At 65.1% G+C, this 55,722-nt stretch carries 55 protein-coding genes (2 of these 55 cut by a window edge); 34 read left to right on the plus strand and 21 right to left on the minus strand.

Features of this window, described 5'->3' with window-relative positions; all coding sequences use genetic code 11:
* On the plus strand, window positions 1-50 hold the 3' end of the coding sequence (locus tag CIT37_RS07155) for a hypothetical protein (RefSeq protein WP_161966343.1). The gene continues 160 nt to the left of window position 1, outside the view; 50 of the gene's 210 nt are visible here — the last part of the coding sequence; the start codon falls outside the window, past its left edge; its stop codon occupies window positions 48-50.
* 337 nt (window positions 51-387) lie between these two features.
* On the opposite strand, the gene cycA is transcribed toward CIT37_RS07155, so the two are convergent.
* Complete coding sequence (gene cycA, locus CIT37_RS07160) at window positions 388-783, minus strand: cytochrome c-550 CycA (protein ID WP_095424783.1); 396 nt, start codon at window positions 781-783, stop codon at window positions 388-390.
* A 280-nt stretch (window positions 784-1,063) separates the two neighbouring features.
* On the opposite strand from cycA, the gene CIT37_RS07165 reads away from it, so the two are divergent.
* From CIT37_RS07165 to CIT37_RS07185, 5 genes are all read left to right on the plus strand, one after another.
* On the plus strand, window positions 1,064-2,557 hold the full coding sequence (locus CIT37_RS07165) for an FAD-linked oxidase C-terminal domain-containing protein (protein ID WP_028140084.1): 1,494 nt from the start codon (window positions 1,064-1,066) through the stop codon (window positions 2,555-2,557).
* Between the two features lie 71 nt (window positions 2,558-2,628).
* Window positions 2,629-3,867 (plus strand): FAD-binding protein, encoded by a 1,239-nt coding sequence (locus CIT37_RS07170; protein ID WP_095424784.1) that lies wholly within the window; start codon window positions 2,629-2,631, stop codon window positions 3,865-3,867.
* Window positions 3,864-5,186: a glycolate oxidase subunit GlcF gene (glcF, locus tag CIT37_RS07175; RefSeq protein WP_095424785.1), complete on the plus strand. Its 1,323-nt coding sequence runs from the start codon at window positions 3,864-3,866 to the stop codon at window positions 5,184-5,186. Before CIT37_RS07170 ends, glcF begins: the two co-directional genes overlap by 4 nt.
* Window positions 5,187-5,270: 84 nt before the next feature.
* Window positions 5,271-5,666 (plus strand): hypothetical protein, encoded by a 396-nt coding sequence (locus CIT37_RS07180; protein WP_038947511.1) that lies wholly within the window; start codon window positions 5,271-5,273, stop codon window positions 5,664-5,666.
* A 394-nt stretch (window positions 5,667-6,060) separates the two neighbouring features.
* Window positions 6,061-7,077, plus strand: a complete 1,017-nt coding sequence (locus tag CIT37_RS07185; RefSeq protein ID WP_038947510.1) for a TorF family putative porin — start codon at window positions 6,061-6,063, stop codon at window positions 7,075-7,077.
* Between the two features lie 106 nt (window positions 7,078-7,183).
* On the opposite strand, the gene CIT37_RS07190 is transcribed toward CIT37_RS07185, so the two are convergent.
* The gene (locus CIT37_RS07190) at window positions 7,184-8,944 is read right to left on the minus strand and encodes an ABC transporter ATP-binding protein/permease (protein WP_095424786.1); all 1,761 of its coding nucleotides are present in this window, start codon (window positions 8,942-8,944) and stop codon (window positions 7,184-7,186) included.
* Window positions 8,945-9,259: 315 nt separating this feature from the next.
* On the opposite strand from CIT37_RS07190, the gene CIT37_RS07195 reads away from it, so the two are divergent.
* Complete coding sequence (locus tag CIT37_RS07195) at window positions 9,260-10,924, plus strand: L-lactate permease (RefSeq protein ID WP_028140090.1); 1,665 nt, start codon at window positions 9,260-9,262, stop codon at window positions 10,922-10,924.
* A gap of 159 nt (window positions 10,925-11,083) precedes the next feature.
* Window positions 11,084-11,482 (plus strand): META domain-containing protein, encoded by a 399-nt coding sequence (locus CIT37_RS07200; RefSeq protein WP_038971171.1) that lies wholly within the window; start codon window positions 11,084-11,086, stop codon window positions 11,480-11,482.
* Window positions 11,483-11,636: 154 nt separating this feature from the next.
* On the opposite strand, the gene CIT37_RS07205 is transcribed toward CIT37_RS07200, so the two are convergent.
* From CIT37_RS07205 to CIT37_RS07215, 3 genes are all read right to left on the minus strand, one after another.
* Entirely contained in the window at window positions 11,637-12,845 is a 1,209-nt protein-coding gene (locus CIT37_RS07205; RefSeq protein ID WP_095424787.1) for a hypothetical protein, read from the minus strand.
* Window positions 12,846-13,044: 199 nt separating this feature from the next.
* Window positions 13,045-14,676: a chaperonin GroEL gene (gene groL, locus CIT37_RS07210; protein WP_038974643.1), complete on the minus strand. Its 1,632-nt coding sequence runs from the start codon at window positions 14,674-14,676 to the stop codon at window positions 13,045-13,047.
* A gap of 147 nt (window positions 14,677-14,823) precedes the next feature.
* Window positions 14,824-15,120 (minus strand): co-chaperone GroES, encoded by a 297-nt coding sequence (locus CIT37_RS07215; RefSeq protein WP_018321905.1) that lies wholly within the window; start codon window positions 15,118-15,120, stop codon window positions 14,824-14,826.
* A gap of 317 nt (window positions 15,121-15,437) precedes the next feature.
* Here CIT37_RS07215 and CIT37_RS07220 point away from each other — a divergent pair, with 317 nt between their 5' ends.
* Complete coding sequence (locus CIT37_RS07220) at window positions 15,438-15,959, plus strand: hypothetical protein (RefSeq protein ID WP_028140096.1); 522 nt, start codon at window positions 15,438-15,440, stop codon at window positions 15,957-15,959.
* 207 nt (window positions 15,960-16,166) lie between these two features.
* On the opposite strand, the gene CIT37_RS07225 is transcribed toward CIT37_RS07220, so the two are convergent.
* Entirely contained in the window at window positions 16,167-16,952 is a 786-nt protein-coding gene (locus CIT37_RS07225) for a protein phosphatase CheZ (RefSeq protein WP_028140097.1), read from the minus strand.
* Window positions 16,953-17,267: 315 nt separating this feature from the next.
* Between CIT37_RS07225 and CIT37_RS07230 the strand changes: the two genes are divergently transcribed.
* Window positions 17,268-18,080 (plus strand): L,D-transpeptidase, encoded by an 813-nt coding sequence (locus CIT37_RS07230; RefSeq protein ID WP_028140098.1) that lies wholly within the window; start codon window positions 17,268-17,270, stop codon window positions 18,078-18,080.
* Window positions 18,081-18,814: 734 nt separating this feature from the next.
* Here CIT37_RS07230 and CIT37_RS07235 read toward each other — a convergent pair.
* The 6 genes from CIT37_RS07235 to CIT37_RS07260 form a co-directional block, all read right to left on the minus strand.
* Entirely contained in the window at window positions 18,815-19,645 is an 831-nt protein-coding gene (locus tag CIT37_RS07235; protein ID WP_095424788.1) for a DUF2076 domain-containing protein, read from the minus strand.
* Window positions 19,646-19,770: 125 nt separating this feature from the next.
* The gene (locus CIT37_RS07240) at window positions 19,771-20,616 is read right to left on the minus strand and encodes a ChbG/HpnK family deacetylase (protein ID WP_028140100.1); all 846 of its coding nucleotides are present in this window, start codon (window positions 20,614-20,616) and stop codon (window positions 19,771-19,773) included.
* Window positions 20,613-21,665 (minus strand): glycosyltransferase family 2 protein, encoded by a 1,053-nt coding sequence (locus CIT37_RS07245; RefSeq protein ID WP_028140101.1) that lies wholly within the window; start codon window positions 21,663-21,665, stop codon window positions 20,613-20,615. Before CIT37_RS07245 ends, CIT37_RS07240 begins: the two co-directional genes overlap by 4 nt.
* 98 nt (window positions 21,666-21,763) lie before the next feature.
* On the minus strand, window positions 21,764-22,741 hold the full coding sequence (gene hisG / locus CIT37_RS07250) for an ATP phosphoribosyltransferase (protein WP_028140102.1): 978 nt from the start codon (window positions 22,739-22,741) through the stop codon (window positions 21,764-21,766).
* Between the two features lie 3 nt (window positions 22,742-22,744).
* On the minus strand, window positions 22,745-23,896 hold the full coding sequence (locus tag CIT37_RS07255; protein ID WP_038971163.1) for an ATP phosphoribosyltransferase regulatory subunit: 1,152 nt from the start codon (window positions 23,894-23,896) through the stop codon (window positions 22,745-22,747).
* 132 nt (window positions 23,897-24,028) lie between these two features.
* The gene (locus CIT37_RS07260; protein ID WP_038971162.1) at window positions 24,029-24,781 is read right to left on the minus strand and encodes a 16S rRNA (uracil(1498)-N(3))-methyltransferase; all 753 of its coding nucleotides are present in this window, start codon (window positions 24,779-24,781) and stop codon (window positions 24,029-24,031) included.
* Between the two features lie 210 nt (window positions 24,782-24,991).
* Between CIT37_RS07260 and CIT37_RS07265 the strand changes: the two genes are divergently transcribed.
* Both CIT37_RS07265 and ubiA read left to right on the plus strand, forming a co-directional pair.
* Complete coding sequence (locus CIT37_RS07265; RefSeq protein ID WP_028140105.1) at window positions 24,992-25,654, plus strand: hypothetical protein; 663 nt, start codon at window positions 24,992-24,994, stop codon at window positions 25,652-25,654.
* A 140-nt stretch (window positions 25,655-25,794) separates the two neighbouring features.
* A complete protein-coding gene (gene ubiA, locus CIT37_RS07270) occupies window positions 25,795-26,751 on the plus strand; it encodes a 4-hydroxybenzoate octaprenyltransferase (RefSeq protein WP_038971161.1) in 957 nt (318 codons plus the stop codon).
* 113 nt (window positions 26,752-26,864) lie between these two features.
* On the opposite strand, the gene CIT37_RS07275 is transcribed toward ubiA, so the two are convergent.
* Entirely contained in the window at window positions 26,865-27,383 is a 519-nt protein-coding gene (locus tag CIT37_RS07275; RefSeq protein ID WP_038947504.1) for a DUF6101 family protein, read from the minus strand.
* Window positions 27,384-27,648: 265 nt separating this feature from the next.
* Here CIT37_RS07275 and CIT37_RS07280 point away from each other — a divergent pair, with 265 nt between their 5' ends.
* The 7 genes from CIT37_RS07280 to CIT37_RS07310 all read left to right on the plus strand — a co-directional run bounded on the left by CIT37_RS07280 (window position 27,649) and on the right by CIT37_RS07310 (window position 33,861).
* On the plus strand, window positions 27,649-29,067 hold the full coding sequence (locus tag CIT37_RS07280) for a TldD/PmbA family protein (protein ID WP_161966344.1): 1,419 nt from the start codon (window positions 27,649-27,651) through the stop codon (window positions 29,065-29,067).
* Window positions 29,054-29,872, plus strand: a complete 819-nt coding sequence (locus CIT37_RS07285) for a 3'(2'),5'-bisphosphate nucleotidase CysQ (protein WP_095424790.1) — start codon at window positions 29,054-29,056, stop codon at window positions 29,870-29,872. The genes CIT37_RS07280 and CIT37_RS07285 overlap by 14 nt, the downstream gene beginning before the upstream one ends.
* A gap of 63 nt (window positions 29,873-29,935) precedes the next feature.
* Window positions 29,936-30,178, plus strand: coding sequence for a DUF4170 domain-containing protein (locus CIT37_RS07290; protein ID WP_028134338.1), 243 nt, complete (start codon window positions 29,936-29,938; stop codon window positions 30,176-30,178).
* Window positions 30,175-30,894 (plus strand): lysophospholipid acyltransferase family protein, encoded by a 720-nt coding sequence (locus CIT37_RS07295; protein WP_028140110.1) that lies wholly within the window; start codon window positions 30,175-30,177, stop codon window positions 30,892-30,894. The genes CIT37_RS07290 and CIT37_RS07295 overlap by 4 nt, the downstream gene beginning before the upstream one ends.
* Window positions 30,857-32,203, plus strand: coding sequence for a 3-deoxy-D-manno-octulosonic acid transferase (locus CIT37_RS07300; RefSeq protein WP_095424791.1), 1,347 nt, complete (start codon window positions 30,857-30,859; stop codon window positions 32,201-32,203). Before CIT37_RS07295 ends, CIT37_RS07300 begins: the two co-directional genes overlap by 38 nt.
* Window positions 32,196-33,212, plus strand: a complete 1,017-nt coding sequence (gene lpxK, locus CIT37_RS07305) for a tetraacyldisaccharide 4'-kinase (RefSeq protein WP_095424792.1) — start codon at window positions 32,196-32,198, stop codon at window positions 33,210-33,212. The genes CIT37_RS07300 and lpxK overlap by 8 nt, the downstream gene beginning before the upstream one ends.
* A 313-nt stretch (window positions 33,213-33,525) precedes the next feature.
* Window positions 33,526-33,861 carry a GYD domain-containing protein gene (locus CIT37_RS07310; RefSeq protein WP_018321923.1) on the plus strand — a complete coding sequence of 112 codons (336 nt, stop codon included), beginning with the start codon at window positions 33,526-33,528 and terminating at the stop codon, window positions 33,859-33,861.
* Between the two features lie 362 nt (window positions 33,862-34,223).
* Here the strand turns inward: CIT37_RS07310 and CIT37_RS07315 are convergent, their stop codons facing one another.
* The gene (locus CIT37_RS07315) at window positions 34,224-34,421 is read right to left on the minus strand and encodes a hypothetical protein (RefSeq protein WP_162832262.1); all 198 of its coding nucleotides are present in this window, start codon (window positions 34,419-34,421) and stop codon (window positions 34,224-34,226) included.
* 506 nt (window positions 34,422-34,927) lie between these two features.
* Between CIT37_RS07315 and CIT37_RS07320 the strand changes: the two genes are divergently transcribed.
* Window positions 34,928-35,242 carry a hypothetical protein gene (locus CIT37_RS07320; protein WP_095424793.1) on the plus strand — a complete coding sequence of 105 codons (315 nt, stop codon included), beginning with the start codon at window positions 34,928-34,930 and terminating at the stop codon, window positions 35,240-35,242.
* A gap of 130 nt (window positions 35,243-35,372) precedes the next feature.
* Here CIT37_RS07320 and CIT37_RS07325 read toward each other — a convergent pair whose 3' ends face one another.
* Window positions 35,373-35,600 carry a DUF2093 domain-containing protein gene (locus CIT37_RS07325; RefSeq protein WP_018321926.1) on the minus strand — a complete coding sequence of 76 codons (228 nt, stop codon included), beginning with the start codon at window positions 35,598-35,600 and terminating at the stop codon, window positions 35,373-35,375.
* Between the two features lie 190 nt (window positions 35,601-35,790).
* On the opposite strand from CIT37_RS07325, the gene CIT37_RS07330 reads away from it, so the two are divergent.
* Both CIT37_RS07330 and CIT37_RS07335 read left to right on the plus strand, forming a co-directional pair.
* The gene (locus CIT37_RS07330) at window positions 35,791-36,615 is read left to right on the plus strand and encodes a dienelactone hydrolase family protein (protein WP_038947497.1); all 825 of its coding nucleotides are present in this window, start codon (window positions 35,791-35,793) and stop codon (window positions 36,613-36,615) included.
* A 213-nt stretch (window positions 36,616-36,828) separates the two neighbouring features.
* Window positions 36,829-36,972 (plus strand): hypothetical protein, encoded by a 144-nt coding sequence (locus CIT37_RS07335; RefSeq protein ID WP_018321928.1) that lies wholly within the window; start codon window positions 36,829-36,831, stop codon window positions 36,970-36,972.
* A gap of 249 nt (window positions 36,973-37,221) precedes the next feature.
* On the opposite strand, the gene xseA is transcribed toward CIT37_RS07335, so the two are convergent.
* Window positions 37,222-38,844, minus strand: coding sequence for an exodeoxyribonuclease VII large subunit (gene xseA / locus CIT37_RS07340; RefSeq protein ID WP_038971165.1), 1,623 nt, complete (start codon window positions 38,842-38,844; stop codon window positions 37,222-37,224).
* Between the two features lie 137 nt (window positions 38,845-38,981).
* On the opposite strand from xseA, the gene CIT37_RS07345 reads away from it, so the two are divergent.
* From CIT37_RS07345 to CIT37_RS07375, 7 genes are all read left to right on the plus strand, one after another.
* Window positions 38,982-40,088 (plus strand): alpha/beta hydrolase, encoded by a 1,107-nt coding sequence (locus tag CIT37_RS07345; RefSeq protein ID WP_095424794.1) that lies wholly within the window; start codon window positions 38,982-38,984, stop codon window positions 40,086-40,088.
* A complete protein-coding gene (locus CIT37_RS07350) occupies window positions 40,085-40,639 on the plus strand; it encodes a hypothetical protein (protein WP_095424795.1) in 555 nt (184 codons plus the stop codon). The genes CIT37_RS07345 and CIT37_RS07350 overlap by 4 nt, the downstream gene beginning before the upstream one ends.
* A 65-nt stretch (window positions 40,640-40,704) precedes the next feature.
* Window positions 40,705-41,295, plus strand: a complete 591-nt coding sequence (locus tag CIT37_RS07355; protein WP_095424796.1) for a hypothetical protein — start codon at window positions 40,705-40,707, stop codon at window positions 41,293-41,295.
* A gap of 2 nt (window positions 41,296-41,297) precedes the next feature.
* Window positions 41,298-41,597: a winged helix-turn-helix domain-containing protein gene (locus tag CIT37_RS07360; RefSeq protein WP_095424797.1), complete on the plus strand. Its 300-nt coding sequence runs from the start codon at window positions 41,298-41,300 to the stop codon at window positions 41,595-41,597.
* 173 nt (window positions 41,598-41,770) lie between these two features.
* The gene (locus CIT37_RS07365) at window positions 41,771-42,577 is read left to right on the plus strand and encodes an acetoacetate decarboxylase family protein (RefSeq protein WP_202975903.1); all 807 of its coding nucleotides are present in this window, start codon (window positions 41,771-41,773) and stop codon (window positions 42,575-42,577) included.
* Window positions 42,578-42,727: 150 nt separating this feature from the next.
* The gene (locus CIT37_RS07370; RefSeq protein WP_085967869.1) at window positions 42,728-43,903 is read left to right on the plus strand and encodes an ABC transporter substrate-binding protein; all 1,176 of its coding nucleotides are present in this window, start codon (window positions 42,728-42,730) and stop codon (window positions 43,901-43,903) included.
* Entirely contained in the window at window positions 43,900-44,658 is a 759-nt protein-coding gene (locus CIT37_RS07375; protein WP_028140123.1) for an SDR family NAD(P)-dependent oxidoreductase, read from the plus strand. Before CIT37_RS07370 ends, CIT37_RS07375 begins: the two co-directional genes overlap by 4 nt.
* Here CIT37_RS07375 and CIT37_RS07380 read toward each other — a convergent pair.
* Window positions 44,655-45,422 carry an IclR family transcriptional regulator gene (locus CIT37_RS07380; protein ID WP_049801865.1) on the minus strand — a complete coding sequence of 256 codons (768 nt, stop codon included), beginning with the start codon at window positions 45,420-45,422 and terminating at the stop codon, window positions 44,655-44,657. The two genes, CIT37_RS07375 and CIT37_RS07380, sit on opposite strands and share 4 nt — an antisense overlap.
* Window positions 45,423-45,634: 212 nt before the next feature.
* Between CIT37_RS07380 and purD the strand changes: the two genes are divergently transcribed.
* Together purD and CIT37_RS07390 are read left to right on the plus strand one after the other, a co-directional pair.
* On the plus strand, window positions 45,635-46,918 hold the full coding sequence (purD, locus tag CIT37_RS07385; protein WP_095424798.1) for a phosphoribosylamine--glycine ligase: 1,284 nt from the start codon (window positions 45,635-45,637) through the stop codon (window positions 46,916-46,918).
* A gap of 188 nt (window positions 46,919-47,106) precedes the next feature.
* Complete coding sequence (locus tag CIT37_RS07390) at window positions 47,107-48,012, plus strand: alpha/beta fold hydrolase (protein WP_095424799.1); 906 nt, start codon at window positions 47,107-47,109, stop codon at window positions 48,010-48,012.
* Here CIT37_RS07390 and CIT37_RS07395 read toward each other — a convergent pair.
* Complete coding sequence (locus CIT37_RS07395; protein WP_038947486.1) at window positions 48,009-48,467, minus strand: nucleoside deaminase; 459 nt, start codon at window positions 48,465-48,467, stop codon at window positions 48,009-48,011. The genes CIT37_RS07390 and CIT37_RS07395 overlap by 4 nt on opposite strands.
* Window positions 48,468-48,587: 120 nt before the next feature.
* Between CIT37_RS07395 and CIT37_RS07400 the strand changes: the two genes are divergently transcribed.
* Complete coding sequence (locus CIT37_RS07400; RefSeq protein ID WP_161966346.1) at window positions 48,588-50,675, plus strand: pseudouridine synthase; 2,088 nt, start codon at window positions 48,588-48,590, stop codon at window positions 50,673-50,675.
* A gap of 140 nt (window positions 50,676-50,815) precedes the next feature.
* Complete coding sequence (gene rsmD, locus CIT37_RS07405; RefSeq protein ID WP_095424801.1) at window positions 50,816-51,370, plus strand: 16S rRNA (guanine(966)-N(2))-methyltransferase RsmD; 555 nt, start codon at window positions 50,816-50,818, stop codon at window positions 51,368-51,370.
* A 120-nt stretch (window positions 51,371-51,490) separates the two neighbouring features.
* Here rsmD and mutL read toward each other — a convergent pair whose 3' ends face one another.
* A complete protein-coding gene (gene mutL / locus CIT37_RS07410) occupies window positions 51,491-53,305 on the minus strand; it encodes a DNA mismatch repair endonuclease MutL (protein WP_095424802.1) in 1,815 nt (604 codons plus the stop codon).
* 255 nt (window positions 53,306-53,560) lie between these two features.
* Between mutL and CIT37_RS07415 the strand changes: the two genes are divergently transcribed.
* Entirely contained in the window at window positions 53,561-53,878 is a 318-nt protein-coding gene (locus tag CIT37_RS07415; RefSeq protein ID WP_095424803.1) for a ribbon-helix-helix domain-containing protein, read from the plus strand.
* 220 nt (window positions 53,879-54,098) lie between these two features.
* On the opposite strand, the gene CIT37_RS07420 is transcribed toward CIT37_RS07415, so the two are convergent.
* Complete coding sequence (locus tag CIT37_RS07420) at window positions 54,099-55,667, minus strand: GMC family oxidoreductase (protein WP_018321944.1); 1,569 nt, start codon at window positions 55,665-55,667, stop codon at window positions 54,099-54,101.
* Between the two features lie 30 nt (window positions 55,668-55,697).
* On the minus strand, window positions 55,698-55,722 hold the final stretch of the coding sequence (locus CIT37_RS07425) for a hypothetical protein (RefSeq protein ID WP_038947482.1). The gene runs 524 nt beyond the window's last position; 25 of the gene's 549 nt are visible here — the last part of the coding sequence; its start codon lies beyond the right edge, outside the window; its stop codon occupies window positions 55,698-55,700.

The raw sequence follows: 55,722 nt of genomic DNA on the forward strand, positions 1-55,722 counted from the left end.
AGAAGGCATGTCCGCGACTTGAGCTGTGTGCCGCAATCTCGATCTCGTAGGGTGAGCAAAGCGGAAGCGTGCCCACCATCCTCGCACCGCAATTGAATTGGTGGGCACGGCGCTGTGCGCCTTTGCCCACCCTACGGCACTGCAGCTGGGATGTGCATTGGAGCATCGCGATGCCGCCTCATACTCGTCATTGAGGGGCTCTTGCGACGAAGCAATCCAGAGTCTTTCCGAGGAGGGATTCTGGATTGCTTCCGCCTTCGCCGAGGCTTCGGCGGACAAGTCGCGGCGCTTGCAACGACGCCGTGAAGAAAACGCATCAAACAAAAAGCCGCAGCTTCGGTTCTGACCCGGTCAGAACCGAAGCCGAAGCTGTCGACGGATCCGTGCTTACTGCTTGATCTTCCCGTCCTTGTCGAACTGCGCGACATAGGCCCAGAGATTGTTGATCTCGGTCTCGTTCTTGATGCCGGCGAACGCCATCTTGGTGCCGGGGATCTTGGCCTTGGGGTCCTTGATGTATTCCTTGAACACGGCCTCGTCCCAGGTGATGCCGGAATTCTTGTTCGCGTCCGAGTAGCTGTAGCCCTCGACCGTGCCCGACTTGCGGCCGTTGAGACCGTTGAGCTCGGGGCCGACCTTGTTCTTGGCGCCTTCGCCGATCGCGTGGCAGGCCAGGCATTTGTTAAACGATGTCTTGCCGGCCGCGACATCCTGCGCCATCGCGGCGGGTGCGGTGGCAATCATGGTGAGGATCGTCAGTGCGCCAAAAGTCAGTTTTGTCATCGGATGCTCTTCGTCTCTTCCCTGGTGGGTCTGGCCTGGTCAGTCTCTCGCCGGATCGGCAATCGCCCGACCTGCCGGTTTTGGCAGGCCTGCTCGGCTTGGACAAGCCACCAAACCATGACAGGTTTCATGATTTCCGACTTGTCCCAGAGCGAACTGGCGAAAGATGGCCGATCCGACTTTCGGATGGCCTACCCAAACACCCGCGGACGTGATTGATTTGCCGAGACAAATTGATCGTGCGGCGTGAGCCGGAAAGATATGCCATGAAGGATTTGATATGGCCATCATGATGCCTGCGAGCGACCAGGCGGTGCTCGCGCGCCGCGCCGAGATCGTTGCTGCATTGCGCGCGATCGTGCCCGGCGAGGGCGTGATCGATACGCCTGCCGAGATGCGGGCCTATGAATCCGACGGGCTGACGGCCTATCGGCAGCCGCCGATGGTCGTGGTGCTGCCCGATACGACCGAGCAGGTCTCGCTGATCCTGAAATATTGTGCAGGGCAAGGTATCAAGGTGGTGCCGCGCGGCTCCGGCACATCGCTATCAGGCGGGGCGCTGCCGCTCGAAGACGGCGTGCTGCTGGGGCTCGGCAAGTTCAAGCGCATCCGCGAGATCGATTTCGACAATCGCGTCGTCGTCACCGAGCCCGGCGTCACCAACCTCGCCATCAGCCAGGCGGTCGCCCATGCCGGCTTCTATTACGCGCCCGACCCGTCCTCGCAGATCGCCTGCTCGATCGGCGGCAATGTCGCGGAGAATTCCGGCGGCGTGCACTGCCTCAAATACGGCATGACCACCAACAACGTGCTCGGTTGCGAGATCGTGCTGATGAGCGGCGAGATCCTGCGCATCGGCGGCAAGGGGTGCGAGAACCCGGGCTACGATTTGATGGGCGTCATCACCGGCTCGGAAGGGCTGCTCGGCGTCATCACCGAGGTCACGGTGCGCATCCTGCAGAAGCCGGAGACGGCGCGCGCCTTGATGGTCGGCTTCGCCGAGGTCGAGGCCGCCGGCGAATGCGTGGCGCGGATCATCGGCGCCGGCATCATCCCCGGCGGCATGGAGATGATGGACAAGCCGGCGATCCACGCCGCCGAGGCCTTCGTCCATGCCGGCTATCCGCTCGATGTCGAAGCGCTGCTCATCATCGAGCTCGACGGCCCCAAGATCGAGGTCGACGAGCTGATCACGCGGGTCGAGACCATTGCACGAGGCTGCGGCTCGGTAACGCTGCAGATCTCCAATTCGGAAGCCGAGCGCAATCTGTTCTGGGCCGGCCGCAAGGCCGCGTTCCCGGCGGTGGGGCGCATCTCGCCCGACTATCTCTGCATGGACGGCACAATTCCCCGCGGCGCGCTGCCGAAGGCGCTGGCGCGCATCCGCGAGCTCGGCGAAAAATACCAGCTCGGCTGCGCCAACGTGTTCCACGCCGGTGACGGCAATCTGCACCCACTGATCCTCTACGATGCCAACAAGCCCGGCGAGATCGAGCGCGCCGAAGCCTTCGGCGCCGATATCCTGCGCGCCTGCGTCGAGTTCGGCGGCGTGCTCACCGGCGAGCACGGCGTCGGCATCGAGAAGCGCGACCTGATGCCCGACATGTTCAGCGAGATCGACCTCAACCAGCAGCAACGGCTGAAATGCGCCTTCGATTCGCAAGGCCTGCTCAATCCCGGAAAGGTATTTCCGACCCTGCACCGCTGCGCCGAGCTCGGCCGCATGCATGTGCATGCCGGCAAGCTGGCGTTTCCTGATTTGCCGCGGTTCTAGCGTCGGTCGCTGCGCCTCGCTGCAACGCGCCAAATTTGCTTTCCGTTCTAAACTTGGATACCGGCTGAGTCGTGGATACGCTTAAGGTCAGAGACGCCAAAGACGTCGAAGAAGTGGTGCGCGCGGCGATTGCCAATGAGCAGCCGCTCGAGATCATCGGTCATGGCTCTAAGCGCGGCATCGGCCATGCCATGGCGACCAACGCCGTGCTCGACCTCTCCGCGCTGAACGCCGTCACTTCCTACGAGCCGAACGAGCTTATCATCACGCTCCAGGCCGGTGCGCCGCTGGGCGACGTGCTGTCGCTGATCGACGCCAAGAACCAGCAATTCGCGTTCGAGCCGATGAATACCGCGCCGCTGCTCGGCACGCCCGTATCGGGGACCATCGGCGGCATGATCGCGGCCGGGCTCGCCGGTCCGCGGCGGATCAGGGCGGGCGGGGCGCGCGACCATTTGCTCGGGGCGCACGCCGTCTCGGGCTTCGGGGACAGCTTCAAGACCGGCGGCAAAGTGGTGAAGAACGTCACCGGCTACGACCTCTGCAAGTTGCTCGCGGGGTCCTGGGGCACGCTGTCTGTCATGACTGAGGTTACGCTGAAGGTGATGCCCAAGCCCGAGGCCGAGCGGACGCTGCTGCTAAGCGGCCTCGACGATGCCGCCGCCAACAAGGCGATGACCGCGGCGCTCGGCTCGCCCTTCGACGTCTCCGGTGCGGCGCACCTGCCGAAATCGGCGTTCCGGGCCAAGACCGACGGGCTTGGCGATCTCGCAGGCCAAGGCGAGGCCCTGACCGTGCTGCGGCTCGAGGGTATCACGGCCTCGGCCGCCCATCGCGCTGGCTCGCTGCGCGAATTGCTGGCGCCGTTCGGAACCGCGACTCTGATCGAGGACGCGGCGTCGGCCGCGCTGTGGGCCACCATCCGCGACGTGCTGCCGTTCGCGGCCAGCGGCGCGCTCGGCGCCTGGCCGGTCTGGCGGATCGTCTGCCCGCCGGCCTCAGGCGCTGCGCTCGGCACGCAATTGGCGCGGGAGACGGGCGGCGACGTGATCTATGATTGGGGTGGCGGGCTGATCTGGGCGGCATTGCCGCCGAAGGGCGACGCGCATGCTCCCGCGGTGCGGATGCGTGCCAACGCCGTCGGCGGTCACGCAACGCTGATCCGGGCGGCCGAGGATGTCAGGCGCGATGTCGACGTCTTTCATCCGCAGGCGCCGGGCATTGCCGCCCTGAGCGAGCGGGTGCGCGCCAGTTTCGATCCAAAGGCCGTTCTCAACCGGGGCCGCTTGAGCCGAGGCGCTGTGGCATGAAGACCGAATTCTCACTCGCCCAGCTTGCCGATCCCGACATCGCGGAAGCCGACAAGATCCTGCGTGCCTGCGTCCATTGCGGCTTCTGCACCGCAACCTGTCCGACCTATGTGCTGCTCGGCGACGAGCTCGATAGCCCGCGTGGCCGCATCTATCTGATCAAGGAGATGCTGGAGAAGGACCAGGCGCCGACGGCGGAAGTGGTCAAGCATGTCGACCGCTGCCTGTCGTGCCTGGCCTGCATGACGACCTGCCCCTCGGGGGTGAACTACATGCATCTCGTCGACCAGGCCCGGGTCAGGATCGAGCAGCGTTATGAGCGGCCTCTGGCTGAGCGGCTGCTGCGCCAGGTGCTGGCCTTCGTCCTGCCGGACCCGCAGCGCTTTCGCATGAGCATGGTGCTGGCGCGGGTGGCCCGTCCGCTTGCCGTTTTCCTGCCGACGCCGCGGCCCTCGGCGACGCCCGGCCTGATCCAGCGCATCAAGGCGATGCTAGCGCTGGCCCCGCACCGGCTGCCGCCGCCGGGCCCCGCCGCCGGCAGTGTGTTCGCGGCGCTCGGCAAGAAGCGCGGCCGGGTCGCGCTGCTCCAGGGCTGCGCCCAGCAGGTCCTGGCGCCGCGCATCAACCAGGCGGCCATCAGTCTTCTCACCCGCCATGGCGTCGAGGTTGTCCTGGTCCGGGACGAACAGTGCTGCGGCGCGCTGACCCATCACCTCGGCAACGATCAGGATGCATTGGCGCGGGCGCGAGCCAACGTCGCGGCGTGGCGGAAGGAAGCGGCCGGCGAGGGGCTCGACGCCATCCTGGTGACGGCGTCCGGCTGCGGCACAGTGATCAAGGACTACGGCTATCTGCTGCGCGAGGATGCTGCGTTCGCCGCCGATGCGGCGAAGGTGTCCGCGCTCGCCAAGGACATCACCGAATACATCGCCGGCCTCGCACTCGAGCCGACTGCGCGACAGGACAACATCGTCGTCGCCTATCACTCGGCGTGTTCGTTGCAGCATGGGCAGAAAATCACAGGCCTTCCGAAAGAATTGCTTTCCAAGAATGGATTCGTGGTGAAAGATGTACCGGAGAGCCATTTGTGTTGCGGTTCGGCGGGGACCTACAACATTCTCCAGCCCGAGCTTGCGGGCCGGTTGCGCGATCGCAAGGTCGCCAACATCGCGAGCGTCAAGCCGGACATGATTGCCGCGGGCAATATCGGCTGCATGGTGCAGATTGCCAGTGGCACGTCAGTTCCGGTCGTACACACGATTGAGCTTCTCGATTGGGCTACGGGCGGGTCGCGGCCGGCATTGAACGCGCAAGTTTGAGCTTTCAAGCCTGAGCTTTCCTCCGGAGGCGACGGTAGAACGACGCCCGATCGACCATTGTTCGTCGACAACAGGAGGACCACGATGGCGAAAGCGAAGAAGAAAAAAAGCAAGAAGGCCAAAAAGGCGAAGAAGGCTGTAGCGGCGAAGAAATCCGCGAAGAAGGCAGCCAAGAAGTCCGCGAAGAAGTCTGCCAAAAAATCCACGAAGAAAGCTGCCAAGAAAGCTGGCAAGAAAGCTTCGAAGAAGGCCGCTCCAAAGAAGGCCGCCAAGGCTGTGAAGAAGGCAGCCAAGAAAGCAGCCAAGCCGGCTGCACCGAAGAAGGCCGCGAAGAAAGCGGCACCGAAGAAGGCGAAGGCAGCTCCCGCGCCGAAGCCGTCAGCGCCGTCGCCAGCTCCGGCTCCCGAGCCGGCCGCCGAGACGAGCTGGGCGATGCCTTCGTCTTCTGCGGAAGCGGCACCGGCCGAGGGACAAGGCTAGGTCCCATCCAGCGACCGCGATCGCCAACAACAGGGAAGGCCGCTGCGGTGACGCTGCGGCCTTTTTGCATCGCCGCAGGGCCTCCGGAAGTCTTCCGTTCACGGCGCCTGTTTGATTCGTCGCCCGGATGCCACGCTAGCCGCCTTCCCCGTACTTGCACGGGTCCTGCCGTGCCCTTTGGAATGCAAATAATGTGATCGAGAAGACACACAGGCTGACAACCTTTCCTGGAATCGTCAAAACGCCCAAAAAGTCGGCAGATGCCCGTGATTTTTGCTTCACGGTCCCCATCCCTCAATCCAGATTGTCGCAGTAACGCAATTTTGCAGACAGGTCGTTTGCCCCGGGGGGCCTCCGGGATCCGACTGGGTAAGAACTCGCGATGGGGATCGAAATGAAAAAAGTGGCTTTGTTGGCAACGGCGCTGGCAATGGTGACGACGGGTTCGGCTTTCGCGGCAGACTTGCGCGTGAAGGCATTGAAGGCCCCGCCGCCGCCCGCCTTCGATCCCTGGGATATCGCCTTCGGCGGTGCGGTCATGAGCGACTACATCTTCCGCGGTATCACCCAGTCGAACCACAAGCCGTCGGTCTCGGCCTATTTCGAGCCGCGCTACAACGTCACCAAGGACCTCCAGCTCTATGTCGGCGTGGCCGGTGAGAGCATCTCCTTCCCGAACCGCGCCGCAGCCGAGATCGACGTCTACGGCGGTATCCGCCCGACCTTCGGTGCGTTCGCCTTCGACATCGGCGTCTGGGGTTACCTGTATCCGGGTGGGACCTGCTATTACGGCGCGCCGATCGACACCGCCGGCAACGCGCTCAGCGCGCAGTGCGCCGCGAACGCCCTGCTCAACGGCAACGTGATGAAGAAGGACGTCAGCTTCTTCGAAGTCTACGGCAAGGTGAACTACACCATCAACGACAACTGGAGCGTCGGCCTGAACGAGTACTACACGCCGAGCTTCCTGAACTCCGGTGCGTGGGGCGACTACGTGTCGATCACCGCCAAGTACACTGCTCCGAGCACCATTTTCGGCTCCAGTGGCGTCGGCATGTATGTGTCGGGTGAGTTCGGCCGCCAGTTCCTCGGCACGTCCGACTCGTTCTACGGCACGGGCTTCGCCGCGCCGGGCTTCGCCGGTCCGTTCCCGAACGGCATCAAGTACGCCGACTACAACACCTGGAATATCGGCGTCGGCTTCACCTACAAGGTCTTCACGCTCGACCTGCGTTACTCCGACACCGACCTGTCGAAGGCGAACTGCAACGCGTTCACCAGCGACTATACGGCGACCGCCAACGGCAGCTTCAGCAACATCAATCCCACCGGCGTCGGCTCCAACTGGTGCGGCGCGGCCGGCATCGCCAAGCTCTCGTTCGACCTGACGGCGATGACCAACCTGAAGTAAGTTTCTTCCCGAGACCATTTACGAGGGCGGCAGAGCAATCTGCCGCCCTTTTGCTTTATGGGGTGCGGGTGCCCAGCCTTGGTCGTCCGAGACGCCGGCCGGCCTCTCAGCGCGCCGCGGTCGGCTCCGCCCGGGCCGGCTCGACGGCTTTACCGAGGACGTGGATCTCGCCGTCCTCCACCAATGCCACCTTCCGGGTGTGGAAGGCGTCGAGCGTCGAGCGATGGCCGATCGAGACGATGGTGGCCTGCGGCAGCTTCTCCGTCAGCAGCCGATAGAGCCGGTCCTCGGACGGCTCGTCCAGCGAGGCGGTCGCTTCGTCGAGGAAGAGATAGTCCGGCATGTGTAGCAGCGCACGAGCAAGCCCAAGGCGTTGCTGTTCGCCGAGCGACAATGTCCGGTTCCAGTGGCCGTGCTCGTCGAGCCGGTCCGCCAGTCGCGGCAGGCCGACGGCAATCAAGGCATCGCGGATCTTCTCGGGCGGGACCGAGCCGTGCTCGGTCGGGTAGATGACGGCGTCGCCAAGCGCGCCGATCGGGAAATACGGCCGCTGCGGCAGCATCATCAGCTTCGCCGTCTCGGGAATGGCGATCGTGCCGGTGCCGAACGGCCAGACGCCGGCAATGGCCCGGAACAGTGTCGACTTGCCGGAGCCCGACGGGCCGGTCACCAGCACCCGCTCCGAGGGCTGGATCGTGAAGGCATCGGCTGCGACCAGAGGCGCGCCGTTCGGCAGTTTGACGAGCAATTGCTCGAGCGCGATTGCCTTGCCGTTCGATGGTGCGATGTCGATGGTCGGTTCGAGCGCCGCGCCGTGGGCGGCGGAGCTGACCGACATCTCGAAGCCATCGAGGCGGGCGATCACCGCGCGCCACTCTGCGAGCGAGCGATAGGCGGTGACGAAGAACGACAGCGCATCCTGCACGCTGCCGAACGCCGAGCCGGTCTGCATCATGTCGCCGAGCTGGATGCGCTTGGCGAAGTAGGCAGGCGCCACCACCACATAGGGAAAGAGCGTCGCCGCCTGACCGTAGCTTGCCGTGAAGGCGGTCAGGCGCTTGGTCCGTCCCATGATCTCGTACCAATTGCCGATGACGAAGCCGAAGCGCCGCAGGAGATGCCCTCGCTCCGCGTTCTCGCCTTTCAGAAGGGCGATCTGCTCAGAATTTTCGCGCACGCGGATCAGGTTGAAGCGGAAGTCGGCCTCAAAGCGCTGCTGCTCGAAATTGAGATTGATGAGCGGGGCGCCGATCCAATGGGTCAGCGCGGTACCGACGATCGCGTAGGCCAGTGCGCACCAGACCAGAAAACCGGGCACGAGGATATCGGTGCCGTAAATGTACAAGGGTGCCTTGTAGGACAGGCCCCAGAGGATGACGACGAACGAGGCGAGCGTCACGATCGACGACAAAAGGCCTAGGCCGATGGTCAGCGTTTGCTCGACGAAATTCTTGACGTCCTCGGTGATACGCTGGTCCGGATTGTCGGCGGCATCGCCCCTGAGCTGCATGCGGTAATGGGTGGCGCCCTCGAGCCATTCGCCGAGATAGTGTTGCGTCAGCCATTGCCGCCAGCGGATCTGGAGCCACTGGTTCAGGTAGAGCTTGTAGACGGCCAAAGCGACGAAGGTGAAGGCAAGCCCAAGGAAGATCCAGACCTCCTTGACGAATTCGGGCAGATCGTAGGCCTGCAGGGCGCTGTAGAACCGGTTCTGCCACTGATTGAGCAGCACGTTGATCGCGACCAGCACCAGCTCCATCGCGACGACGACGGCGAGCAGGCCGCGGCCGGCCCACTTGTCCTCCGACCGGAAATAGGGGACGGCGATTCGCCAGACGATCGCGAGCGTGGCGCTGAGGTTCTTCACAGAGCAGAATCTCCTAGGGGGATGTGCACAACGGCCCGGAGCCAGAGGCTTGAGGCAATGGCGGAAATGGGCGCGCTTAGACTAAAGTCGCAAGTGCTGCAATTTGCGTTGGCTTGTCGCAGCTTGCAACCCTAGCATGGGGCTCGACGGCGCGGGGTGGGGTGCTCTGGGATTTCGCGAGTTTGTGAGCGGGACGGGAACCGCCGCATTCGCGAGGAATTCGCGTCCAGCTCGGGGGTTATCGCTTCCAGCGTCAAGCAGGATCGGCTCTCCACGCGGGCCGTCTGCCGCAAACATGCGTGGGGGAGGAAGACCATGTGGAATCAAGTCTATGATCCGCTGCACAGTCCGGTGCTGTCGACGATTGCGGCGGCGGTGCCCGTCGTCACGCTGCTGGTCCTGATCGCGAGCGGCCGCGTCCAGGCGCATATCGCGGCGGTCATCGCCGTGATCGTGGCCAATTTGATCACGATCTTCGTCTTCACCATGCCGGCGAACATGTCGATCCGTGCCTCGGTGCTGGGCATCGTGACCGGCTTTTTCCCGATCGGCTGGATCGTGCTCAATGTCATCTTCCTCTACCAGGTGACGGTGAGCACGGGACGCTTCGAATTGCTCAAGCGCGCCATCGGCGGCGTCACCGAGGACCGGCGGCTGCAATTGCTGCTGATCGCCTTCTCTTTCGGCGCGTTCTTCGAGGGCGCCTCGGGCTTCGGCACGCCGGTCGCCATCACCGGCGCCGTGCTGATCGGCCTCGGCTTCTCGCCGCTCGCGGCGTCCGGCCTGTCGCTGATCGCCAACACCGCGCCGGTCGCCTATGGCGCGCTGGGCACGCCGATCCAGGGCCTTGCCTCGGTCACCGGGCTCGATCCCTACATCCTCGGCGCGATGGTCGGCCGGCAATTGCCGGTCTTCTCGCTGATCGTGCCGTTCTGGGTGGTGTGGGCGTTCGCGGGCTGGAAGGGCATGAAGGATGTCTGGCCGGCAATCCTGGTCACCGGCGTGTCGTTCGCGATTCCGCAATTCGTGATCTCGAACTTCATCAACCCCTGGATCGTCGACATCGGCGCGTCGCTGATCTCGATGGGCGCGCTGATCCTGTTCCTCAAAGTCTGGCAGCCCAGGCAGCTCTGGCTGTCGCCGGCGCTGCGCGGCCGCGATGAATCGGCAGCCACCATGGCGGCGGCCAAACCGCTCGACAAGACGCCGCTGACGCAGAGCGAACTGTTCGGCGCGCTGCTGCCGTGGATCATCGTCTGCATCGTGATGCTGATCTGGGGTAACGGGGCGTTCAAGGCCTGGGCGAATTCGATCTTCGTCTGGAACTATCCCGTGCCCGAGCTGCACCAGATGATCAACAAGATGCCGCCGGTCGCGCCAGGGCCGACGAAAGAGAGCGCCGTGTTCGGCTTCACCTACCTGTCCTTCACCGGCACGGGCATGCTGATCGCGGCGATCATCTCCGGTGTCCTGATGGGCGTTGGTCCCGGCAAGCTCGTGACCGAGTACGGCCGTACCATCCGGCTCTGTGCGATCTCGCTGATTACGATCTCGGCGATGCTGGCGATCGGCACCTTGACGCGGCTCTCCGGCGTCGACGCGACGCTCGGCCTCGCCTTCGCCGCAACCGGCGTGCTCTATCCCTTCTTCGGCACGCTGCTCGGCTGGTTGGGCGTGGCGCTGACGGGATCGGACACCGCCTCCAACGTGCTGTTCGGCAACCTGCAGAAGATCACCTCCGAGCAGCTCGGCCTGTCGCCGGTCCTGATGGCCGCGGCGAACTCGTCCGGCGGCGTGATGGGCAAGATGATCGACGCGCAGTCGATCGTGGTCGCCTCCACTGCCACCAACTGGTACGGGCACGAGGGCACGATCCTGCGCTTCGTGTTCTGGCACTCGATCGTGCTGGCCTGTCTCGTCGGCGTGCTCGTGACGTTGCAGGCCTATGTCTGGCCGTTCACGGCAATGGTCCTGAAGTAGCAGGCCAACTCCGGCTCGAACGCAAATCCCCGCGAGGTTCCGCCCCGCGGGGATTTTTGCGCCCAATCAAATCTCATCGCGCTCCAGGTTGAGCGAACCTTCTCATTGGCGCCGCCGTCTTATAGAAGGTGCGGCAAATCAGGTCGGACGAGAGGTCTCATGGTTTCGCTCAAGCGATTGGTGTGTGCTGCGGTTGCAATGCTCGCGATGTCCATTGTCGCGCGTGCCGAGGACGGTTTCCCGTTCGGCACCGAGATGACGCTGGAAGCGCTGCCGCAAGCAGGCTCGAAGCGAATTCCGAACATCGAGATCGGCGACCATGGCGAGGTCGTGCTCGAGCTCTGGTGCAAGGGCGGCAAGGGCCAGTTCTCGGTCGCCGGCAACACCGTGATCTTCGTCCCCGGTCAGATCCAGGATCGCTCCTGCCCGCCGGCAAGGGCGCAGGCCGACGACGATCTGGTCGCAGCACTGAGCAGCGTCGAGACCTGGAAGCGTCAGGGCGACGTGCTGACGCTGATCGGCCCCAAGCCGCTGCGTTTCAGGACGACGGGGAATTAGCTCCGCTCTCGTGTCCCGGACAAGGCGCGTCGCGCAAGCGATGCGCCGCAGAGCCGGGACCCAGATTTTCTATCGGCAAATTCGTGTGTGGCCTCTGGGCCCCGGCTCTGCTGCGCATCACTGACGTGCTGCGCAGCGTCCGGGGCACGAAAGCCTACTTCCACACCGACTTGTCGGCATCCCAGCGCTGGCCCTTGAGCTCCTTGGCAAGCGCCTCGACCGAACCGTTGTCGTCGGGCTGCTCGCCTTCCTCGTCGACCGACGTGTCGTCGGAGAGATTGAGCTTGGCGCCGCTGCTCTCGTCGGCGGTCGTCGTCGCGGGGCTGCCGATCCACAGCATGAGCTTGTCGGTCGCGCCCGGCTTGTCGGGCGAGACGAGCCCTGCGACCTCGATCGTGTCGGTGAGATCGAGCGCGGGGAAATCCGGGTTCGGCCGCTTGAAGACCAGCTTGAGCTTGCCCGTGGCGGGGTTGAAGCTTTGCGAGACCGGCTTTGCCGCGAGCGTCCGGCTCAAAACGTTCGAGACGGCGGCCGCGAGCTTGTCCTTGCTGATCTTGTCGCCCTCGCGCCAGTCGGCTGCGGCGAAGCGGATGGTGCGGTCCATCTCGGTCATGCCCGCGGTCCAGCCCGCGGAGGTGACGCCCGGCGTCGCCTTGAATTTCGCCAGCAGCGCGCCGGCGCGCTCGGGATCGACCGACATGTTGATGGTCTGCTCGCCTGCGCGCAGCGCATCGCAGCCGACCGTGAGGCTCGCCAGCGTCACCTCGACCGCCTGGCCCTTCAGGCTCTTCAGGAAGTCGGTTGCAGCGTCGAGCTTGACCTTGACCGCGATCGCCTCCGGCGAGACGTCGGTGAAATCCTTCGGCTGCGGCGTGATGCCGTCGTCGGAGGTCTGGTTGTCCTGAAATTCCTTCTCGCTGAGATCGGAATTGTCGGGCGAGGTCACCTCGGTCACGACCTGGCCAATGCTGATCTGGCCGCGGAATTCGAAGGTGTCGCCGCTCTGCTTGCGCAGCAGCTTGACGCTGACGGGCGCCTTCTCGCTGATGCTCTGCGCGGTGCCGGTCAGGGTCTGGCCCGCGACCTGGAGATTGACGACGAAGCGGTCCTTGCGGTCGGAATTCTTTGCGACGGGATAGCAGACGTCGAGCACGGCCGCCGTCACCGTCTTGCCCTGGCGCGTCTCCTTCAGGATCACGTCGGCATTGCCGTCCATCAGCCCGTCGATCGAGGTGAAATAGCGTGTCTCGGGGCCACCGGGCGTCGTGGCCTTCGGCGACAGCTTCATCTGGGCGGATGCGGAATGCGGAGAAGCTGCAAGCAGAGCCAAAAGGGCTGTCGAACAAACCAGAAGCGCACGCATCGATGAAATCCTCGCGCAACGGGCATGATCCGGAAAGTGTGAAGCGGTTTTCCGAGAGGATCATGCCCAAACAATTCGAATCGGCGCGTCACCGTAGTGGGTTTTGGCCGTCGGTTGAATCGGAAAGCGGAGGGGCAGGGTCGGCAAAAAAGAAGGCCGCCCGGAGGCGGCCTTCGCAACATTGTAACGGAACGGAGGCTTAGAAGCCGCCCATGCCGCCGCCGCCGGGCATCGCGGGCGAGGCTTCCTTCTTCGGCGTTTCGGCGACCATGGCCTCGGTGGTGACCAGCAGGCCGGCCACGGAGGAGGCGTCCTGGAGCGCGGTGCGCACCACCTTGGCGGGATCGATGATGCCTTTCTCGATCATGTCGACATAGTCCTCGGTCTGGGCGTCGAAGCCGAAGGTCTCGGACTTGTTCTCCAGGATCTTGCCGACCACGATCGAGCCTTCCACGCCGGCGTTTTCCGAGATCTGGCGGATCGGAGCCTCGAGCGCCTTCAGCACGATGTTGATGCCGGCCTGGACGTCGGCATTGGCGTTGGTGAGACGGCCGACCGCCTTCTTGGCGCGCAGCAGCGTGACGCCGCCGCCGGGGACGATGCCTTCCTGCACCGCGGCGCGGGTGGCGTTGAGAGCGTCCTCGACGCGGTCCTTCTTCTCCTTGACCTCGATCTCGGTGGCACCGCCGACGCGGATCACGGCGACGCCGCCGGCCAGCTTGGCGAGACGCTCCTGGAGCTTCTCACGGTCGTAGTCCGAGGTGGTCTCCTCGATCTGGGCCTTGATCTGGCCGACACGGGCCTCGATGTCCGGCTTCTTGCCGGCGCCCTTGACGATCGTGGTGTTCTCCTTGTCGATCACGACCTTGCCGGCGCGGCCCAGCATCTTCACCGTGACGTTCTCGAGCTTCATGCCGAGGTCTTCGGAAATGAGCTGGCCACCGGTGAGGATGGCGAGGTCCTCGAGCATGGCCTTGCGGCGATCGCCGAAGCCCGGCGCCTTGACGGCGGCGACCTTGAGGCCGCCGCGGAGGCGGTTGACGACCAGGGTGGCCAGCGCCTCGCCCTCGACGTCTTCGGCGATGATGACGAGCGGCTTGCCCGACTGCACCACGGCTTCCAGCACCGGAAGCATGGCCTGCAGGCCCGAAAGCTTCTTCTCGTGCAGGAGGATGTAGGCATCCTCGAGCTCGGCGGTCATCTTCTCGGGGTTGGTGACGAAGTAGGGGCTGAGATAGCCGCGGTCGAACTTCATGCCCTCGACGATGTCGACTTCGGTGTCGAGCGACTTGTTCTCTTCGACGGTGATGACGCCTTCGTTGCCGACCTTCTGCATCGCCTGGGCGATCATCTTGCCGATGGCGGCATCGCCGTTGGCCGAGATGGTGCCGACCTGGGCGACCTCGGAGGAGGCGGCGACGGGCTTGGCCCGCTTCTCGATGTCCTTGATGACGGAAGCGACCGCGATGTCGATGCCGCGCTTGAGGTCCATGGGGTTCATGCCGGCGGCAACCGCCTTGGCGCCTTCGCGCACGATGGCCTGGGCCAGCACGGTGGCGGTGGTGGTGCCGTCGCCGGCGAGGTCGTTGGTCTTGGAGGCGACCTCACGCACCATCTGGGCGCCCATGTTCTCGAACTTGTCCTCGAGCTCGATCTCCTTGGCGACGGTGACGCCGTCCTTGGTGATGCGGGGTGCGCCGAAGCTCTTCTCGATGACGACGTTGCGGCCCTTCGGGCCGAGCGTCACCTTGACGGCGTTGGCGAGAACGTCGACGCCGCGCAGCATGCGATCGCGCGCGTCTCCGGAAAACTTGACGTCTTTGGCAGCCATTTTAGCAATCCCTCGTGTTTGGTGATGTGTCTGCCGCACGCCCGTCGCATCAATTCCGGGATTCGTGGACCGAACCCGGCGGAATGATGGATGCCCGGACCGCCTGGATCCGGGCATGACATTCAGCGGCTGTTCAGGCGGATGGCCTTAGGCCAGTACGCCCATGATGTCCGACTCCTTCATGATCAGGAGCTCTTCGTTGTCGATCTTGACCTCGGTGCCCGACCATTTGCCGAACAGCACGCGGTCGCCGACCTTGAGGTCGATCGGGGTCAGCTTGCCGGTCTCGTCACGGCCGCCGGGGCCGACGGCGACGACCTCTCCCTGGGAGGGCTTTTCCTTGGCGCTGTCCGGAATGATGATGCCGCCCTTGGTCTTTTCCTCGGCGTCGATACGTTTGACCACGACACGGTCATGCAGCGGACGAAATTTGGATTTAGCCATGACGTTTCCCTTTGGAGGCTCGCTTCGGAAGTAGTGGAAGTGGGTGGGGCGGCGCTTCCGTCCATCCCCCTATCCCGAGGATCGAACGGCGTGCTTAGCAATCGGGCTTTCCGAGTGCTAATAGTGGGCCCGGAAATATGGCTTGGCCGCGATCCTGTCAAGCAAAGGTGGTTAAGCGATTGGTGAGGCGGATATAGGATGGTGGCACTGGAAACTTGTTCGGGGCGCCGACGTATTAAAGGACGTCATTGCTCCGGCAGCGGTTTTGCGCTTGGCTGCAGGAGGGGTGCGGCCATGGTCTTGTTCGGGGGAATGCCATGATCAGTTCAGCTCACGCGCGCACGGTTGCCAATCTGGCCGCCGCCTCTTGTCTGGCGCTGCTGCTGGGCGCCTGCGGCGGCGGCATGAGCCTGCCGTCCTTCTCGTCGTCCTCGCCGCCGCCCGAAGCCGAGCCGGGCGTCGCGCCCGAAATGCCTGCGACCATTCGCGGCGACGAGATCGTCGGCCGCTGGGGCCTCGCCTCGTTCCAGAACCCGGCCGACCGCGCCCGCACCGAGGCCGCCGCCCGGGCCCAGTGCAAGAACCCTTATGTGATCACCGCCGGCTCCTCCGGCGGCGTGATCATGCATCTGGCCGACCAGGCAACGCCCCAGGAGCTGCGGCTGAAGGGCTCGCCGAGCGGCAAGAACTACATCGGACCGGCGGGTCCGACTCCCGGCGAGCAGGACCGCGAAATCATCTCCTTCGACGGCCGCGTCCTGATCACCCGCTTCATCGACAAGGACGCCGCCACCCGCTACGGCAACATGGTCTACGTCCGCTGCGCGCCGCGGGCGTGATGTTCGTCTTCCGTCATTCCGGGGCGCGCGAAGCGCGAACTATGGTGCGCACTCGCGCACCTGAGAATCTCGATGTGGTGAGCTTCCTGCCTTAAATCTCCGGATTCCGGGTCCGGCTCTGTCGAGCCGCCCCGGAATGACGGGCTGGGCCAAAATCAAAAACGCCGGCTCTCGCCGGCGTTTTGTTTTTCGCTATGCCGCGTCCGCTCAGTCGAACAGCGCGTCGATGTCGTCCTGCGAGGCGTGGCCGACGTCGCCGGCGAGCTTGGGGCCGTTGAGAAGCTTGTCGTCCTCGCTGCGATTGTCGACCTGCGGCACGACGTGGGACTTGATCGCGTCGACGCCGCCCCAGATCTCCATCATCGCATTGATGTGCTGTTCGATGAACTTCATCGTGCCCATCACCTTGCTGATGCGCTGGCCGGTCAGGTCCTGGAAGTTGCAGGCCTCGAAGATCGAGATGACGCGTTCCTGGATGTCGTCGGCGAGCCGCTTCTGCTGGTCGATCGAGTCCACCTTGGACATTGCGCTGGCGGCCTGGTCGATCGACTCCGCGGCCTCGAGGATCTGCTGGGTCGCCTGCTCGGTGCCGCCGACCACCGCGCCGAGCTCGCCATTGACCTTGGCCATTTCGCCGCCGTCAAAGCTCTTGCCGTGCAGTGTCGCGATTTCGCGCTTGGTGCGGTCGATGGCGTCATGGATGAGGTCGAGCTCGACCTTCAGCTTTTCGCACTGCTCGATCTGGGCCCGATAGGTCTCGAGCATGGTCCGAGCCTCGGAGAGCTCGTGGGCGGTGGAGGCGTCGATCGCCGCCATGGCTGCGCTGCCGGACAAGGGCAAGGGCGCGGTGCCTTTCGCCATCTGTGCACGGATCGCACGTAGCTCGGCCATGATCTCGCTATGCATCGGGATTGCCTCTTCAGTTACGTCCAAAATCGGCATCTCGCCACCAGCGATATCCTCGACGCGAAAACGTTTGCGGTGAACAGCCATCTGGATACTCCCCCCACCTCACTCACGCGTCTTTGTAGGCAGAAGCGATTTAACACGAAGTTCACGGCAGGAACTGTTGTGCGGCTGCGCGCGACGGCGCGCAAAGAAGCGATTAACCATGGGCGCGCGGCGTTCATCGAAAATAAACGCTGATCGCCAAATTGCCCCGCTGCTGACGACGTGGTGAATCCAAACGCCGCTTCTGTTTACCAAACAAAACGGCTTTTGCTTTTTATTGACCACGTCGGGGGCGCGGACCAGCCATCAGCTCTCCACGGCGCATGTGATCTAGACGAAACAGTACAGAGTACGTCGATGTTCAAGAAAATGTCTGTCGCGCTGCTCGGCAGCGCTTGCACCTTCATTGCCGGCGCAAACAGTGCCAGCGCCTTCGACAATTCGGTGCCGAACGATCCGCCCGCGGTGCTCTACCAGCCGCAGGTGCCGCCGGCGCCGGTGCGCGTCGCCTCCAATGCGAACATGGGCGGCGGCTTCATCGAGTTCCTGTTCGGCGACGGTCCCGGCCGCGGTCCGGCCTACGCGCCGCAGCAGCCGGTCTATCAACAGCAGCCCGGCTATTACGACCAGCGCCGCCTGCCGCCGATGGGCGAGCCGCAGATGCAGGGTGGATATCAGCAAGGCGCGGTTCAGCAGGAGACGGCCGACCCGCGGCAGCGTCAGTTCGATCCAAGGTTCGAGAAGCAATCTGTTGACTATAGCGGCAAGGAAAGTCCCGGCACCATCGTGGTCGATACCCCGAACAAATTCCTCTATCTCGTCGAGGGCAACGGCAGGGCGATGCGCTACGGCATTGGCGTCGGGCGTCCCGGCTTCACCTGGTCCGGCGTGAAGGCGATCACAGCCAAGCGCGAATGGCCGGACTGGACGCCGCCGGCCGAAATGATCGCGCGCCGTCCCGATTTGCCCCGGCACATGGAAGGCGGTCCGGAGAACCCGCTCGGCGCCCGCGCGATGTATCTGGGCTCGACGCTGTACCGCATCCACGGCTCCAACGAGCCCTGGACCATCGGCACCAACGTCTCCTCCGGCTGCATCCGCATGCGCAACGAAGACGTCATCGACCTCTACGGCCGCGTCAATGTCGGCACCAAGGTCGTGGTGATGTAGCCCAGCGCGCGCTGCGAGCCGTCAACTCCGCGTGTCGCGCCGGCTCGCGACGCGCGGCATCGAAGGCGTTGCGCGCCGCCGGCGTACGTCCTCCGGCCGAGGTCTAAAGCGCGATGCGATCAGGATGAATCGTCATCGCGCTTAAAGCATGATCTTTTCGGAAAACCGCTGCGCACTTTTCCGGATCATGCTTTAGGCTGGCCGACGATGCCGCCTCGAACCGAGACGAGGGGCAACAGAGCAGCGACGACGAGTTGATGAATGGGAAAGAGATGCGCGAACGGAGCGTTTCAACCGCCGCGCCGACAGCTCTGCCTTCTTGAGGCGCTCGTGCAGTCCCTCCAACTCCGACAACTCGGTGATGAGATGAGTTGTCACGTTGGTCAGGGTTGCGATGCGCTGCTGAAGTGGACTCATTTTTAAAACCCCGACTATAACCAAGAGAGGCAACCACATTGGTGTGTGGCATGAGCAACGTGTTCTTCCAGTTGAACACCCATGTCCGAATTTGGAAATCCGGGAGTCTACGGTCGCACGCGTCAGACGGCGATTTGATTTGTCATGGTGAATTCAGGCGCGTCGGGTAACGTTCAGCTCAGTCCAATGGAGCTGCGCATTAGTCATATTATATCGAGCGTCCTCTCTCCTTGCCGTGGCACAAAAGACGCTCGAGCCCATGCTCTAAAGAAAACGGCCGCCGAGAGGCGGCCGTCCGCATCTTTCGGACGAATTGCTCACGCGTAATCGCTGCCGCCATCGTCGTCGCCGCCGAAATCGCTGTCGTCGGCTACGTCCATATTGCCGTCGTCGTTGTTGTCGCCGTAGTTCTGGTCGTTGTCGTTACGATCGTTGTTCGCCTGGTCGGAGAAGCTCTGGCGGGACTCCCGGTTGGAGCCGATGTCGTTGAGGCCGGCATCGCGCGCGAGCGAGCCGCCGGACTGGTCGCTGCCGCCCCAAGGACTTCCACCGGCGCTGCGGTCGCCGAGGGCGTTGGTGTCGCCAAAGGCCTGCTGATGCGATCCGCCCATCATGCCGCGGATGCTCGAGAGCAGCAGCGAGCCGCCGACGACGCCGGCGGCAGCTGCCGCTGCGGTGCCGAGGAACGAGCCGCCGCCACCGCCCATCGGCGGTGCGCCATAACCCTGGCCCTGGCCCGGGCCCTGACCTGGACCTTGGCCGTAAGGCGGCTGACCGTAGCCCGGCTGCGTCTGCTGCATCGCTCCGCCGCTGTTCCAGACCGGCCGCGTGTCACGCGGCGGCACGTTCGGAACCGAGCCGCGCGAGGGGCCTCCGCCGAACAAGGTATCGCGCATGGTGTCGAGGAAGCCGCCGGACTGCGCCTGCTCGGGCGCATGGGCCGCTTCCAGCTCCTGGATGCGGTTATGGGCACGCTTCAGCGCTTCGTCCTGCAGCAGCGTGGTCTGCACCAGCGCATAGATCGCGCCGGGTGCCTTGCGCAGTCCGTCCGAGATCGCGGCGATCGCGTCGGGATCGCGCGGTGCGTTTTCCAGTTTCGAAAGCCGGTCGAAAAGGTCGTCGACGAGCTGGCGTTCCTGCGGCGTCATGATCAGTCTCCCTCGCGCAAAACAAGCGCGAAGCAGATGTAGGGTTCCATTGTGGCCCCAACAGTGCCGGCCGGATTAAATTTCGGTATGCGACAAGCTGCCCCGCGGCTTGCTGTCCGCCGGTGTCATCCCAGCGTGGCGCCGCTGTCCGCCAGCAGACGCGCGAAGGCGTCGCCCGCCAGATAGGCGTGCTCGCGTTCGCGGACATCCGTCATCGGATCGAGGCCGGCGAGGACATCGTCGACGAAGCCGGGGTGGCACATCACGAGGCCGCCATCTGGCAAGCCTTCCAGGAATTGCCGCATCAGCTCGCCAAAATCGGCCGCCCGCGTGAAGTCATAGGCGCCGGCAAAGCCCGGGTTGAAGCTGAGCCCCGCGCTGCCGGCACGGCGGCGGAATTGCGCGCTGAGGACGTCGAGCACGATGGCCTTGGGTGAGGCCAGCCGCTGCTTGAGCGGCAGGTCGCGGCCGCCCTGGCGCACCCAGGCGTTCGGCGCGCCTTCGCGGACCGCATCGACAAAGCCGTCGCGCACCTGCGGATAGAGCTGCACATGCTGATGGCCGTCGACGAAGTCAGGCGCGCGCCCGAACGCTTCGGCGAAGGCGGCGAGCTGCGCCTTCACCTCGTTGCGGAAGAATTCGCGGTCGAGCCGCCGCAAAATGCCCGCGCGCAGCAGCTTCGGAAACGGCATGAACATGTCGCCGTCGAGCGGGCGGAAATGCATGGTGAGGGGACGGAACGGCGCCGACAGCGTCACGTGCAATCCGATCGCGCAGCGCGGGCTCGTCTTCGCCGAGGCCTGAAGCGCCTCGACCTCGCTGCGCGCGATTGCGGGCCCCACCATCATCACCGAGGTGGCGTTGAGGCGGCCGCGTTCGATCAGGTCGCGGATGGCGCGGTTGACGCCCGGGCTGATGCCGTAATCGTCGGCACAGAGCCAGATCCGCCGCAGACCGGCGGCCGCGCTCATTCGGCCGCCGTCCTCTTCGCGGCGTCGCTCGAAGCGTCCTGCGCCGCTTCGAAGTGCTTTTCACTATGCTCGGCGACGAAGTAGATCGGGCGCGCCTTCAACTCGGAGAGGATCTTGCCGATATATTCGCCGACGATGCCGATCATGATGAGCTGCACGCCGCCGATCGTCATCAGGCCGATCACGAGCGAGGGATAGCCGGGCACCTGCTTGCCGGTCGTGAACACCTCCCAGAGGATCGAAAGGCCGAACAGGAAGGCGCCCCCGGCGAGAATGACGCCGAGCAGGCTGGCGAAGCGCAGGGGGGCCACCGAAAACGAGGTCAGGCCCTCGATCGACAGGCCGAGCAGGCTCGCGGCGTTGAAGGTGGTGACGCCATGGGCGCGGGCGGAAGGCTCGTAGTCGACCCGGATCTGGCGGAAGCCGATCCAGCTGGCGAGGCCCTTGAAGAACCGGTTGCGCTCGGGCAGCTGCCTGAGCGCTGTGACCGCGCGCGGCGACAGCAGGCGGAAGTCGCCGGCGTCCTCGGGAATCTTCTGCCGTGCCCCCCAATTGATCAGCGCGTAGAAGCCGTGCACGGCGACCCGGCGCAGGAAGGTCTCGTTGTCGCGATGCGCCTTGGCGGTGTAGACGACGTCATAGCCGTCATCGATCCAGTGCCGCACCAGCTGTTCGATCAGGGCCGGCGGATGCTGGCCGTCGCCGTCCATGAACATGACGGCGCCGAGCCGGGCATGGTCGAGGCCGGCCATCAGCGCCGCTTCCTTGCCGAAATTGCGCGACAGCGACACCACCTGGACGTCGATCGCGTCGGCCGGCAGCGCGCGGGCGATCGCCAGCGTCGCATCCTTGCTGCCGTCGTCGACATAGACGACCTCGCAAGCCAGCCGATAGCGCTCCCGCAAGGTTTTTGCCAGATCGCAGATGCGCTGGTGCAGGGCGGCGAGGCCCGCCGCCTCGTTGTAGACGGGGACGACGATCGACAGTCCCTTCGCCGCGGCGGTGCCTGCGGTCGTCGTCATGCCGGAAACGTCAGAGCCCAGCGTCATCGATCAAGTTCCAGAAGCGTTCAAAGTCATCTTAACAGCATATGGTAGCTGCCGTTTGCTGTCGCAAAGCTGAACGGAAAAGCCGAACGGCCTGAGGCTCACTGCCGCAGGAACGCCTCCAGCTTGGCGAACAGCGGGTTCTCCCGGTCGAACACGTAGTCGAGCGAAACCACCGAGACGGTCTCGGCGCCATGCTCGCGCAGGAAGCTTGCCAGCGCATAGAGCTGTCCCGGCGGGCAGTGCAACGTCAACATGCCCGACGAGGTCGGCCCGCCGAACGGGGCTTCGACGCCGAACCGGCCATGGGCTTCGCCGAGCAGCGCCGCGTCGCATTGCCGGAAGCGGGTGCGGACCTCGCGATACTTGTTGGCTCGCGCCCTTGCTGCGATGTGATCGAGGATGACGCGCGCGGTCTCCCGCGCCTGCGGCGTCCAGTCGGCCTCTTTCGAGGCGACCAGATTGGCCTGGCTGCGCAGGATCACGCCGTCGTCGAGCACCCGCAAGCCGTTGGCGGCGAGCGTCGCGCCCGTCGTGGTGATGTCGACGATCAGCTCGGCGCTGCCGGCCGCCGGCGCGCCTTCGGTCGCGCCGCTACTTTCAACGATGCGGTAATCGGTGATGCCGTGGCTCTGGAAGAAGGTGCGGGTGAGGTTGATGAACTTGGTCGCGACCCGCATCCGCATGTGATGCTGCTCGCGGAAGCCGGTGGTGACGTCGTCGAGGTCGGCCATGGTGCGAACGTCGATCCAGGCCTGCGGCACCGCGACGACGACGTCGGCGTAGCCGAAGCCGAGCCCGTCGATCAGCGACACGCGCTTGTCGGCGTCCGCGATGTTCTCGCGCACCAGGTCTTCCCCGGTGACGCCGAGATGCGCGAGGCCGCGCGACAGTTGCGAGGCGATCTCGCTCGCCGAGAGATAGGCGACCTCGACATTGTCGAGGCCTGCAAGCGTGCCGCGATAGTCGCGGGCGCCGCCGGCCTTCGACAGCTTGAGGCCGGCACGGGCGAAGAAGGCCTCGGTGTTTTCCTGCAGGCGGCCCTTGGAGGGAACGGCCAGAACGAATGGCGCGCTCATGACTTAAGCTCCCACCTTGCGGCCGATCTTCGTCAGCGCGTCCACCCAGACCGAGAAGCCCACCGCGGGGATCGGTTCAGTCGATCCAAGCTGGGTCATCAGCCCGTCATAGCGGCCGCCGGCGACCAGCGGCTCGGCGCCGTTGCCCCGGTGATGCAGCTCGAATTCGAAGCCGGTGTAATAGTCGAGGCCGCGCCCGAACGCGGTCGAGAAGCGCGTCTGCTTCACGTCGATGCCGCGCGCCGCCATGAAGCCGACCCGGCTCTCGAACTGGTCGATCGCTGCCGTGAGGTCGAGCCTGGCGTCGGCAGTGAGCGCGCGCAGCTCGGCGATGGCATCGTCGGGATTGCCTGCAATCGTCAGGAAGCGCTTGAGCACGGCAATCGCCTCGCGCGGCAGCGCGCCGCCCTTCAGCGTCGATTGCTCGAGGAAGCGGTCGGCGATCTCGGCCGTGGTGCGTCCCCCGACATTGGTGGTGCCGGCGATCGACATCAGATCGGTGACGAAGGCGAGCGCCGCCTTGCGGTCGGAGCCGGCGAGGGCGGCGAGCACGCCCTCATATTCGCTGCGGGTGGCGGTGGTCGCGGCCGCCAGCCGTTCCAGATCCTTTTCCAGGCTGATCTTGCGGTTGAAATCCTTGACCAGGCGGCGGCGCCAGACCGGATAGAGGTCGAGCGCGTCGAGCAGCGCGTTGAACAGCGCCACGTCGCCGGTGCGGATCTCGACGTCGCGGACACCGAAGGCCGCGGTCGCTTCGAGCCCGAGCGCCAACGTCTCGGCGTCGGCCGCGGCGCGGTCCTGGCGGCCGAACGATTCGATGCCGGCCTGCAGGAATTCGCTGGCTTGACCGCTGCGGTAGCGAAACACCGGGCCGAGATAGCTGAACCCGGCCGGCTGGCCGGCACGACCGGAGGTCAGGTAATCGCGCGCCACCGGAATGGTCAGGTCCGGGCGCAGGCAGAGCTCCTCGCCCGTGAGGTCCGTGGTCAGGTACAGGCTCTTGCGGATGTCCTCGCCGGAGAGGTCCAGGAACGGCTCGGCCGGCTGCAGGATGGCGGGCTCGGCCCTGACGTAACCGGCCTGCGCGAACGACAACAGCAGCGTATCCGCCCAAGCGGCGGAGCCGGCAGCATTTGAGGTGGCAGTCGCGGTCATAACTGGGTCCATCGTCCCGGTGGAACCGGGCAGGGCAAGGGGAGGCAGGCGAATTGCGCAGCCCTTAGCATGGCCCGAAAGCGGTTTCGACCTCCAAAGGATCAATCGCTTAACAGGCGGGCAACGCCGGGATCAGCTGGCATTGCCCCAATCGCCCAGCACCGCCTGCACCAGCGCCAGGGCGGCTACGGCAGCGGTATCGGCCCGCATGATCCGCGGGCCGAGCGCCAGCCGGAGGATCCTGGGCTGCCGCAGCAGCAGGGCCCGCTCTTCCTCGGCAAAGCCGCCTTCGGGGCCGATCAGCACGTCGATCCCCTGTCCGGCCTCGCGGGCGTCTTGCAGGCTTTGCACCGGGTTTTGCACCTCCGCCGCCTCGTCGCAGAAGATCAGCAGGCGGCCCGCAGGGCGCTGACTGAGATACCGCTCCAGCGGCACCGGCTCGGCGACCATGGCGATGCTCAAAATGCCGCATTGCTCGGCCGCCTCGACGACATTGGCGCGCATCCGCTCGGTGTTGACCCGGGAGGCCTGGGTGAACCGGGTCAGGACCGGCTGCAGGGCGGCTGCGCCCATCTCGATGGCCTTCTGGACCATGTAATCCAGCCGGGCATGCTTGAGCGGGGCGAAAACGTAGGCGACGTCGGGCAGTCCGTCCTGGGGCCGGGTCTGCTGCAGGATCACGAGACCGTCCGGCCGCTTGCGACCCTCGATGGCGGCCTGCCACTCGCCGTCCCGGCCGTTGAAGGCCAGAACCTCGGCCCCGGCGGCAAGTCGCAGCACATTGCCGAGATAATTGCTCTGGTCGCGGTCGAGCGGGACCCTGGCGTCCTGGGCAAGAGGAGCGTCGACGAACAGGCGGGGAGCGCGAAAATCGTGGGAGGGCATCGTTCAGGGGTCCGATTTGGGGCCGTTCTTAACCGAAAGCAGCCATTCCGGGGGTAAATATTGCCGAAATGGTGCGTCCCCGCGCCGCGCTCTTGCCCTATTCAACGGGTTGTTAAGCGCCGGCGGGAATCGTAAAAACGCGAACACGCTGGTTGCGCTTCAATTGGGAAGACGCTGAACCCCGTAGCTCCTGCCGGAGAGATTCTCCTGATGATCCGTCATTTGATGGTTCCGATCACTGCCGCCATGGTCACCCTGAGCACCGCGGGCGCCTATGCGCAAAGCGCCTTCCCGGCGCCGCTGCCGAACCAGGCCGCCACCAGTTCCGCGTTTCCCCCGGTGAACGGCTCGGCGCCGACCGCTTCGGTCGGCACGGCACCGCAATCGTCCTTTCCCGTGAATGGCGCCGCGCCCGTCGGCGGCGCTGGCGCGTTCAGCGCGGCCCCGCCGACCCAGGGCGGCCCCGGCGAGGACTGCATGAAGGCTTTCATTCCTCTGCGCGAGGAAGCCGAGAAGCGCGGCAAGCTGATCAAGGCCGCGAGCGACCGTCATGCGCCGCCGGACGAAGCCTGCAAGCTGATCCGCAATTTCAGCCAGGCTGAGACCAAGATGATCAAGTACATCGAGTCCCACGCCGCCAAATGCGGAATCCCGGCGCAGATCGGCGCGCAGATGAAGGACGGTCACAAGAATACCGAGGCCATGGCGACGAAGGTCTGCAACGTCGCGCAGCAGATGCAGAACCAGCCGCGCGGTCCGGCCGGCCCGTCGCTGAGCGAGGTGCTCGGTTCAGGCTCGGCGCCTGAGGCCAATGCCGGCAAGAAGGGCGGCAGCACCTTCGACACGCTCAACGGCAACGTCCTGACCCGATGATACACGTGCCGCCGATTTGAAGTTCCTACGGTGCTTGCCGCGAGATCCTCATAGGAACTTCAAATCGACAAGCGGCACGTGAATTATAATTTCTTGCTAGTGCCCTTGTAGTTTTCGAAGTTCGTACCGGATACGCCGCGATGGAATACGAACTTCGAAAACTGGGCACTAGCACATCCGCCCGCGTTGCCGATTCCACCGGCAACTGGGTCGATACGCTGGCGCCGCCATGGGCGCGGCCTTATTTGCGATTGTCCCGCTTCGATCGTCCGATCGGCTCATGGCTGCTGTTGATGCCGTGCTGGTGGTCGGCGGCGCTCGCGAGCGGCATGGCGCATGACGTCCGCGGACTGCCGCTCACCATCGTGCTGTTCTTCATCGGCGCCTTCGTGATGCGCGGGGCGGGCTGCACCTGGAACGACATCACCGACCGCGACCTCGACGCCAGGGTCGAGCGCACCCGCTCGCGGCCGCTGCCCTCGGGCCAGGTGAGCACGAAGCAGGCGCTGGCTTGGATGGTCGTGCAGGCGCTGATCGGCCTTATCGTGCTGCTGCAGTTCAACCGCTTCGCGATTGCGACCGGCATCGCTTCGCTCCTGATCGTCGCGATCTACCCCTTCATGAAGCGCATCACCTGGTGGCCGCAGATCGTGCTCGGGCTTGCCTTCTCCTGGGGCGCCCTGATGGGATTTGCCGTCACCTTCGGCCGCATCGACGTCACCGCGATGGTGCTCTATGCCGGCGCGATTTCATGGGTGATCGGCTATGACACGATCTACGCGCATCAGGACGCCGACGACGACGCGCTGATCGGCATCAAGTCCACCGCGCGCCTGTTCGGCGCGCACACGCACCAGGCGCTGATCCTGTTCTACGGGCTCGCTGTGATGTTGATCGGCGTCGCGCTGGCCTCAGGCGATGCGCGCTGGCCGGCCTGGCTCGGGCTGATCGCCTTCGCCGTGCATCTGGCGTGGCAGATCATGCGGCTTAGGATCGATGATCCGGAGCTGTGCCTGCGCCTGTTCAAGTCGAACAAATATGCGGGAGCGCTGCTGTTTGCGGGGTTGCTGGTGGACGCGGTGATGCGGGCGGCGTAGCTGCCGTAGGGTGGGCAAAGGCGCCCTTGCGCCGTGCCCACGATCTCTCAATGATTGACAAATAAGGTGGGCACGCTTCGCTTTGCCCACCCTACGGCACCTGTGAATGCCGTCTAATTCCTCGCGATGATCTCGCGTTCTTCGCGATGAACCGACAGCTCGCGCGCCATCGCAACGCGGCGGCGCATCAGGAATTTCGGACGGCGGGCGCGGATCGCATTGGCGCGGCGGCGGCGGGCTGCGGGCTTGCGCGCACCTTCGTCGAGCTGCGGAAGCGCGAACAGCTCGCTCCAAATCGCCAAGGCCTCGACGAGCTCGTCGCCTTCCGCGCCGACGAGCAGCGGAACGGAGAGCGAGGGATCGCGATGCACCAGGACGATGGCCTGCGCTTCGTCATTGCCGCGCAGTGCGACGCCCGTGAAGTCGCTGACGCGGACGTTGATCGCCATCTGCATGCCGCGAACGGCACGGCGAAGCACGACGCGTTCGCGATGAAGCTCGATCTGCCTGACATGTCCGTCGGCGCGCGGATCGTGCGCATCGAAGCGGACCGGAAGGGAAAGGGGGTCGAGCCGCAGAGAGCGGCTCGACCCGGCGGGAGCGACCCCGCATGTTGCTGTTTGACGCCTCACGGCTTTTGTTCTCCCCGCCGGGATTATGTTCCCGGTCGATGCGAGGACCTTAGCGCGCGGCTTTCCGAAACCGCTTAAAAAGGCTGGTTAACCCACCGTCACTGCTGCTCATGATTGACAAGACCTTGGCGCGCATGATTGACGAGACGTTGCGCCAAAGGTGCGAATCTGAGCTTTTGGCGGGCTGAAAATGCTTGAAGTCCGCGCGATCAGGGCACATCTGTGGGTTCCGGTCCCGAACCCCCGCCCCAACAGGATTTCGTTCGTGAACTCTTCACCATCCGCAAGCTCGACGCTTTCGTCCAAGGATTCCGCCAAGGGGTCAAAGGCCAGCCGTGACCTGTTCGACCAGTCCGCCTTGTCGGATCTGGCGCAGCGGCTGGTGGAGGCGGCCAAGCGCGCCGGCGCGGATGCGGCCGACGCGGTCGCGGTGCGCGGCGTCTCGCAAGGCGTCGAGGTGCGCGACGGACGCGTCGAGGAATCCGAGCGCTCCGAGGGTGACGACGTCGGCTTGCGCGTGCTGGTCGGCCAGCGCCAGGCGGTGGTCTCGACCAACGACGTCAGCGGCGATGCCGTGACCAAGCTTGCCGAACGCGCGGTCGCGATGGCGCGCGTTGCGCCCGACGACAAATATGTCGGGCTCGCCGATCCCGCGCTGCTCGCGCGCGACTTTCCCGATCTCGATCTGCTCGATCCCGATGTGCCCGCCACCAGCGAGCTCGAGCGCCGCGCGCTCGCAGCCGAGGCTGCGGCCCTCGCCGTGAAGGGCGTCACCAAATCCGGCGGCGCCTCGGCGTCCGCGGGCATGGGCGGCATGGTGCTGGTCACCTCGACCGGCTTCCACGGCTCCTATTTGCGCTCCAGCCAGGGCATCTCGGCCACCGCCATCTCGGGCGAAGGCACCGGCATGGAGCGCGATTACGACTTCACCTCGGCGCCGCATGGCGCGGACCTGTTGTCGCCGGAGATCGTCGGCCGTTCCGCCGGCGAGCGCACCGTGGCGCGCTCCAATCCGCGCAAGGTCGAGACCTGCAAGGTGCCCGTCGTGTTCGATCCGCGCGTCGCCGGCTCCCTGGTCGGTCATGTCGTCGGCGCCATCAACGGCGCCTCGATCGCGCGCAAGACCAGCTTCCTCAAGGACAAGCTCGGCCAGCAGCTGTTTGCGAAGAACATCCGCATCATCGACGATCCCCTGCGCAAGCGCGGCCTGCGCTCGCAGACGTTCGACGCCGAAGGCGTTGCCGTGAAGAAGATCGCGCTGATTGACGAGGGCGTGCTGACGACCTGGCTGCTCGACTGCGCCACTGCGCGCGAGCTCGGCCTTGCCACCACCGGCCATGCCCACCGCGGCGTTTCTTCCTCGCCCTCGCCCGGGCCGTACAATCTGCATCTCGAGCCCGGCACGCCGAGCCCGGCCGAGCTGATCTCCGATATCAAGCAGGGCTTCTACGTCACCGATCTGATCGGCTCCGGCGTGAACGGCGTCACCGGCGATTACAGCCGCGGCGCTTCCGGCTTCTGGATCGAGAACGGCGAGATCACCTATCCCGTCAGCGAGGTGACGATCGCCGGCCATCTGTTCGAGATCTTCAAGTCGATGCAGCCCGCGAACAATCTCGAGTTCCGCTACGGCATCAATGCGCCGACGGTGCGCATCGAGGGATTGACGCTTGGCGGACGTTGAGGCGAACGCCCCGGGCGAAACCATCCTGACGCGCGATGCGGCGCTGCTGCAGGACACGGTGCGGGAAGCGGGCGCGCTGGCGCACTCGATGTTCCGCACCGAGCTGAAGAAGTGGACCAAGGGTGCGTCCTCGCCGGTCTCGGAAGCCGACATCGCCGTCAACGACCTGCTCGAAACGCGCTTGCGCAGTGCGACGCCGGATTATGGCTGGCTCTCGGAGGAGAGCGCCGACGATGCGGCCCGGCTGTCGCGGCGGCTGACCTGGATCGTCGATCCCATCGATGGCACGCGCAACTACCTCAACGGCCACGACGATTGGTGCGTCAGCGTCGCGCTGGTCGAGGATGCCGCGCCCGTGCTGGCCGCGGTGTTCGCGCCGACGACCGATGAGTTCTTCTTCGCCGCACGCGGCCAGGGCACCACGCTCAACGGCGCAGCCGTGCAGGCTTCGCCCGGATCGGCGCTCGACTTCTCCCGTGTCGCCGGCCCGAAACCCATGGTCGAGCGGCTCAACAGCTCCGGCCGCGAGATCAAGCTGCATCCGCGAATCGGTTCGCTCGCGCTACGCCTGTGCCGGGTCGCCCACGGCGCGCTGGATGCGGCTTTTGCGGGGGGCAACAGCCATGATTGGGACCTTGCGGCGGCCGATTTGATCGTGCAGGAAGCCGATGGTAGGATGAGCGACCTCTCCGGAGAACCCATCCTCTATAACCGCCGGGAAGTGGCGCACGGGGTGCTGGTGGCAGCGGGACGCGATCGTCATGCGGGCATTGTCGCGCATTTTCGAAACCGTCCCTTGGCCTAAAGCGCTTTTCGTCGTGCTCGTCGAACACTGCTTTTGCCGGGCAGCCCGCTAGGAACAGAACTCATGCCAGATAGTGCCCCGCAACAACTGCTTCACCTCGTCATCGGCGGGGAGCTCGTCGATCTCGAGCAGAACGTCTTCAAGAATCTCGACGACGTCGAGATCGTCGGCCTCTATCCGAATTATGCGACCGCGCATGCCGCCTGGCGGGCCAAGGCGCAGAGCACGGTCGACAACGCGCAGATGCGCTATTTCATCGTCCATCTCCACCGGTTGCTCGACCCGAATCAAGAACCGGCGCGTTGAAAAAACTGCTTCGCAATACGCTGCGAAGCAGCTTCGTTCAGCGTGCCGTCGGGGTCCTGGCGGCCGAATATCTGCGTCTGGTCTGGCGGACCAACAAATTCACGTTGGATCCGCCCGACGTCTATGCGCAGGTTGAGCCGCAGCTCCCTGCGATCTTCGCGTTCTGGCACGGCCAGCATTTCCTCACGCCCTTCATCAAGAACCAGAACAAGGCTTCCTATCGCGCCAAGGTCCTGATCTCGCGCCACCGCGACGGCGAGTTCAATGCGATCGCCGCCGAGCGGCTCGGCATCGGCACCATCCGCGGTTCCGGCGATCATGGCGGCGCCTTCCACCGCAAGGGCGGGGTCGGCGCCTTCAAGGAAATGGTGCGCACGCTCCAGACCGGTTGTAATGTCGCGCTGACCGCCGATGTCCCCAAGCGCTCGCGCGTGGCCGGGCTCGGCATCATCATGCTGGCACGGGAATCGGGGCGGCCGATCATGCCTTTCGCGATGGCGACCAGCCGCTTCGTCCGGCTCAAGAACTGGGACCGCACCACCATCAATTTGCCATTCGGGCGGGGCGCATTGGTCGGCATCAAGGAAATCCACGTTCCGCCGGACGCCGACGCCGCCATGATGGAAGCGCTGCGGCAGGAGCTGGAAGACACGTTGAACGAGGCGACCCGCCGCGCCTATGCGCAACTCGGCCGCCCGGGACCGGAAGATGCCTAAATCGCTGCCCATTGCGCTGCCGATCACGCTGCGGATGTACCGGCGCCTGGCCTCCGGCCTGGTGCCGCTTGCGCCGGCGCTGATCAAGCGGCGGCTGAAGCAGGGCAAGGAGGATCCCGCGCGCGTCGGCGAGCGGCGCGGCCTGTCCCGGGACGTGCGGCCGCATGGTCCGCTGGTCTGGATCCACGGCGCCAGTGTCGGCGAGGTGCTGGCCGCGGCGGGGCTGATCGAGCGCCTGCGCGATCTCAACTTACGCATCCTGCTCACCTCGGGCACCGTCACCTCGGCCGCCGTGGTCGCAAAGCGCTTTCCGCCCGACGTCATCCATCAATACGTGCCGTATGATTCGCCGCGCTATGTCGCGCGCTTCCTCGATCATTGGAAGCCGTCGCTGGCGCTGTTCATCGAATCCGATCTGTGGCCGAACCTGATCCTGGCGGGCGCGACGCGCCGGGTGCCGATGGTGCTGATCAACGGGCGGATGTCGCCGCGCTCCTTCCCGCGCTGGCGGCGCATGCAGGGCACCATCTCGGCGCTGTTGTCGCGTTTCGACATCTGCCTTGCGCAGTCGAAGACCGATGCCGAGCGCTTCTCCACGCTCGGCGGCCGCGACGTCGTCACCACGGGCAACCTCAAGCTCGACGTGCCGGCGCCGCCGGCCGATCCCGCCAAGCTCGAACGGCTGATGGCGATGACGCGCGGGCGCCCCATCATCGTCGCGGCCTCGACCCACCCGGGCGAGGACGAGATGCTGGTCGCCGCGCATCGCAGCCTCTCCGGCTTCTTCCCGCAGCTCCTCACCGTGATCGTGCCGCGGCATCCCGATCGCGGCTCCTCGATCGCCGGCCTGATCACGGCCTCAGGCCTGAAGCCGGCATTGCGCTCGCGCGAGGAGCTGCCGACCGCGACCACCGATATCTATGTCGCCGACACCATGGGCGAGCTCGGCCTGTTCTACCGGCTGTCGCCGATCGTGTTCATGGGCGGATCGCTGATCCGTCATGGCGGGCAGAACCCGATCGAGGCGATCAAGCTCGGGGCCGCGATCGTGCATGGCCCACACGTCTTCAACTTCGCCGATGTCTATGAGGCGCTCGACGGCAGCGGCGGTGCGCGCCAGGCCGACACGCAGGAGGCGCTGGTCAAGCAGCTCGGCCAGCTGCTGGCCGATCCCACCTTGCGCGACAAGATGCAGCGCGCAGGCAGCGGCGTGGTCGAGGAGCTCGGCGGCGCGCTCGATCGCACCATGATCGCACTCGAGCCGTATCTGCTGCAGCTGCGGATCGAGATGGGAGCCGCCAATGCGTGAGCCGGCCTTCTGGTACCGGCCACGTTCCCTCCAGTCGTACGCGTTATGGCCGCTCGGAGCGCTCTACGGCGCGATCACCGAACGACGCATGCTGCGCAAAGGCGTGGATGCCGGCATCCCCGTGATCTGCGTCGGCAATTATCACGTCGGCGGCGCCGGCAAGACGCCGACCGTGCTGGCGCTGACGAAGCTTTTGCGCGAGCTCGGCGAGACGCCGGTGGTGCTCAGTCGCGGCTATGGCGGACGGCTGAAGGGCCCGGTCATGGTCGACCGCGCGCGCCACACCGCTTCCGACGTCGGCGACGAGCCCTTGATGATGGCGCGCGACGTCCCGGTCGCTGTCGCGCGGGACCGCCTCGAGGGTGTCGCGCTCGCCAAATCGCAAGGCGCCACCGTCATCCTGATGGACGATGGCTTTCAGAACCCGCGCCTGGTCAAGGACACCTCGCTGATCGTGATCGATAGCGAACGTGGCCTCGGCAACGGCAAGGTATTTCCCGCCGGCCCGCTGCGCGCGCCGCTGAAGGCGCAGCTTGCGCGCACCGACGCGCTGGTGTTGATCGGCGACGGCCGCGCCGCCAACGATGTCGCGACCGAGCTTGCCAAGCGCGACAAGCCGGAGCTGCGTGCGCGCCTGAGGCCAGACGCCGGGTCGGTCGCAAGACTTTTGGGCAAGCCGGTGTTCGCATTCGCGGGCATTGGCGATCCCGAACGATTTTTCCGCAGCTTGCGCGCCTGCGGCATCGAGGTCGCGCGCACGCGCGCCTTCGCCGATCACCACATGTTTTCAAACGACGAGATCGCAGCTCTCGCAGCGGAGGCGCAGCGCGAGCAGCACACACTGGTGACGACGGAAAAGGATCTCGCGCGCCTCCGCGGCCGTGAAGGCGTGCCTGACAGCATCGTGCCGTTCGCCGTGCAGCTCGAATTCGATGATCCGGCAGCGCTCCGGCAATTGATCAGCGATCATCTCTACAAGGCGCGCGAGCGGCGGTTCAGCAGGCGATGATCTCGTTGGGTGGGCAAGCTAGTCCGCCGTAGCCAAAGAGCAAAGGATGGAAGAACAATTCATCCATCGCCATGCGGTATTCGATAACTGATCGGGCGACATGTCGCGGCTGATGAATTCTCTTCCGCACGTTCGGGAGTTGATGTAGCCTTCCATGAGAGCCGTCACCGGGACGTGCCGACCTCCCGGAAATCATCGGCGGCGTTTATGCCCACGGCGGGCAGTACCTTCATCACTTCAGATGCAGCGGCCGTAACGATCAGTTCGGAACGGCAGGGAGAATCATTGCCAAAAAACCAGAGGAGAACATGCCATGCATTTTTGCCTCACCGGACAGTACACCCCACGCGCTCTCAATGCCATTTTGGAGAATCCCACGACCGATCGCCAGGAGGCGGCACGAAAGCTCATCGAAGCGGCCGGCGGAAAGCTGCTTTCGATGTACAGCGTTGCGGCCGACGGCCCAGGCGTTTTGGTGATTTTCGATGTGCCTGATCCGGGTGCGGCGCCGGCCATTTCCGGCCTGACCGTCACCGCCGGCACCCTGCAGAATGTGAAACTGACCAGGTTGTTCACGCAGGACGAGATCAAGCAGGTCCGCCAGAACGCGGCGAAGCTGCGTTCTTCGTATACCCCGCCCGGAAGCTGACGTCCGGACCTGGAGCATGATCCGGAAAAGTGCGCAGCGGTTTTCCGAAAAGATCATGCTTAAACCAACCCAAAGCGCGATGACGATTCATCCTAATCGCATCGCGCTTTGGAGCTTCGGTTCTGATGAGCAGAACCGGAGCTCTGAATTCCCGTTCTTGACGCGTCTTCTTCACGCGAATCGCGGCTCGGCAATCAGTCATGCTCACCACGCCCCAACGGCCATTAATCCAATAATGGTCAGGCACGAGACGCAGGCCACCACGACGGTATAGCATTCGGGCGTATTCATTGTTCACTCCCAAACTGTTGCCAATTGCTTGGTCACTGCTACGCGGGAGAGATCGCCAGTTGCGGGCCACTTCAATGCGGCAGGCCGAGACCGGTCTTGCGATGTGCGTCCGTCCTCTCATCGTCAACCTGATCCGCAGGATGATGATGCGCTTCGAGAGCTTCGGCGCGTTCAGCCGCGATCAGAAGCTGTTTGCGCATTTCAGCGAGACGGGCGCGACAATATTCACGATAGAGCAGGTCCAATATGGTGGGCATGATCACCCCCATCGTTTGACTCTCGATTTACAGATATTCCACCGCAAATTTTCGAGGTGATCGTAGCCCGTCAGATGGCTCTTTCGATATGAGCCCGTTCACAGACTGCGCCAATTCCAAAGCTCGAGGGCCGTTTGGTTGACCTGATTGTCTGTGCGATAAAAGGAACAGGGCCAATTACCTAACGAACACTGTAGCAGCTCTCTGTTTCAACAAGACTTCGTCAAACAACTTAAGGGCGCCGGATCGCGACAAAGAATCCAACCACAACGCGAAATGACTAACTACGGAGTGCAAGTATTCTTCGATGCAACGCGGATCGGCACGATGGAGATTTTTTCCTCTGTGAGACTCGCAGTTCAGGTGCATGCGAACATCACCTCATCCCGATGATGTGCAAAAGCTGCACCGCTCGTGCCTGCCGCACTGCTGCGCTTTGCCCAACCTGCAGCAAGCCTGCCATTCAGGCGACATTCATCGCAAGACGCCTATCGGTTCCCGACGATCAGGAGAATTCGATGAAACTGCCGTCTGCGACCGTTGCCGCCAGCCTTGTGTGTCTGATCGTTGCGCCCGTGTTCGCACAAACGCCGCCTGCGGCTTCTCCCGCTGCTCCAACCAGCACGGTGCCGGTTCCCGCGACCAAGCGCGTGACGTGCCTTGCCACGACGGCGAGCCTGAAGGGGCAGGAGAAGCGCGACCAGCTGCAGCTCTGCATGGCGCAGGCGCGGCTCGATTGCCTGAAGCAGGCGATCGATCAGAAGGTCGTCGGCGAAGCCAGGAAGAGCGCGATCAAGACTTGTGTGGGTGCGGATGGTCACGAGCAGCAATAGCAGAACGACGCCACGAACTCGCTCTCGCAGGGTGGGCAAAGCGACGCGTGCCCACCTTGTCCATCGCGGTCATGGAGAGATGGTAGGCACGGCGCTTTGCGCCTTTGCCCACCCTAGGAGAGCGGAAAGCTCATTGCTGCGGTTTCGGCGCGCCGGGGAAATGCCGCTGCAGCACGGCGGCGGGTGTGGCGTAGGCCTCCTGCAAATCCACGCTCCAGTACTTCAGCTCGTCGAGCGGAATCCGCGTGTCGGTGATGGCACAGCGCACGAAGGTCCCCGGCGAGATCACGCGGAAGTCGCCGTCGAGATATTGCACTTGCGCTTCGCCATGGCCCGAGGGGCCGAACTTGTTCAGCACGGTCGAAAGTCTCCGTGGAAGGCCGCTCCGTGGAAACTGGAGGGCACGATGTGTTGGACGGGATGTAGCATAGATAGGGTGGCTTGTCCGCCCGGTAAACCCACCGGTTTGTGATGTTTTGCCGCCGTTTCCGCGTGATAGTGCTTGGGCGAAGGATCGCTGGTTCCGGCATCTCCTTTGGCAGAGTCCGATGCGCCTTCGACTGACCACCCTGTTCCTGATGCTGCTGATGTCGGCCGCGCGTGCCGCGCCGGCGCCGCAGCCGGTCGACATTCCGCTGGCGTCCGGCGTGCTGCACGCGCAGCTCTACAAGCCTGAAGGTCCGGGGCCGTTTCCGGCCGTGGTCGCGCTGCACGGCTGCGGCGGCCTCGGCAGCCATTCCGATCCCGTGCTGCCGCGCTATCGCGATTGGGCCGAGCGCCTGCTCAGGGCGGGCAATGCCGTGCTGCTGCCCGACAGCTACGGCTCGCGCGAGCTCGGGCCGCAATGCCGCGTCAAGGAGATGCACGTCAAGGCGCGGCGTGAGCGCGTCACCGACGTCGCAGCATCGCGCGCCTGGCTGATGAAGCAGTCCTGGGTGGCGCGCGATCGCGTCAGCCTGATGGGCTGGGCCAACGGCGCGAGCGCGCTGCTGTGGGCCGTGCGGCCGCAGGGCGCGGCGCGTGACCTGGAGCCGGATTTCCGCGCCGCGATCGCGTTCTATCCGGACTGCCGGATCTCCGCCGGTCTCGGCTGGAGCACGCGGGTGCCGACCCTGGTGCTGATCGGCGCCAATGACGATGTCTCCTCGCCGCCGGCCTGCCGCCAGATGGTCGAGGGCGCGCATGGCCGCAGCGCGCTCGCACGCATCGTGGTCTATCCCGGCGCCTATCACGATTTCGACCGCGCCAACACGCCGCTGCACGCAGCCGGCGGCAGCAACGATGCCGCCGTGCCCGAGCGCGGCCATCTCGGCACGGATGCCGAGGCGCGCGCGGAGTCGCAGAAGGACGTCGCGCAATGGCTGGCGCGCTAGCTCGGATGAGCGGACTTGTCGCGCCGTAGCTCGGTCGAAGCGAAGGCGGAAGCGGGGCCGCCCGAGGAACAAATTCAGGCGGACAGCCCCGCATCGACCACCGCCCTGCACGGACTTGATGGCCGACCGGGAATCTACGGATCGCATGCGGCGCCGGTTTCAGCACGTGACGGCGCCTTAGTTCGACCACGATGTCGATTAAACGCAGTCCTCATGCGCATCGTCCTCTTCGCCTCCGCACTGGCCGTCTTCACCGTCGCGATCTTCCTGTACGAGGCCCACGCCGGCGCGCCACAGCGCGCGCCGGAACATTGCGGCTTCTGGACCACGATCGATGCGGGATTGTCGTGTAGGTAGGGGCATGCTGTCCCGACCATGCTCCGTCATTGCTTCGTCGCATCAGCGCAAAATTGCTACGCAATTTTGTCGCGAGCTCCTCGCAATGAATCTTGGGAATACACGCGCGTCCCACACAATCGCTGTCATCGCGGCTTGACCGGGCGATCCAGTACGCCGAGGCGGCCGTGAGTCATCGAGAAGCTGCGGCGTACTGAATTCCCGCTTTCGCGGGAAATGACACCGAGAGTGGAGCGCCGTTCTCACACCTCAGAACAGGCTGCCCTGATCCACCGGCTTGGCCACGCGCTTCGGCGCGGGCTTTGCGTCCGCCGCAGCCGACTTTGGCTGCGCTGGTGCGCGCTTTGCCGTTGGCGCCGGCCGATCCGCGTCCGCCGTTGCGCCGACACGGCCATCGGCAAACTCGATCTCGAGCCGCGCATTCGGCCCGATGCTGTCCGCCGCATGCAGCGGATGTCCCGCCTCGTCCCGCACCAGCGCAAAGCCGCGCGCGAGCACGCTGCGATACGACAAAGCCGACAGCAGCTTCCCGCTGTTCTCGACGCGGGCCTCTAGCCGCTGCAGCAAGGTGACGAGCGCGCGGCCGGCGCGCTCGCTGAGGCGATGCGTGCGCTCGCGCTGGCTGAGAATCGCGTTGCGCTGCGCCTGCGCATTGGAGAGCTTCGAGGCACGCAAGCGAACCTCGAGTCCGGCAAAGCGGTCGCGTCGACGACGCAACAGCGAGCGTGTGGAGAGACCCAGCCGTTCGCCGCACACGGTGAGGCGGTGGTCGGCCTGCGTGATCTGGCCGTGCAGCACCCGCAGCGTCAGCTTTGAACTTGCGGCGGTAAACCGGCGGAAATGCGCGTGCGTGTTGGCCTTGAGACAGCGCGGCAGGGCGCTTCCTGCCGAATCCAGCCGCTGCCGCGGAATCGCCAGCAGATCGCCCGCCGCTGGCAGCGCGCGTGCGGCGGCGCGCAGCTCGCTGCGGCGGCTCTCCTGGCTGCGTTGCCAATAGGCGCGGGTGCGGCGTCCGAGATCGGCGACCTCGACGAACAATTCGCTGCGCACGGGGACCGCCATCTCGGCCGCCGCCGTCGGCGTCGGCGCGCGCTTGTCGGCGACGAAGTCGATCAGCGTGATGTCGGTCTCGTGCCCCACCGCCGAGATCAGCGGGATCATGCTCTCGGCTGCCGCCCGCACCACGATCTCCTCGTTGAACGACCAGAGGTCCTCCAGCGAGCCGCCGCCGCGCGCGACGATCAGCACATCGGGGCGCGGAATCTTGCCGCCCGGGGCAATCGCGTTGAAGCCGCGGATCGCGGCCGCGACCTGCTCGGCCGAGCCGTCGCCCTGAACTTTCACCGGCCACACCAGCACGCGGCGGGGGAAGCGGTCCTCCAGCCGGTGCAGGATGTCGCGGATCACCGCGCCGGTCGGCGAGGTCACGACGCCGATCACCTCTGGCAACCACGGCAGCAGCTGCTTGCGCGCCTCGTCGAACAACCCTTCCGCGGCGAGCTTCTTCTTGCGCTCCTCCATCAGCGCCATCAGCGCGCCGATGCCGGCGGGCTCCAGCGCCTCGATCACGATCTGGTACTTCGAGGAGCCCGGATAGGTCGTCAGCTTGCCGGTGGCGATGACCTCGAGCCCTTCCTGGGGCTTGAAGCGCATCCGGCCGTGCACGCCCTTCCAGATCACCGCCTCGATCTTGGCGCTCTCGTCCTTGAGCGCGAAATAGCAATGGCCGGAGGAGTGCGCGCCGCGGAACCCCGAGATCTCACCGCGGACCCGGACATGGCCGTAGGTGTCCTCCACCGTCCGCTTCAGGGATTGGGAGAGCTCGGAGACGGTGAATTCAAACGCGTTGTTCAGTTGTTCCGCAGGCGGCATCGGCAAACGATTCGGCATTTTGGGGTCAGACCCGACGTTAAGGATTTTCGCGGCGCGGCGCCAATCCAGGGATTGATCGGGAGAGTACTCTGTAGTATAGAGTTATCTATTGATTGGTGCATTTACGGGAGTAAGCCATGGCCATGCGGTTGCTGCGCGGCGTTTTGAGCGGCCTGAAATGGGCCCTGTGTGCGGTCGGCGGCGTGGCGCTGATCCTGATTGCGATGATCGCCACGCCGCTGGAGCGGCCGCCCGAGATGCGGTCGGTCTCCGACTCCGCCAAGGGGATCGACTGGTCCAGCCTGCCTGCGCTGGAGCGCTTCCAGGCCCGCGACGGCACCTGGATCGGCTATCGCCACTACGCGCCCAAAGCGTTTTCAAGCGAAGTGGAAGCCGGTTCGCGTGAAGAAAACGCGTCAAAACAGGAATCCGGAGCCCGATCCCATCGGAACGGAAATGGCTCCGGGGGCCCGGCGGCGGGCCGCGGCGCGATCTTCATCCATGGCTCGTCCGGCTCCAGCGGCACCGTCAACCATGCGCTGACCCACGCGATCGCCGCGCGCGGGGTGGAGACCTGGGCGCTCGACATCCGCGGCCATGGCGGCTCCGGCACCCGCGGCGATATCGGCTATGTCGGCCAGCTCGAGGACGATCTCGTCGATTTCGTCGCCGAAATTCGCAAGACCGCGCCGGACCTGCCGCTCACCTTGATCGGCCATTCCGCCGGCGCCGGCTTCTCGCTGCGAGTCGCCGCGACGCCGATCATGCAGGACATGTTCGTGCGCACCGTGCTGCTCGCGCCCTATCTCGGCTATGACGCACCGACCAACCGGCCGAGCAACGGTGGCTGGGTCAGTGCCGACATTCCACGTTTCCTGGGACTGACGGCCCTGCGCAAGCTCGGCATCGACTGCTGTGCGCAGCTTCCGGTGCTCGCCTACGCGGTGCCGGCAAGTTCGGCGAAGTATCTCACCTCGACCTACTCCGACCGCCTGATGCGCAATTTCGCGACGCGCGGCTATCGCGTCGATCTTCCGGCAACCACACGCCCGATCACCATCTTCGGCGGCGCCGAGGACGAGATGATGATCTCGGACAAATATGCTGAAGTGGTGCAGGCGGTGAAGCCGTCGGTCGACGTCAAGGTCATTGACGGCATCAATCATATGGGCATCGTCACCCATCCGAAGGCGATCTCGGTGATCGCCGAGGACGTGGCAACGCGCGGGGCAGGGCAGTCATGATCGACAGCAGGGAGGCGTCCGCAGCGCTGGCCGATATCGACGATATCGTCCAGCGCGTGAAGCAATCGCAGCTCTATGAGCTGGCGAGCCTCGCCGCGGTCTGGTGGGGCGTGCTGGTGTTCGCAGCCAATCTCGTGACCTGGCTTTGGCCGATCTACGCGGCCTACGCCTGGGTTGCTGTAGACGTTCTGGGCGTCGGCGGCCTGATTGCACTTCGCGTGTTCGATCCGAAAAGCCACCCCTTTGGCGCCGGCGTTGGCATCAGGCTGTTCCTGGTATTCGCACTGTTCTTCGCGTTCGGCTATCTCGTCACCAGCGTTGTCGGTCATTTTGGTCCGCGCCAGTTGGGAACGTTCTGGCCGATCTATTTCATGCTGTTCTACACGCTCGCCGGGCTCTGGTTCGGCTACGCGTTCGTTGCGATCGGCCTCGGCATCACCGCGCTGACGCTGTTCGGCTTCTTCTACATCGGCGAGGCGTTCCCGCTCTGGATGGCCTTCGTCAACGGCGGTGGCCTCGTCCTCGGCGGCCTCTGGATGCGGCGGATCTAGCGCATGCCCGAGCTCGACGACATCATCCACCGGCCTGCAGCCAAGACCCAGGAAGGAGCGCTCCCGTGACCGACAGCAAGCGGGCTTCCGATGCGCTGAACGAGCGCGAGAATACCATTCGTCCTGTGCGGCGGTCGCAGATCTATCTGGTCTCTGGCCTCGTCCTGCTGCTGTGGGCCGTGCTGCCGTTTGCCGACGATGCCCTGATCTGGTTCTGGCCGCGCTACGGGGCCCATTATTGGAACAGCTGGTTCGTGGTGAATGACGGGCTGTATTTCTGGTTTGCACTGTACGTCGTCTCGGCCTTCGGCCTCGTTGCTCTCGGCGCCTGTCATCTTTCGCGAAACGGAATCCGTCTGTCCGACAGGCGCAGTCTGCTGGCGCTGCTGCTGATCGCCGCCTTCGGCCTCGTCTGCTGCACTTTCGGCAGGTTCTCGCCGCGCCAGCAAACGGTGTTTTGGCAGGTCTACCTCACGCTGGTCTACATGACGGCGGGGCTTCGGTTCGGCTACGCCTTTGCACCGCTCGGCGCGGCCATCATCGCGCTGACGCTGATCGGATATTTCACTATCCCGGGTGTACCGCTGTTGCCGTGGATGGCAGCCGTCAATGGCGGTGCGCTGATCGCGGGTGCCCTCTCGATGCGGCGGGGCTAGCCGTGGCGGAGCTCGACGACATCATCCACCAGCCGCTGCGGCTGAAGATCATGGCAGCGCTGAACGCGCTGCCAGCGACAGCCGGGCTGGAGTTCTCGCGGCTGAAGAAACTGACCGGCGCCAGCGACGGCAATCTCGGCGCCCATATCGAGACGCTGGCGAAGGCGGGATACGTCCAGGTGGACAAGGCGTTCGTGGGGAAGAAGCCGCAGACCACGGTCACCGCCACCGCTGCGGGCCGTGGGGCGTTCGCAAGGCACGTGGCGACGCTGCAGGAGATTATTGCGGGGAGGCAGGTTTAGGCCGTCAGCCGATAGAGGCTGCCAGCCGAAGCCTTGCCGGAGACCGCCATGCTCGCGCGACCGTGCGAGCCTCGCATGCGGTCGGAAAGCCGCGGCTTGACTCAGCCTTAATTTCATATATGCAATTATAAAATCATATATAAAAACAGAGCGAGCCGAGCCGAGCCGAGCCGATGAGCGATGTGATCACCGATCCCGACGATCCGCGTCGGCGCGTGTTTGGCGAATACCGCCTCAAGCCGAACAGCGGGGTCAATCCGCCCTATTCGCCGGCCTATCCGGTGGAGTGGGGCTGCACCTTGCGCACCGTCGAGATCATGACCCGCGTCGCCCCGGGCAAGGTCTCAACACTGCTTGCCGACACGCCGTTCGAGATCGCGAGCGATCGCGTCGCTTTCCGCTTCATGCGCTCGCCCGGCCATTCCCTGGCCGTGCACGCCGGAGAGATGTTCGATCTGATGATCTCGGTGCCGGTGCGCTACAACGGGCTGTTCACCGAGACGCATATCTTCATGTATTGCAGCGATCCCATGGGGATCTGCGCGGGGCGCGAGGTGTTCGGCTACACCAAGAAGGATACCCACTACGCCTTCGATGAGCATCCGGACGGATCAATCACCGGGTGGGTCCGTCGTCGCGGCATTTCACTTGCCGATTTCTCCTTCACGCCTGACGCGTCCGCACCGGTCGTCAGGATCGTCGACGGCGATGAGCTGCCGGCCGGTGAAATCCACGTGCGCCGCTTGCCGCATCCCGAGCGGCTCGGCACGGCCTATGCCGACATCGTCTATCGCCGCACGCCATTGAAATACTCCAAGCCGGTGCCGGGCCGCGCCTCCATGACCCTGCACGCCAGCGCGTCCGATCCCATCGCCGAACTGAATCCGGAAATCCTCGGCGCGCATTTCATGGTGTCGGACGTCTATGGCGGCGGGTTCGAGGTCGAGGACCGGCGGCTCATCGAGCGGCTTACCCCGTAAACAAAAGATCAGCCTGCGCGCGATGTACGTGCGGGCGGCTAATAGCGCGCGGAAAGCGCGGGCAAAGCAAGGGAGGGTTCGGACATGGCAGGACAATATCGTGTAAGCCGCCGCCGACTGTTGGCCGGCGCCGGCGGCCTTGCGTTGGGCATGACGGGCCTCGGTGCGCAGACGCAGGAGGCAAAGCCGCTTCGGATCGGCGTGTTGACGGACATGTCCAGCCTCTATGCCGATGTCACCGGCCCGGGCTCGCTGCTGGCAGCCAAAATGGCGGTCGAGGATTTTCAGGCCTCGGCTCACAAGATGACCCGACCGATCGAAGTCATCAGCGGCGACCACATGAACAAGGCCGATCTCGGCGCCAACATCGCGCGCGAGTGGATCGATCGCCAGAGTGTCGACGTCTTTGTCGATGCGCCGAATTCAGCCGTCGCACTCGCGGTGCGCAGCGTCGTGCAGCAGAACAACAAGACGCTGCTGGTATCGGGCGCCTCCTCGTCCGATCTGACCGGCAAGTCCTGCTCGCCCAATCTCGTGCACTGGACGTACGATACCTATGCGCTCTCGTCGGGCGTTGCGCGCGCGGTGGTCGAGAGTGGCGGCAAGAGCTGGTTCCTGCTGACTGCGGACTACGCGTTCGGCCACGCCATGGAAGGCGACATCAAGAATGTCGTGCAGAAATTCGGCGGAAAGATCCTCGGCGGGGTGCGTACGCCGATCAATACACAGGACTTCTCCTCCTTCCTGCTGCAGGCCCAGGCTTCGAAGGCGGAAATCATCGCGTTGGTCAATGCCGGCGGCGACACCATCAATTCCATCAAGCAGGCGGTGGAGTTCGGTATTCCGCAGGGCGGCCAGCGCGTGGTTGCGACGGTGCTCTATCTGAGCGATGTGCATTCGCTCGGCCTCAAGATCGCGCAGGGGCTGCAGTTCACCGAATCCTTCTACTGGGACCTGAACGAGGATACCCGCGCCTGGACCAAACGGTTTGCACCGCGCAACAACGGCCGCTACCCGACCGCTTTGCATGCCGGTGCCTACGCGACGACCCTGCATTACCTGAAGGCGGTCGATGCGCTCGGCGCTTCCAGCGACGGCAAGGCCGTCGTCGAACAAATGAAGAAGCTGCCGACCGATGATCCCCTGTTCGGCAAGGGCAGCGTGCGGGCTGACGGTCGCAAGCTGCACAACATGTATCTGTTCGAGGTGAAGACGCCCGCGGAATCCAAGCAGCCCTGGGATTACTACAAGCTGGTCAAGACCATTGCACCGTCCGAGGCCTGGCGGCCTCTGGAGGAGGGCGGCTGCGAGTTCCTGAAATCATGACCGCAAATGACCGGCGGCCGGTGGCGCTCGTCACCGGCGGCGGGGGCGATATTGGTCGGGCCATTGCGCTGAGGTTGACGCAGATGAGCGCTGCGGTCGCGATCGTCGACCGCGATGAAGTGGCGGCAAACGCCAGTGCGCGCCTTGTCGAGGACGCCGGCGTGAGGGCGCTTGCCATCCGCGCCGATGTCTCCAGTGCCCTCGATACGGCGGCCTTCGTCGAAACGGTCGAAGCAGAGTTGGGGCCGATCGGCATATTCGCCAACAATGCAGGCATCGAGGGCGTTGTCGCTCCTCTCCACGAATATCCCGACGAGACATTTGATCGGCTGCTGCAGGTCAACGTGAAGGGGGTCTTTCTCGGCCTCAAGCATGTGCTTGCACGAATGACGCAACGTGGCGCGGGCGCGATCATCAATACGGCGTCGACGTCGGCGATCCGCGGGCGTGCGGGGCTCGCCGGCTATGTCGCGTCCAAGCACGCGGTGCTTGGACTGACGCGGACGGCGGCGCTCGAGGTGAGCGGGACCGGCATTAGGGTCAATGCCGTTCTCCCCGGACCGATCGAGTCGCGCATGATCCGGGAATTGGAGGGACAGGCGCGCGATAACGCCGTTTCGTTGCGCCGAAACGGCGCGGTTGTTCATGGCCGGCCGCGGGATGTCGCCAATATCGTGGCGTTTCTGGCCTCCGACGAGGCCGCGCATGTCAACGGTGCGGCCTGGGTCGTCGACGGCGGTACCACGGTCGCTTAAGCGACGCCGCCGATCTTCTCGGAAACGATCCTGGCGGCGCTGCGCAGCTCGGCCGCAATGGTGTCGGCTTCGTTCGCGGGAATCCGATCCTGCCTCACCAGTGGAACGGTCAATGCGGCGGCCGCGCGGCCGGAGGCTTCGATGATCGGGCAGCTATAGGCCAGGATGCGAGTGTAGCCGTCGTCATTGGAGAAGTTTCCTCCCTCCGAGGAAATGCGGTCGAGCGCTGCCAGCGCCTTCTTGGCGCTGATGCGATCGTGTTCAGCGATGACATGGGCAAGCTCCTGGCGCCGGCCTTCGAGCTGAAATGCGGCCAGGACCTTCGCAGAAGCGTATTGCTGGGTGAGGGGAAATACTGCTCCCACCTTGACCGACCAGCCCATCAACCATTCCGGCTCGATGCGGGCAATCACCATGAACTGCTCGCCGTGCAACACCGTGAGGTGGCAAGACAACTGCACGCGGGAAGCGAGCTGCTCCATCACCGGCAGCGCCGCCTTCAGCAGCCGCTCGGTCGGCGGGAATTGCGAGGCGATCCGGAACAGTTTCAGCGTCAACGTGTATTCGCCGGTCGCCGGGTCCCGCGCGACATAGCCGCGGCGCTCCAGCGCCACCAGCATCCGGAAAATCTCGCTGACGGAGCGGCCGACGCACTCGGCGAGCTGCTTCTGGCTGAGCCCGCGCGACGCGCCCGCCAGCGCTTCCAACAGGTCCAGTCCCTTCTCCAGGGCCGGAGCGCCCGGCTGCAGCTTCTCAGGGTTCATCCATCAGCCCTTGTACGATCCGCCCCGGCAAGCGCGCTGTGGGACGGCAGACCGTGTACCTGATCGTGCGCACGGCGAAAAGTCGTGGTCCGAGCGGGCGTACCCTGAATGACGGGCAGATTGAATGGCGGGGAGTTCGGGACAAGCCCCTTGAGACGCGAGCCGATTCGTGCGACCTCCGCCCCCAGCAAATCCTTCATTCTGAGCCTTCGATGCACATTCTCCTGCTCGGTTCCGGCGGCCGCGAACATGCCCTGGCGTGGAAGATCGCGGCTTCCCCCCTGGTGACCAGGTTCTGGTGCGCGCCCGGCAATGCCGGCATCGCGCGGGAGGCGGAATGCGTGGCGCTCGATATCGCCGACCATGCCGCGGTGATCGACTTCTGCAAGACGAACAAGGTCGAGCTCGTGGTGGTCGGGCCGGAGACGCCGCTGGCGGCCGGCATCGTCGACGATCTCGCCGCTGCCGGCATCAAGGCGTTCGGCCCGAGCAAGATCCCCGCCCAGCTCGAAAGCTCCAAGGGTTTTACCAAGGCGCTCTGCACCGAGTTCGGTATTCCCACAGGCGCCTACAAGCGCTTCACCAACGCCGATGACGCGCGTGCCTACGTGCAGAGCACGGGCGCGCCGATCGTCGTGAAGGCCGACGGGCTCGCCGCCGGCAAGGGCGTCGTCGTCGCCAAGACCGTGCGCGAGGCCGAGGACGCCATCGCCATGATGTTCGAGGGCGCTTTCGGCGAGGCCGGCACTGAAGTCGTGATCGAGGAGTTCTTGCCGGGCCGCGAGATCAGCTTCTTTGCGCTGTGCGACGGCGAGACGGCCATTCCGCTGGCCTCCGCCCAGGACCACAAGCGCGTGTTCGACCACGATGTCGGACCGAACACCGGCGGCATGGGCGCCTATTCGCCGACGCCTTTGGTGACGCCCGCGATCCACGACGCGATCATGGCGAAGATCATCCTGCCGACGGTATCAGGCATGAAGCAGCGCGGCACGCCGTTCCGCGGCATTCTCTACGCCGGCATCATGCTGACGACGCAGGGGCCGAAGCTGTTCGAGTTCAACGTCCGCTTCGGCGATCCCGAGTGCCAGGTGCTGATGCTGCGCATGATGTCGGACATCGTGCCGGCCTTCCTCGCCGCCTGCGACGGCCAGCTGAAGAATTTCGATCTGCGCTGGCATCCGGACTCCGCGCTCACGGTGGTAATGGCGGCCAAGGGTTATCCCGGCGACTACCAGAAGGGCACGCGGATCGACGGACTCGATGACGCGGCGAAGGTGGACACCGTCGAGATCTTCCACGCCGGCACGGTCGAGAAGGACGGTGCGATCCTCGCCAATGGCGGCCGTGTGCTCAATGTCTGCGCGCTGGGCAAGACCGTGACGGAGGCGCAGGCGCGCGCCTACCAGGCCGTCGACCGCATCAGCTGGCCCGAGGGCTTCTGCCGCCGCGACATCGGCTGGCAGGCGGTGGAGGCGGAGAAGGCCAAGGGCTGAGCGAGGACTCGTCCAGAGCTAGCTTGGCGCGGTCGTTGTCACCGGATGGCCACATGTGCACCCCAGAATGTGTAATCAGTCACGGGGCTTACTGACCCCGATGATGATACCGGTACTGTGCATGGGGTTGTTTTCGCAATTTTAGGTGTCGGAGCCGGCCCCGACTGACCTCTCAAGGATGCAACAAGATGTCCGATCTCGCCGACCTTTATCCGGATTTTGCCTCCGAATGGATCAACACCTCCTTCGGCCGGATCTTCGCCCGCGTCGGCGGCAGCGGGCCGCCGCTGCTGCTCCTGCACGGCTTCTCCGAGACCCATGTGATGTGGCACCAGGTCGCGCCTGAGCTGGCCAAGCACTTCACGCTGATCATCGCCGATCTGCCGGGCTATGGCTGGTCCGACATGCCCGAGAGCGATGCGCTGCACATCCCCTACAGCAAGCGCGCGATGGCCAAGGCGATGGTGGAGGTGATGGAGCGGCTCGGTCACGTGCACTTCGCGCTGGCCGGCCACGACCGCGGCGGCCGCGTCTCCTATCGCCTCGCGCTCGACCATCCCGGCCGGCTGTCGAAGCTCGCGGTGCTCGATATCCTGCCGACCTATAATTACTGGGAGCGGATGAACCGCGCCTACGCGCTGAAGATCTATCACTGGACCTTCCTGGCGCAGCCCTATCCGCTGCCGGAGACGCTGGTCTCGAGCAATGGCGAGTTCTTCCTGCGCTTCAAGATGGCGAGCCAGACCAAGTTCAAGACATTGGATGCGATCGACCCGCGCGCGCTCGAGCATTACATCGCCCCGTTCCGCGATCCCGCCCGCGTGCATGCGATGTGCGAGGATTACCGCGCCGGTGCCTATTTCGACTACGACCTCGACAAGGCCGATTTCGAAGCCGGCAAGAAGATCACCATTCCCATGCTGGCGCTGTGGGGCAACGCCGGCGTGGCACAGGCCGCGGCGACGCCGCTCGACACCTGGCAGCAATGGGCGACGAACGTTGTGGGCATGCCGGTGGATTCCGGTCACTTCCTCACGGAGGAGAACCCGGATGTGACAGCCCAGGCGCTGCGCGAGTTTTTCGCAGGCAGCTAGCGCCGCTCGCGAAAGAACTCCTTGAGCAGCCGCGCCGCCTCGCTCTCGCCGACTCCGGAATAGACGTCCGGCGCGTGGTGGCAGGTCGGGGAGGCGAAGAACCGCACGCCGGACTCGACCGCGCCCCCCTTGGGATCGGCGGCGCCGTAATAGAGGCGCCTCACCCTTGCAAACGAGATCGCGCCCGCACACATGGTGCAGGGCTCCAGCGTCACGTAGAGGTCGCAGTCGACGAGGCGCTCGCTGCCGATCTTTTTCGCGGCTTCGCGCAGCGCGACGATCTCGGCATGGGCGGTGGGGTCATAATCGGTCAGCGTCCGGTTCGCCGCGGTGGCGATCACCTCGTAATTGCGGACCACCACGCACCCGATCGGAACTTCGCCCGCTTTTCCGGCATTTTCGGCCGTTCTGAGCGCCAAATCCATGAAGGAGGGGGCTTTCAAGCCTCGTATCATCGCCAGAAACCTGCTAGTAGCTGCGCCTTCAGCAGAAGTGCTTACCGGTTTTGCCTGGGCATGCGGCTCCGAACGAGCGCGCACAATGCCTAACGGCCACCCCCTTGAGTGAGATCATTCATGCCTCGCGACAGCGACAAAGACAACGATTCCCGCGGCCGGCGAGGCCCGGCCAAAGGCGGCCGTTCCGGCAAGGCGCGCGGCCCCGAGAAGAAGTTCGCCAAGCGCGGTTTTGAGGGCAAGAGCGAAGGGAGGGGCGATCGCGACAGCCGCCCGCCCCGTGGCGACCGCGACAGCCGCGCGCCCCGCGAGGGTCAACCCTTCCGCCGCCGCGAGGAGGGCGATGCCCCGCGCCGCGATTTTTCCGACCGTCCCCGCTTCAAGCGCGATGACCGCGGCGGCGCGGAGCGTGGCGAGCGCAGCTTCAAGCCGCGCGGCGACCGTCCGTTCTCCGATCGCTCCTCGCGCGATGGCGAGAAGCGTCCCTTCAAGCCGCGTGGCGATCGCCCGTCCTTTGGCCGCGACGACCGTCCGCCGCGCAGGGATCGCGACGATTCCCGCCCGGCCGGCCGGACCGGTGACAGAAAGTTTGGCGACAAGAAGCCCTATGCGCCGCGTGGCGACCGCCCGGAACGCAAGTTCGACGGCGAGCGGAAGTTCTCGCGGGGCGGTCCTGATCGCGACCGCGGCGAGCGCTCCGATTCCAAGCCGTGGCAGAAGCGCGACGACCGTCCGCGTGGCGATCGTCCGCCGCGCAAGGATTTTGGCAAAGGCCCGCGCAAGGATTTCGGCGGCCGTGATCGCGGCGAGGACAAGCCCTGGCAGAAGCGCGACGACCGTCAAGGTAGCGGCGAGGACCGTCCGCGGTTCTCGCGCTCGCGCGACGATCGCACATCGGGCGATCGTCCGTTCCGCGAGCGGCCCAAATTCGATCGGCCGCGCGAGGACCGTCCGAAATTCGATCGGCCCCGTCGCGATGGCGATGGCGACCGCGGCGGGCGTGGCGGTGACCGGCCGAAATTCAATCGTCCGCGCGAGCGGTCGGAAGGCCGTTCCGATTGGCACGAGCATCCGCGCAGCGAAGGCCGTTTCGGTGATCGCCCGCGCCGTGAAAACGAAGACGATAGCAGGATTTTCGAGAAACGCCCCGCCTTCGGCGGCCGCGGCGCCTATCGCGAGCGCGACCGTGATTTCGACCGGCGGCCGCGCCGGGAAGAAGAGCCGAAGCCGAAGAAGGCCGGCGAGCGCATCGCCAAGGCGCTGGCCCGCGCGGGGCTTGCCTCGCGCCGCGACGCCGAAGAGATGGTCACGCAGGGCCGCGTCACCGTCAACGGCCGCGTCATCAACTCGCCGGCGCTCGACATTACAAAGAACGACGTCGTTCTGGTCGACGGCAAGCCGTTGCCGGAGCGCGAGCGCACGCGGCTGTTCCTCTATCACAAGCCGCGCGGCCTGATGACCACGCATGACGATCCCGAGGGTCGTCCGACCGTGTTCGACAACCTGCCCGAAGGCCTGCCGCGGCTGATCTCGATCGGCCGGCTCGATTTCAATACCGAGGGCCTGCTGCTGCTCACCAATGACGGCGGCCTCGCGCGGACGCTCGAGCTGCCGGACACCGGCTGGCTGCGCCGCTACCGCGTCCGCGCCCATGGCGACGTCACCCAGGCGCAGCTCGACGAGCTCAAGAACGGCATCGAGGTCGAGGGCGTCAAATACGGTCCGATCGAAGCGACGCTGGAGCGCGACCAGGGCGCCAATGTCTGGCTGGTGTTCGCGATCCGCGAAGGCAAGAATCGCGAGGTGCGCAATGTCTGCGCCCATCTCGGGCTCGAGGTGAACCGGCTGATCCGGGTTTCCTACGGTCCGTTCCAGCTCGGCGAGGTGCCCGAAGGTCAGGTCGAGGAGATCAAGTCGCGCGTGCTGCGCGACCAGCTCGGCGACAAGGTGATCGAGAAGTCGGGGGCGCAGTTCGACGTGCCCTCGAAATCTTCGTCGCGCGTCGACGATGCGCCGCGCGAGACGAAGCCCGCCAGCAAGCGTGCCGTCATCAACGACCGCAAGGGCCGCCGCGTGCTGGTGCAGCGCACCGGCAGCGAGGAGGCGCGCGAGCGCAACGAGGAAGAGGCGAGCGGCTACGGCCCGCCGCGCCGTCCGAAACGCGGGTATCACGGCAAGCGCGACCTGACGCCGAAGGATGGCGAGTAAGTTTCAATGGTTGGGACGAGGTCGATACCGCGCAAGAGGTCGTCATGGCCGGGCTTGACCCGGCCATCCACGTCTTGCTCGCGTCCCCGACTGAAGAACGTGGATGCCCGGGACGAGCCCGGGCATGACGGAGTCGTATAATGCGCGTCGTCGGCGGTCGTTTGAAGGGGCGCAATCTCGCCTCACCGTCCTCGCGCGACATCCGCCCCACGGCGGACCGCCTGCGCGAGTCCGTGTTCAACATCCTCGTGCACGCCTATGACGATCCGATTGAAGACGCGCGCGTGCTCGATCTCTTCGCCGGCACCGGCGCGCTCGGCATCGAGGCGTCGTCGCGCGGGGCGAAGTTCACGCTGTTCGTCGATAATGGCGCGGAAGCGCGGGCGCTGCTGCGCAATAACGTCGAGTCGCTCGGCCTCGGCGGCGTGACGAAAGTCTATCGCCGCGATGCGACCGATCTCGGCCCCGCGCATCCCGTCGAGCCGTTCTCGCTCGCGTTCCTCGATCCGCCCTATGGCAAGGGCTTTGCGGAGAAGGCGCTGGCAAGCTTGCGCGATGGCGGCTGGCTCACGCCCGGCGCGCTGCTGGTGGTGGAGGAGGCGAAGGCCGCGCAGTTCGCGACGCCGGAAGGTTACGAGGAATTGGAGCGGCGGGCGTATGACGACACGGAGTTCGTGTTTTTGAGGAGATCGTAGTCTCGCTCTCGTAGGGTGGGCAAAGGCGCAACGCGCCGTGCCCACGATCTCCGCATGATCGAGAGAGGTGGTGGGCACGCTACGCTTTGCCCACCCTACGGCACCGTCACCACGGCACCGTCACCTTCGCCCGAACAGTTTCTCCACATCGCTCAGCTTCAGCTCGACATAGGTCGGCCGGCCGTGGTTGCACTGCCCGGAGTTCGGGGTGTCCTCCATCTCGCGGAGCAGGGCGTTCATCTCTTCCGGCCGCAGCCTGCGGCCGGCGCGCACCGAGCCGTGGCAGGCCATGGTCGCCGCGACGTGCATCAGGCGGCGCTCCAGCGGCAGCGCCTCGTCCCATTCGGCCATGTGCTCGGAGAGATCGCGCAAGAGGCCGCCCGCATTGGTCTTGCCGAGCAGCGAGGGTGTCTCGCGCACCGCGACCGCACCGGGGCCGAAGGATTCGATGGCGAGGCCGAACGATGCGAGCTCCTCGCTGCGCTCCAGGAGGCGCTCGACCGTCGCCTCGTCCATCTCGACGATCTCGGGGATCAAGAGGATCTGCCGCTGCACGCCGTTCGCGGCCAGCGAGGCCTTCAACCGCTCATAGACGATGCGCTCATGCGCGGCGTGCTGGTCGACGATGATCAATCCGTCGCGGGTCTGCGAGACGATGTAGGTCTCGTGGATCTGCGTGCGCGCCGCGCCGAGCGGGCGGTCGACGAGGTCGCTGATGGGCTGCGACTCGATCCTCACGTCCGCACTGGGCGTGCCGACGTCGAAGGCGGCCTGCGTGCGCTCTGCGAAAGCGGGTGCGGCGGCACCTTCAAATGACGGCATCGGCGCAACGGGCGCGGACGGCGAAGCCCGCCAGTCCCAGCTTGCGGGGCGCGGCGGCGTGAAGGCCGGCCGGAACGAGGACAACGCGCTCTCACCGCTGTTGGCGGCCGTGCGTCGGCCCTCCCGCGCGAGGCCTTCCTTCAGCCCGTGCACGATCAGCGCGCGGACGAGGCCGGCGTTGCGGAAGCGCACCTCGGTCTTGGCCGGGTGCACGTTGGCGTCAACCTCGCGCGGATCGAGCGTGACGAATAGCGCCAGCACGGGATGGCGGTCGCGCGGCAGATAGTCGGCATAGGCTCCGCGCACCGCCCCCAGGATCAGCTTGTCGCGGACCGGGCGGCCGTTGACGAAGAGATATTGCCCGAGCGCATTGGCTTTGGTCAGTGCAGGAGCTGCGGCATAGCCGCTGACCACCACGCCCTCGCGCTCGGCATGAACCTCGAAGGCATGGCTGCGAAACTCAGCGCCCAGAATGTCGCCGAGCCGCGTCAGCCGTCCGGCCGCGCCGGGCAGCGCGGCAGCCCAGGTCACCGGTGCGCGCTCCTCGCCCGCCAGCGTAAAGGCGATATCGGGCCGCGCCATCGCGAGGCGCCTGACCACTTCGCGGATCGCCTCGGCCTCGGTGCGGTCGGTCTTCAAAAATTTCAGCCGGGCCGGCGTTGCATAGAAGAGGTCGCCAACCTCGACACGGGTGCCATGCGCCAGCGCCGCCGGCATGATCTCGGACTTCTCGCCGCCCTCGACCGTGAGCGCCCAGGCGTGCGGCTCACCGGCATGCCGGGTTGTGATGGACAGTCGTGCCACCGAGCCGATCGAGGGCAGCGCCTCGCCGCGGAACCCGAGCGTGCGGATCTGCAGCAGATCCTCGTCGTCGAGCTTGGACGTGGCGTGGCGCTCGACCGCGAGCGCGAGGTCTTTCGCGGTCATGCCGCCGCCGTCATCGGTGATGCCGATCCGCCGCCGCCCGCCGCCGTCGGTGAAGACGTCGATCCGGCTCGCGCCGGCATCGATGGCGTTCTCGACCAGCTCCTTGACCACGCTCGCCGGCCGCTCGACCACCTCGCCGGCGGCGATGCGGTTGACGACCTGTTCTGGCAATTGGCGGACGGGCATGAGGTTCTGAGTTTAGGCTTACGAATCTGGATTCGCGGACAGCGCTATTCTAGGCCGTGTTGCGTCAAAAGCATGTGTTGGGCAACAGCCGTGCAGCCGCCTGGGGAAGAGGGCTACCTATCACATTGAAGATATTGAGCGTTCGAGAAAATTGCGCAACCCGGGATCGGCCGACATCCGACGACGGTCCGGATTGTGAGGTGCCGGGCAGCGGTGTAGCATTGTGAAAAAACGGCAACAGGACGGGAGGACGCCATGTGCCATCTCTTCGCGCATCAGCCCCAACGTGATTACGAATCCCAGACCCGCTCCTTGCGGATCGATGGCCATTGCACCTCGATCCGGCTGGAAATGGCGTTCTGGGACACGCTGGAGGAGATCGCGGCCAGGGAGAATATGAGCGTCGGCAAGTTCCTGACCACGCTCTACAACGAGGTCCTCGACCATCACGGCGAGGTCAACAATTTCGCCTCGCTGCTGCGCTGCTCGTGTCTGATCTATCGCTCGAAGAGCATGGCGACGGTGCCGGAGTTCAAGGCGACGGTGGCGCCGATTCTCGATGCGGCGGAGTAGCAGTTGGGCGCGAGCACGCTTCCACAATGTCGTCCCGGCGAACGCCGGGACCCATACCGCGTGATCTCGCTGTTGCAGAAGGTCGGTGTACCGAACGATCAATCTTCGCCGAATGTCTCCCTGTGGTTATGGGTCCCGGCGTTCGCCGGGACGACACCTTGGGTGTGGATACGCAATCCCTCAACGTCGCCATCGCTGGCGCGGTGACAACACCCCCTCCTCAAATCTCCTTCTTCTGCATCGCCCCCGCGATGTAATCCGCCTGCCGGATCGCCAGCGCGACGATGGTCAGCGTCGGGTTGCAGGCAGCCCCGCTGGTGAACTGGCTGCCGTCCGAGACGAACAGATTCTTGACGTCGTGGCTCTGTCCGAATTTGTTGACGACGCCGTCGCGCGGCTTCTCGCTCATGCGGTTGGTGCCGAGATTGTGGGTGCTCGGATAGGGCGGCGTCGGATAGGTCACGGTGGCGCCGACGGCGTCGTAGACCGCAGCGCCCTGCTTGTAGGCGTGCGCGCGCATCGCGAGATCGTTGGGATGATCGTCGAAATGTACGCTCGCGACCGGCTGCCCGAACTTGTCCTTCACGCGAGGGTCGAGCGTGATGCGGTTGGTCTCCTGCGGCATGTCCTCGCCGACCAGCCACATGCCGGCCATCCTGGGATAACCGTCGAGCGCTGCGGTGAATGGACGGCCCCAGGCGCCGGGATTGAGGAACGCCGCCATGAACGGCAGCCCGATCGACAGCGTCTCCATCTCGTAGCCGCCGACGAAGCCGCGCTTCGGATTGTTGGCGGCTTCATCGCGGATGATCCCGGCCATGGTGGTGCCGCGATACATGTGCACGGACTTCTCGAATACGGCGTAGACGCTGCCGGTCATGTGCCGCATGTAGTTGCGGCCGACCTGGCCCGATGAATTGCCAAGGCCGTCGGGGAACATGGTCGAGGCGCTGTTGAGCAATAGCCGCGGGCTCTCGATCGAGTTGCCGGCGACCGCGACGATGCGCGCCTTCTGCCGTTGCATCGCGCCGCTCTCGTCGGCGTAGACGACGCCGGTGACCTTGCCCCCAGCGTCATGCTCGATCTTGATCGCCATGCTGCTCGGTCGCACTTCGAGATTGCCGGTCGCCTCGCCCTTGGGGATCTCGGTGTAGAGCGTCGACCATTTCGCGCCGGATTTGCAGCCCTGGAAGCAGAAGCCGATCTGCTGGCAGGCGCCGCGGCCGTCGCGCGGCTGGCTGTTGATCGCCATGTTGCCGGTGTGCACCGTCTTGTAGCCGAGCTTCCTGGCGCCGGCTTCCAGCACCTTGAAATTATTGTTGCCGGGAAGGCCGGGAATGCCGTTGGTGCGGGTCACGCCCATCTTGTTCTCGGCCTTGGCGTACCACGGCTCCATTTCGGCGAGGGTAACCGGCCAGTCGAGGAGGTTTGCGCCGGGAAGGTTGCCGTAGGTGCTTTTCACCCTGAACTCGTGCTCGTCGAAGCGCAGCGAGGCGCCGGCCCAATGGGTCGTCGAGCCGCCGACCGCCTTGACGATCCAGGCGGGAAGGCCGGAAAAATCCTTGGCGACGCGCCACGTGCCCGACGTGGTGCGTGCATCGGTCCAGGCGAGCTGGGAAAAACTCTCCCATTCGTCGTTGACGAAGTCGTGGTTCTCGATGCGGGGACCCGCTTCGAGAATGACCACCTTGACGCCCTTCTGCGCGAGCTCGTTGCCCAGCGTGCCGCCGCCGGCACCGGAGCCGACGATCACCACAACGCTGGAGTCGTTCAGATCGAATTTTGCCATATGCGTTCTCCTGAACCGTTGGGGTGGGTCTCAAGCCTTCGGCAGCCAGTCGATG

The organism is Bradyrhizobium ottawaense (assembly GCF_002278135.3).
GTDB classification, from domain to species: Bacteria; Pseudomonadota; Alphaproteobacteria; order Rhizobiales; family Xanthobacteraceae; genus Bradyrhizobium; species Bradyrhizobium ottawaense.

Bases quoted from the DNA above. Each gene is read 5' to 3' on its own strand.
- glcF (WP_095424785.1), top strand. From the start codon at position 3,864: ATGAAGACCGAATTCTCACTCGCCCAGCTTGCCGATCCCGACATCGCG.
- rsmD (WP_095424801.1), top strand. From the start codon at position 50,816: ATGCGCGTCGTCGGCGGTCGTTTGAAGGGGCGCAATCTCGCCTCACCG.
- CIT37_RS07220 (WP_028140096.1), top strand. From the start codon at position 15,438: ATGATCAGTTCAGCTCACGCGCGCACGGTTGCCAATCTGGCCGCCGCC.
- xseA (WP_038971165.1), bottom strand. From the start codon at position 38,844: ATGCCGCCTGCGGAACAACTGAACAACGCGTTTGAATTCACCGTCTCC.
- CIT37_RS07375 (WP_028140123.1), top strand. From the start codon at position 43,900: ATGACCGCAAATGACCGGCGGCCGGTGGCGCTCGTCACCGGCGGCGGG.
- cycA (WP_095424783.1), bottom strand. From the start codon at position 783: ATGACAAAACTGACTTTTGGCGCACTGACGATCCTCACCATGATTGCC.
- CIT37_RS07235 (WP_095424788.1), bottom strand. From the start codon at position 19,645: ATGACGCCGCAGGAACGCCAGCTCGTCGACGACCTTTTCGACCGGCTT.
- ubiA (WP_038971161.1), top strand. From the start codon at position 25,795: ATGGAATACGAACTTCGAAAACTGGGCACTAGCACATCCGCCCGCGTT.
- CIT37_RS07350 (WP_095424795.1), top strand. From the start codon at position 40,085: ATGATCGACAGCAGGGAGGCGTCCGCAGCGCTGGCCGATATCGACGAT.
- CIT37_RS07400 (WP_161966346.1), top strand. From the start codon at position 48,588: ATGCCTCGCGACAGCGACAAAGACAACGATTCCCGCGGCCGGCGAGGC.
- CIT37_RS07345 (WP_095424794.1), top strand. From the start codon at position 38,982: ATGGCCATGCGGTTGCTGCGCGGCGTTTTGAGCGGCCTGAAATGGGCC.
- CIT37_RS07180 (WP_038947511.1), top strand. From the start codon at position 5,271: ATGGCGAAAGCGAAGAAGAAAAAAAGCAAGAAGGCCAAAAAGGCGAAG.
- CIT37_RS07320 (WP_095424793.1), top strand. From the start codon at position 34,928: ATGAAACTGCCGTCTGCGACCGTTGCCGCCAGCCTTGTGTGTCTGATC.
- CIT37_RS07255 (WP_038971163.1), bottom strand. From the start codon at position 23,896: ATGACCGCGACTGCCACCTCAAATGCTGCCGGCTCCGCCGCTTGGGCG.
- CIT37_RS07395 (WP_038947486.1), bottom strand. From the start codon at position 48,467: ATGATACGAGGCTTGAAAGCCCCCTCCTTCATGGATTTGGCGCTCAGA.
- CIT37_RS07335 (WP_018321928.1), top strand. From the start codon at position 36,829: ATGCGCATCGTCCTCTTCGCCTCCGCACTGGCCGTCTTCACCGTCGCG.
- CIT37_RS07310 (WP_018321923.1), top strand. From the start codon at position 33,526: ATGCATTTTTGCCTCACCGGACAGTACACCCCACGCGCTCTCAATGCC.
- CIT37_RS07365 (WP_202975903.1), top strand. From the start codon at position 41,771: ATGAGCGATGTGATCACCGATCCCGACGATCCGCGTCGGCGCGTGTTT.
- CIT37_RS07225 (WP_028140097.1), bottom strand. From the start codon at position 16,952: ATGGCTGTTCACCGCAAACGTTTTCGCGTCGAGGATATCGCTGGTGGC.
- CIT37_RS07300 (WP_095424791.1), top strand. From the start codon at position 30,857: ATGCGCAACTCGGCCGCCCGGGACCGGAAGATGCCTAAATCGCTGCCC.
- CIT37_RS07415 (WP_095424803.1), top strand. From the start codon at position 53,561: ATGTGCCATCTCTTCGCGCATCAGCCCCAACGTGATTACGAATCCCAG.
- CIT37_RS07215 (WP_018321905.1), bottom strand. From the start codon at position 15,120: ATGGCTAAATCCAAATTTCGTCCGCTGCATGACCGTGTCGTGGTCAAA.
- CIT37_RS07390 (WP_095424799.1), top strand. From the start codon at position 47,107: ATGTCCGATCTCGCCGACCTTTATCCGGATTTTGCCTCCGAATGGATC.
- CIT37_RS07200 (WP_038971171.1), top strand. From the start codon at position 11,084: ATGGTTTCGCTCAAGCGATTGGTGTGTGCTGCGGTTGCAATGCTCGCG.
- mutL (WP_095424802.1), bottom strand. From the start codon at position 53,305: ATGCCCGTCCGCCAATTGCCAGAACAGGTCGTCAACCGCATCGCCGCC.
- CIT37_RS07195 (WP_028140090.1), top strand. From the start codon at position 9,260: ATGTGGAATCAAGTCTATGATCCGCTGCACAGTCCGGTGCTGTCGACG.
- CIT37_RS07185 (WP_038947510.1), top strand. From the start codon at position 6,061: ATGAAAAAAGTGGCTTTGTTGGCAACGGCGCTGGCAATGGTGACGACG.
- CIT37_RS07240 (WP_028140100.1), bottom strand. From the start codon at position 20,616: ATGAGCGCGGCCGCCGGTCTGCGGCGGATCTGGCTCTGTGCCGACGAT.
- CIT37_RS07420 (WP_018321944.1), bottom strand. From the start codon at position 55,667: ATGGCAAAATTCGATCTGAACGACTCCAGCGTTGTGGTGATCGTCGGC.
- CIT37_RS07265 (WP_028140105.1), top strand. From the start codon at position 24,992: ATGATCCGTCATTTGATGGTTCCGATCACTGCCGCCATGGTCACCCTG.
- CIT37_RS07165 (WP_028140084.1), top strand. From the start codon at position 1,064: ATGGCCATCATGATGCCTGCGAGCGACCAGGCGGTGCTCGCGCGCCGC.
- groL (WP_038974643.1), bottom strand. From the start codon at position 14,676: ATGGCTGCCAAAGACGTCAAGTTTTCCGGAGACGCGCGCGATCGCATG.
- CIT37_RS07290 (WP_028134338.1), top strand. From the start codon at position 29,936: ATGCCAGATAGTGCCCCGCAACAACTGCTTCACCTCGTCATCGGCGGG.
- purD (WP_095424798.1), top strand. From the start codon at position 45,635: ATGCACATTCTCCTGCTCGGTTCCGGCGGCCGCGAACATGCCCTGGCG.
- CIT37_RS07260 (WP_038971162.1), bottom strand. From the start codon at position 24,781: ATGCCCTCCCACGATTTTCGCGCTCCCCGCCTGTTCGTCGACGCTCCT.
- CIT37_RS07330 (WP_038947497.1), top strand. From the start codon at position 35,791: ATGCGCCTTCGACTGACCACCCTGTTCCTGATGCTGCTGATGTCGGCC.
- lpxK (WP_095424792.1), top strand. From the start codon at position 32,196: ATGCGTGAGCCGGCCTTCTGGTACCGGCCACGTTCCCTCCAGTCGTAC.
- CIT37_RS07315 (WP_162832262.1), bottom strand. From the start codon at position 34,421: ATGGGGGTGATCATGCCCACCATATTGGACCTGCTCTATCGTGAATAT.
- CIT37_RS07205 (WP_095424787.1), bottom strand. From the start codon at position 12,845: ATGCGTGCGCTTCTGGTTTGTTCGACAGCCCTTTTGGCTCTGCTTGCA.
- CIT37_RS07380 (WP_049801865.1), bottom strand. From the start codon at position 45,422: ATGAACCCTGAGAAGCTGCAGCCGGGCGCTCCGGCCCTGGAGAAGGGA.
- CIT37_RS07370 (WP_085967869.1), top strand. From the start codon at position 42,728: ATGACGGGCCTCGGTGCGCAGACGCAGGAGGCAAAGCCGCTTCGGATC.
- CIT37_RS07230 (WP_028140098.1), top strand. From the start codon at position 17,268: ATGTTCAAGAAAATGTCTGTCGCGCTGCTCGGCAGCGCTTGCACCTTC.
- hisG (WP_028140102.1), bottom strand. From the start codon at position 22,741: ATGAGCGCGCCATTCGTTCTGGCCGTTCCCTCCAAGGGCCGCCTGCAG.
- CIT37_RS07245 (WP_028140101.1), bottom strand. From the start codon at position 21,665: ATGACGCTGGGCTCTGACGTTTCCGGCATGACGACGACCGCAGGCACC.